The sequence below is a fragment of the Photobacterium sp. HL06 genome (assembly GCF_059552575.1).
Window position 1 is genome coordinate 1,092,416 of record NZ_CM183914.1, and the last position, 57,671, is coordinate 1,150,086.

Annotated in this window: 44 protein-coding genes, 2 tRNA genes, 6 pseudogenes and 1 riboswitch (1 of these 53 cut by a window edge); of the genes and pseudogenes, 31 read left to right on the forward strand and 21 right to left on the reverse strand. The window is 45.4% G+C overall.

The window, feature by feature from the left end; genetic code table 11:
- Window positions 1-88 precede the first annotated feature (88 nt).
- Together AC51G0_RS05395 and AC51G0_RS05400 are read left to right on the forward strand one after the other, a co-directional pair.
- A complete protein-coding gene (locus AC51G0_RS05395) occupies window positions 89-940 on the forward strand; it encodes a CheR family methyltransferase (RefSeq protein WP_496301036.1) in 852 nt (283 codons plus the stop codon).
- 42 nt (window positions 941-982) lie between these two features.
- Complete coding sequence (locus AC51G0_RS05400; protein ID WP_496301037.1) at window positions 983-2,059, forward strand: protein-glutamate methylesterase/protein-glutamine glutaminase; 1,077 nt, start codon at window positions 983-985, stop codon at window positions 2,057-2,059.
- 62 nt (window positions 2,060-2,121) lie between these two features.
- Here the strand turns inward: AC51G0_RS05400 and mscM are convergent, their stop codons facing one another.
- On the reverse strand, window positions 2,122-5,418 hold the full coding sequence (gene mscM / locus AC51G0_RS05405) for a miniconductance mechanosensitive channel MscM (protein ID WP_496301038.1): 3,297 nt from the start codon (window positions 5,416-5,418) through the stop codon (window positions 2,122-2,124).
- A gap of 222 nt (window positions 5,419-5,640) precedes the next feature.
- Between mscM and AC51G0_RS05410 the strand changes: the two genes are divergently transcribed.
- From AC51G0_RS05410 to AC51G0_RS05440, 7 genes are all read left to right on the forward strand, one after another.
- Window positions 5,641-5,728: transfer RNA gene (locus tag AC51G0_RS05410), tRNA-Ser, on the forward strand.
- A 24-nt stretch (window positions 5,729-5,752) separates the two neighbouring features.
- Window positions 5,753-5,843 (forward strand) — tRNA-Ser (locus tag AC51G0_RS05415).
- Between the two features lie 87 nt (window positions 5,844-5,930).
- Window positions 5,931-7,208, forward strand: a complete 1,278-nt coding sequence (locus AC51G0_RS05420; RefSeq protein ID WP_496301039.1) for a site-specific integrase — start codon at window positions 5,931-5,933, stop codon at window positions 7,206-7,208.
- A 145-nt stretch (window positions 7,209-7,353) separates the two neighbouring features.
- The gene (locus tag AC51G0_RS05425) at window positions 7,354-8,511 is read left to right on the forward strand and encodes a tyrosine-type recombinase/integrase (RefSeq protein WP_496301040.1); all 1,158 of its coding nucleotides are present in this window, start codon (window positions 7,354-7,356) and stop codon (window positions 8,509-8,511) included.
- On the forward strand, window positions 8,504-8,692 hold the full coding sequence (locus AC51G0_RS05430) for a hypothetical protein (RefSeq protein WP_496301041.1): 189 nt from the start codon (window positions 8,504-8,506) through the stop codon (window positions 8,690-8,692). The genes AC51G0_RS05425 and AC51G0_RS05430 overlap by 8 nt, the downstream gene beginning before the upstream one ends.
- Window positions 8,689-10,230 carry a hypothetical protein gene (locus AC51G0_RS05435; protein WP_496301042.1) on the forward strand — a complete coding sequence of 514 codons (1,542 nt, stop codon included), beginning with the start codon at window positions 8,689-8,691 and terminating at the stop codon, window positions 10,228-10,230. Before AC51G0_RS05430 ends, AC51G0_RS05435 begins: the two co-directional genes overlap by 4 nt.
- Window positions 10,231-10,316: 86 nt before the next feature.
- Window positions 10,317-11,105, forward strand: coding sequence for a DNA-binding protein (locus tag AC51G0_RS05440; protein WP_496301043.1), 789 nt, complete (start codon window positions 10,317-10,319; stop codon window positions 11,103-11,105).
- Window positions 11,106-11,545: 440 nt separating this feature from the next.
- Here AC51G0_RS05440 and AC51G0_RS05445 read toward each other — a convergent pair.
- A pseudogene (locus AC51G0_RS05445) lies at window positions 11,546-11,842 on the reverse strand (transposase); the annotation flags it as partial.
- A gap of 176 nt (window positions 11,843-12,018) precedes the next feature.
- Here AC51G0_RS05445 and AC51G0_RS05450 point away from each other — a divergent pair.
- Window positions 12,019-13,215, forward strand: coding sequence for a toxin-antitoxin system YwqK family antitoxin (locus AC51G0_RS05450; protein WP_496301044.1), 1,197 nt, complete (start codon window positions 12,019-12,021; stop codon window positions 13,213-13,215).
- A 214-nt stretch (window positions 13,216-13,429) separates the two neighbouring features.
- Window positions 13,430-13,675 (forward strand): annotated as a pseudogene (locus tag AC51G0_RS05455) (helix-turn-helix domain-containing protein); the annotation flags it as partial.
- Window positions 13,676-13,684: 9 nt separating this feature from the next.
- On the opposite strand, the gene tnpC reads toward AC51G0_RS05455, so the two are convergent.
- The 3 genes from tnpC to tnpA form a co-directional block, all read right to left on the reverse strand.
- Window positions 13,685-15,184 carry an IS66 family transposase gene (gene tnpC / locus AC51G0_RS05460; protein ID WP_496301045.1) on the reverse strand — a complete coding sequence of 500 codons (1,500 nt, stop codon included), beginning with the start codon at window positions 15,182-15,184 and terminating at the stop codon, window positions 13,685-13,687.
- An 84-nt stretch (window positions 15,185-15,268) separates the two neighbouring features.
- Window positions 15,269-15,616: an IS66 family insertion sequence element accessory protein TnpB gene (tnpB, locus tag AC51G0_RS05465; RefSeq protein ID WP_128786309.1), complete on the reverse strand. Its 348-nt coding sequence runs from the start codon at window positions 15,614-15,616 to the stop codon at window positions 15,269-15,271.
- A complete protein-coding gene (tnpA, locus tag AC51G0_RS05470) occupies window positions 15,613-15,909 on the reverse strand; it encodes an IS66 family insertion sequence element accessory protein TnpA (RefSeq protein WP_496301046.1) in 297 nt (98 codons plus the stop codon). The genes tnpB and tnpA overlap by 4 nt, the downstream gene beginning before the upstream one ends.
- 90 nt (window positions 15,910-15,999) lie before the next feature.
- Here tnpA and AC51G0_RS05475 point away from each other — a divergent pair.
- Window positions 16,000-16,797: pseudogene (locus AC51G0_RS05475) on the forward strand (IS630 family transposase); the annotation flags it as partial.
- A 149-nt stretch (window positions 16,798-16,946) separates the two neighbouring features.
- Window positions 16,947-17,615 (forward strand): hypothetical protein, encoded by a 669-nt coding sequence (locus AC51G0_RS05480; protein ID WP_496301047.1) that lies wholly within the window; start codon window positions 16,947-16,949, stop codon window positions 17,613-17,615.
- 117 nt (window positions 17,616-17,732) lie between these two features.
- On the opposite strand, the pseudogene AC51G0_RS05485 reads toward AC51G0_RS05480, so the two are convergent.
- From AC51G0_RS05485 to AC51G0_RS05530, 10 genes and pseudogenes are all read right to left on the reverse strand, one after another.
- Window positions 17,733-18,026 (reverse strand): annotated as a pseudogene (locus AC51G0_RS05485) (FKBP-type peptidyl-prolyl cis-trans isomerase); the annotation flags it as partial.
- Between the two features lie 180 nt (window positions 18,027-18,206).
- Window positions 18,207-18,671, reverse strand: a complete 465-nt coding sequence (locus AC51G0_RS05490) for a hypothetical protein (protein ID WP_496301048.1) — start codon at window positions 18,669-18,671, stop codon at window positions 18,207-18,209.
- A gap of 588 nt (window positions 18,672-19,259) precedes the next feature.
- The gene (locus AC51G0_RS05495; RefSeq protein WP_496301049.1) at window positions 19,260-19,862 is read right to left on the reverse strand and encodes a Cap15 family cyclic dinucleotide receptor domain-containing protein; all 603 of its coding nucleotides are present in this window, start codon (window positions 19,860-19,862) and stop codon (window positions 19,260-19,262) included.
- 7 nt (window positions 19,863-19,869) lie between these two features.
- The gene (locus AC51G0_RS05500; protein WP_496301050.1) at window positions 19,870-20,220 is read right to left on the reverse strand and encodes a mCpol domain-containing protein; all 351 of its coding nucleotides are present in this window, start codon (window positions 20,218-20,220) and stop codon (window positions 19,870-19,872) included.
- Window positions 20,221-20,343: 123 nt separating this feature from the next.
- Window positions 20,344-20,808, reverse strand: a complete 465-nt coding sequence (locus AC51G0_RS05505) for a Mov34/MPN/PAD-1 family protein (protein ID WP_496301051.1) — start codon at window positions 20,806-20,808, stop codon at window positions 20,344-20,346.
- Window positions 20,796-22,511, reverse strand: a complete 1,716-nt coding sequence (locus AC51G0_RS05510) for a ThiF family adenylyltransferase (RefSeq protein ID WP_496301052.1) — start codon at window positions 22,509-22,511, stop codon at window positions 20,796-20,798. The genes AC51G0_RS05505 and AC51G0_RS05510 overlap by 13 nt, the downstream gene beginning before the upstream one ends.
- The gene (locus AC51G0_RS05515; protein ID WP_496301053.1) at window positions 22,508-23,764 is read right to left on the reverse strand and encodes a CBASS cGAMP synthase; all 1,257 of its coding nucleotides are present in this window, start codon (window positions 23,762-23,764) and stop codon (window positions 22,508-22,510) included. Before AC51G0_RS05515 ends, AC51G0_RS05510 begins: the two co-directional genes overlap by 4 nt.
- Window positions 23,761-24,786, reverse strand: coding sequence for a CBASS cGAMP-activated phospholipase (locus tag AC51G0_RS05520; protein WP_496301054.1), 1,026 nt, complete (start codon window positions 24,784-24,786; stop codon window positions 23,761-23,763). The genes AC51G0_RS05515 and AC51G0_RS05520 overlap by 4 nt, the downstream gene beginning before the upstream one ends.
- 450 nt (window positions 24,787-25,236) lie before the next feature.
- Entirely contained in the window at window positions 25,237-25,479 is a 243-nt protein-coding gene (locus AC51G0_RS05525) for a hypothetical protein (protein ID WP_496301875.1), read from the reverse strand.
- 369 nt (window positions 25,480-25,848) lie between these two features.
- Window positions 25,849-26,134: pseudogene (locus AC51G0_RS05530) on the reverse strand (transposase); the annotation flags it as partial.
- 79 nt (window positions 26,135-26,213) lie between these two features.
- Here AC51G0_RS05530 and AC51G0_RS05535 point away from each other — a divergent pair.
- A pseudogene (locus tag AC51G0_RS05535) lies at window positions 26,214-26,462 on the forward strand (transposase); the annotation flags it as partial.
- 102 nt (window positions 26,463-26,564) lie between these two features.
- Here AC51G0_RS05535 and AC51G0_RS05540 read toward each other — a convergent pair.
- Complete coding sequence (locus AC51G0_RS05540; protein ID WP_496301055.1) at window positions 26,565-27,428, reverse strand: hypothetical protein; 864 nt, start codon at window positions 27,426-27,428, stop codon at window positions 26,565-26,567.
- A gap of 1,191 nt (window positions 27,429-28,619) precedes the next feature.
- Here AC51G0_RS05540 and AC51G0_RS05545 point away from each other — a divergent pair.
- Together AC51G0_RS05545 and AC51G0_RS05550 are read left to right on the forward strand one after the other, a co-directional pair.
- The gene (locus AC51G0_RS05545) at window positions 28,620-29,633 is read left to right on the forward strand and encodes a cytochrome-c peroxidase (protein ID WP_496301056.1); all 1,014 of its coding nucleotides are present in this window, start codon (window positions 28,620-28,622) and stop codon (window positions 29,631-29,633) included.
- The gene (locus AC51G0_RS05550; RefSeq protein WP_496301057.1) at window positions 29,630-32,065 is read left to right on the forward strand and encodes a PAS domain-containing hybrid sensor histidine kinase/response regulator; all 2,436 of its coding nucleotides are present in this window, start codon (window positions 29,630-29,632) and stop codon (window positions 32,063-32,065) included. Before AC51G0_RS05545 ends, AC51G0_RS05550 begins: the two co-directional genes overlap by 4 nt.
- 46 nt (window positions 32,066-32,111) lie before the next feature.
- Here the strand turns inward: AC51G0_RS05550 and AC51G0_RS05555 are convergent, their stop codons facing one another.
- Window positions 32,112-32,561 (reverse strand): MarR family winged helix-turn-helix transcriptional regulator, encoded by a 450-nt coding sequence (locus tag AC51G0_RS05555; RefSeq protein WP_496301058.1) that lies wholly within the window; start codon window positions 32,559-32,561, stop codon window positions 32,112-32,114.
- Window positions 32,562-32,650: 89 nt separating this feature from the next.
- On the opposite strand from AC51G0_RS05555, the gene AC51G0_RS05560 reads away from it, so the two are divergent.
- The 4 genes from AC51G0_RS05560 (at window position 32,651) to AC51G0_RS05575 (ending at window position 35,983) form a co-directional block, all read left to right on the forward strand.
- Entirely contained in the window at window positions 32,651-33,817 is a 1,167-nt protein-coding gene (locus tag AC51G0_RS05560; protein ID WP_496301059.1) for an Acg family FMN-binding oxidoreductase, read from the forward strand.
- 153 nt (window positions 33,818-33,970) lie between these two features.
- Entirely contained in the window at window positions 33,971-34,420 is a 450-nt protein-coding gene (locus AC51G0_RS05565; protein ID WP_496301060.1) for a hemerythrin domain-containing protein, read from the forward strand.
- Window positions 34,421-34,437: 17 nt separating this feature from the next.
- A complete protein-coding gene (locus AC51G0_RS05570) occupies window positions 34,438-34,716 on the forward strand; it encodes a DUF2249 domain-containing protein (protein ID WP_496301061.1) in 279 nt (92 codons plus the stop codon).
- On the forward strand, window positions 34,697-35,983 hold the full coding sequence (locus tag AC51G0_RS05575; protein ID WP_496301062.1) for a hypothetical protein: 1,287 nt from the start codon (window positions 34,697-34,699) through the stop codon (window positions 35,981-35,983). The genes AC51G0_RS05570 and AC51G0_RS05575 overlap by 20 nt, the downstream gene beginning before the upstream one ends.
- 3 nt (window positions 35,984-35,986) lie before the next feature.
- Here AC51G0_RS05575 and AC51G0_RS05580 read toward each other — a convergent pair whose 3' ends face one another.
- Both AC51G0_RS05580 and AC51G0_RS05585 read right to left on the reverse strand, forming a co-directional pair.
- Complete coding sequence (locus AC51G0_RS05580; RefSeq protein ID WP_496301063.1) at window positions 35,987-38,455, reverse strand: ATP-dependent Clp protease ATP-binding subunit; 2,469 nt, start codon at window positions 38,453-38,455, stop codon at window positions 35,987-35,989.
- A gap of 338 nt (window positions 38,456-38,793) precedes the next feature.
- A complete protein-coding gene (locus tag AC51G0_RS05585; protein ID WP_496301064.1) occupies window positions 38,794-41,478 on the reverse strand; it encodes a molybdopterin-dependent oxidoreductase in 2,685 nt (894 codons plus the stop codon).
- Between the two features lie 439 nt (window positions 41,479-41,917).
- Here AC51G0_RS05585 and cobA point away from each other — a divergent pair, with 439 nt between their 5' ends.
- From cobA to yiaY, 7 genes are all read left to right on the forward strand, one after another.
- On the forward strand, window positions 41,918-42,766 hold the full coding sequence (gene cobA, locus AC51G0_RS05590; protein ID WP_496301065.1) for a uroporphyrinogen-III C-methyltransferase: 849 nt from the start codon (window positions 41,918-41,920) through the stop codon (window positions 42,764-42,766).
- A 26-nt stretch (window positions 42,767-42,792) separates the two neighbouring features.
- A complete protein-coding gene (nirB, locus tag AC51G0_RS05595) occupies window positions 42,793-45,330 on the forward strand; it encodes a nitrite reductase large subunit NirB (RefSeq protein WP_496301066.1) in 2,538 nt (845 codons plus the stop codon).
- Between the two features lie 12 nt (window positions 45,331-45,342).
- On the forward strand, window positions 45,343-45,669 hold the full coding sequence (gene nirD / locus AC51G0_RS05600) for a nitrite reductase small subunit NirD (RefSeq protein WP_496301067.1): 327 nt from the start codon (window positions 45,343-45,345) through the stop codon (window positions 45,667-45,669).
- A 291-nt stretch (window positions 45,670-45,960) separates the two neighbouring features.
- Complete coding sequence (locus AC51G0_RS05605; protein WP_496301068.1) at window positions 45,961-47,436, forward strand: NarK family nitrate/nitrite MFS transporter; 1,476 nt, start codon at window positions 45,961-45,963, stop codon at window positions 47,434-47,436.
- Window positions 47,437-47,502: 66 nt separating this feature from the next.
- Entirely contained in the window at window positions 47,503-49,263 is a 1,761-nt protein-coding gene (locus tag AC51G0_RS05610; protein ID WP_496301069.1) for a bifunctional protein-serine/threonine kinase/phosphatase, read from the forward strand.
- Window positions 49,264-49,467: 204 nt separating this feature from the next.
- Window positions 49,468-49,577: riboswitch (cyclic di-GMP riboswitch) on the forward strand.
- Window positions 49,578-49,650: 73 nt separating this feature from the next.
- Window positions 49,651-51,159, forward strand: a complete 1,509-nt coding sequence (locus AC51G0_RS05615) for a lytic polysaccharide monooxygenase (RefSeq protein ID WP_496301070.1) — start codon at window positions 49,651-49,653, stop codon at window positions 51,157-51,159.
- Between the two features lie 367 nt (window positions 51,160-51,526).
- The gene (gene yiaY / locus AC51G0_RS05620) at window positions 51,527-52,675 is read left to right on the forward strand and encodes an L-threonine dehydrogenase (RefSeq protein WP_496301071.1); all 1,149 of its coding nucleotides are present in this window, start codon (window positions 51,527-51,529) and stop codon (window positions 52,673-52,675) included.
- A 65-nt stretch (window positions 52,676-52,740) separates the two neighbouring features.
- On the opposite strand, the gene AC51G0_RS05625 is transcribed toward yiaY, so the two are convergent.
- Window positions 52,741-53,910, reverse strand: a complete 1,170-nt coding sequence (locus tag AC51G0_RS05625) for a diguanylate cyclase (RefSeq protein ID WP_496301072.1) — start codon at window positions 53,908-53,910, stop codon at window positions 52,741-52,743.
- A 3-nt stretch (window positions 53,911-53,913) separates the two neighbouring features.
- Window positions 53,914-54,411 carry a putative pterin-binding protein gene (locus tag AC51G0_RS05630; protein ID WP_496301073.1) on the reverse strand — a complete coding sequence of 166 codons (498 nt, stop codon included), beginning with the start codon at window positions 54,409-54,411 and terminating at the stop codon, window positions 53,914-53,916.
- Between the two features lie 472 nt (window positions 54,412-54,883).
- Here AC51G0_RS05630 and AC51G0_RS05635 point away from each other — a divergent pair, with 472 nt between their 5' ends.
- The 4 genes in view from AC51G0_RS05635 to AC51G0_RS05650 are tightly spaced (at most 27 nt apart) and all read left to right on the forward strand, a layout consistent with a single transcriptional unit that may run on beyond the window.
- Window positions 54,884-55,540, forward strand: coding sequence for an ABC transporter permease (locus AC51G0_RS05635; protein WP_496301074.1), 657 nt, complete (start codon window positions 54,884-54,886; stop codon window positions 55,538-55,540).
- 27 nt (window positions 55,541-55,567) lie between these two features.
- Window positions 55,568-56,689, forward strand: coding sequence for an ABC transporter ATP-binding protein (locus AC51G0_RS05640; RefSeq protein ID WP_496301075.1), 1,122 nt, complete (start codon window positions 55,568-55,570; stop codon window positions 56,687-56,689).
- 3 nt (window positions 56,690-56,692) lie between these two features.
- A complete protein-coding gene (locus tag AC51G0_RS05645) occupies window positions 56,693-57,424 on the forward strand; it encodes an ABC transporter permease (RefSeq protein ID WP_496301076.1) in 732 nt (243 codons plus the stop codon).
- 12 nt (window positions 57,425-57,436) lie between these two features.
- Window positions 57,437-57,671 carry the start of a glycine betaine ABC transporter substrate-binding protein gene (locus AC51G0_RS05650; RefSeq protein ID WP_496301077.1) on the forward strand. 653 nt of this gene lie beyond the right edge of the window, so the window shows 235 of its 888 coding nt (coding positions 1-235); it begins with the start codon at window positions 57,437-57,439; the stop codon falls past the right edge of the window.

Sequence of the window (57,671 nt, forward strand, 5' to 3'; positions counted from 1 at the left end):
GAACGCCTTGTTACCGATTGCAGTGACAGGGCGTTCATTAAGAGGGATTGGGCGCGTTGTGTTTTATGATGGCAACAGGGAGGATGCCATGAAGTGTCACAGTGCAGTCCTGAATCAGTCAGGTGAATTATTTTCCCGACATGCCATATCCGACTGGGAGTTTGCCCGGTTTCAGAAACTCATTTATGACCTGGCGGGTATTACCCTTGGTGATCACAAGAAAAATCTAGTCGTTACTAGGCTGGCTTGCCGGCTTAGGCATTTTTCTTTAAATAGCTTCGCAGAATACTACCGGTTATTGATGAAAGATCCCCCGGAGGGAGAGCTGCAGATTGTGGTTGATCACCTGACCACTAATGAAACCCATTTTTTCAGGGAGCCAAGGCATTTTGGTTTTATTAAAAGGCATTTGCTAGATAAGAGAGTGTCGAGAGAGCCACTGCGTTGCTGGAGTGCCGTTTGTTCAACGGGAGAAGAGCCGTACAGTCTGGCTATGTTGCTGGCAAGTAGTTTGGGCTATACCGCGGATTGGACGGTGTTGGGCTCTGATATTAATTCCAATGTATTGGCAAATGCGCGCAGCGGGCTATTTTCGAGCTCGCGCCAGGCTGAAATTCCGACCCGGTATTTGCAAAAATATTGCTTGAAAGGCGTACGTTCCCAGCAAGGCACCTTTTTAATCAATAGCCAGCTACGGCAGCATGTCAATTTCAAACAGATTAACCTCAATGGCCCGTTGCCAAACCTCGGCCTGTTTGATCTTATTTTATTACGTAACGTTCTTATCTATTTTTCAGCTGAAACCAAGCATGAAGTTGTTCTGCGAGTGCTGGAACAGCTCAGGCCTGGCGGCTTTTTATTGGTTGGCCATTCGGAGACAATTACTGGCATCAGTGATCAACTGCGTTTGATAAAGCCCAGTATCTACCAAAAGGTATGATGGCCATTGCACCAAGTGTTCGGCATTTGTTAGGTAGGTCATATGGAAAGAAACAAAATCAAGGTAATGGTGGTTGATGATTCGGCTGTTGTCCGCCAGGTGGTTTCCTCTGTCTTGAAGACCGACAGTGAGATTGAGGTTTGTGGCGCCGTCGCCGATCCCCTGTTTGCGATGACAAGAATGCGAATGCAGTGGCCGGATGTGATTGTCCTCGATATCGAGATGCCGCGAATGGACGGGATCTCTTTTTTGAAAAAAATCATGGCTGAGCGGCCCACACCTGTTGTGATCTGCTCCACCTTGACAGAAAAAGGCGCTGAAACAACCATGCAGGCGATATCAGCCGGTGCGGTAGAGATCATTACCAAACCCAAGGTAGGGTTGAAGGGGTTTCTCCATGAATCGGCGAAAGTGCTGATCAATGCCGTAAAAGCAGCCAGCAGGGCAAACCTTAAGCCTCTTCAGTCTGTCAGGGCATCAAGCCTGAAAGTCCAGCCCAAATTGAGCGCTGATAGTGTGCTCGCCGCCGGAAAGGTCTCACCGCTAAAGACTACTGAGCAGGTTGTTGCTATTGGGACCTCGACAGGGGGAACCCAGGCATTAGAGGTTGTTTTAAAGGGGTTGCCGCGCTTGTCACCAGGGATTGTCATCGTTCAGCATATGCCGGAAAAGTTTACTGCTGCCTTTTCGGAGCGACTCGATAGTTTATGTGAGATCAGTGTCAAAGAAGCCAAGCATAAAATGCGCGTATTGCCCGGCCAGGCTTTGATTGCGCCGGGGGGGAAACACATGCTGCTCAAGCGTAGCGGGGCGCAATATTATGTCGAAGTCATTGATGGCCCGTTAGTCAGTCGCCACCGCCCTTCGGTCGATGTACTGTTTCGTTCGGTCGCTCAATCGGCGAGTGGAAATGCATTAGGGATCATAATGACCGGGATGGGAGATGATGGGGTGAAGGGAATGCTGGAGATGCGCCAGGCCGGGGCGATGACACTGGCTCAGGATGAAGCAAGCTGTGTGGTTTACGGTATGCCCAAAGAAGCGGTCAAGCGGGGAGCGGTTGAACGCAGTTTGTCACTGGTTGAGATCCCGCAGGCTATTCTCGACTATAGCCAGTGAAGAAAATGCGCATCATGGTGTCTCGATGGGGGGAAATTCGAAGAGTACCTGTAGCCCACGTATTAACGGCATAGCGGATGGGCTTGTTTATCTTTGATGGTAATTTCTAGCTGTGGGTGAGCAATAGTGATGTTGTGGTGGATAAACTTGTTTTTGATTCGGTTATGTAAGTCATGAGTTAAGCTCAGGCGGTGCGCGGTTTCTGCTGCATAGGCCCGGACCTCAAAATTTTGGCTGTCGGCGGTCAGGGTCAGGAAAAAGACTTCGGGGGCCGGGTTATCTAACACCAATTCACATTCTTCTGTGGCTTCAAATAGCAGCTGGGTGACTAGTTCACTGTCAGCAAGGTATTTGACACTGATTGATATTGTCACCCGGGTGATAGGATCGGATAGCGACCAGTTGACAAACTGCTCGGTCACGAATGCCTTGTTTGGCACAATGACTTCCTTTCGGTCCCAGTCAACAATGGTGGTCGCCCGGGTTTTGATTTTTGCTACCACTCCAGTTAACTGGCGGATGGTGACGGTATCTCCAATTCGAATTGGCTTTTCGAATAGGATTATCAAGCCTGAAATAAAATTGGCAAAGATCTCCTGCATGCCAAAACCTATCCCTACCCCGAGGGCTGCAACCAGCCATTGCATTTTGGACCAGTCGAAGCCAATCAGTCCAGAGCCGATGATAATTCCCATAAAAATGGCGATATAGCGTGTTAATGAGGTGATGGCATAGCCCGTACCTGGCGAGAGATCCAGATGTTGCAAGACAAGCAGCTCCATCGCACCAGGCATATCACGGGCGATAATGGCAGTGAGCCAGAAGGCCAGGATAGCAAGCAGGAGGCTTTTCAATGAGATCGCACTGAGCTCATCGATACCATCGATGGTATTGGTAACATCCCATAGCGTCACATCTTCAAGGAAGGTGATTGCTTGATAAAAATCTGACCAGACAACTGCAACGATAGTGAGATAAATCAGTAGCAGCAGTGAGCGTAGTAGGCGTAGCGACTGCGCACTAATTTTCTCTAAATCGACTTCAGGCTCTTCGACTTCAATTTGCATTTCGCTGCTGCTGAAGCTCTCTTCTTTTCCTTCTTCCATTTCGGCTAATCGCTGAGCCAGGATCTCTTGCCGTTTCGCTTTGGCCCGATCAAAGGCCAGTCGCCTTTTTTGCAGTAGCATCAGGCGCTTTGTCAGGTAGTATATGAGTAGGGTGACGACCCCAAGGACAGCTGACACCTCCAGCTTTTCCATGACTGTCTGTGATGAGGACAGGTAGCCTTGAAGTGCCGTGTAGTTGAGGATCTGGGGAATGATAATTAACGTCCACCAAAACAGGTTGTGGCCAATATGTGCTTTTCCTGCCGGAAGCTCGCCATAGGTCATGGGGATCTTCTCGTGATATAGCCGCCATAGGAAAAAGCTAACAGCCAGGTTGCTGATGATAAAGGCAAGCCGGCCGAGGGTGGCACTGACGTCAATATCACTGTAGAGATTGGCAAAGTCCTGTACCACCATCATGGGTAAATAGATCCACAGCAATTGTCGGTAATGCGCGAATGAGTGGTGGATCAGTTGAGGCTCCCAGTCAAAGTGGCCGATAAACAGGCCATCGGAGCGGACCAGCTCCCGCATGAAGCAAAACACGGCCAGTGCCATGGGAACGGCCAAGGCCTGGCCGAGGTGGTGTATAAACGGGTATTGCCAGGCCGCACTGAGCAATATGCCGATGAGGCCAATGATGAATGGAAATGGCCAGGCAAGCATAAATGAAGCAAGGACATTGAATGTACTAAAGCGAAATTTATCTTGCGTCACTTTTCCGATCATCTGGCTGGTGGTTTTGAGGTATTTTCTCCAGTGCTTTCTCACCCAGCTGAGCGAAATGATGATAATGGCAATAAAACCCATCACAAAAAATAGCGTAACATTATCAACAACAGCAGGGATCTTGAGCAGGTTGACCCACTGAAAGGGCGAGAAAAACCATTTAAGTTTTTCCCAGGTATTGGCGATTAGGCTGAGGCTGAACGGATTGGCATCCGGAGCCCAAAAAAGTCGTTGGCTGGCCTGGCTTCTTAGATCGTTAAGATTAGTATTGAGGTTTTCATAGGCGACTTTCAATGTTGCCTGCTGATAAATCAGGGTATCAGAGTTGTCAATCAACCTATCGATCAGAGATAGGTTGGCATCAATAAGTTCCAGTTCTTTTTTTTGCTGTTCAGGTGTCAGCGCTTTGGTCCGTGGCCGTAGGGACTGTTCCTTTAGCGAATCGTATTGCTGCTGGTATTCATATTTATTGATTTGGTTTTGGGCAATGTCCCTATCGAGTGCTTCGATTGGCGGATTAGCCGGCAGCCGATTCATCCGGGTTCTGAGGTTTTCGCTAAAAGCCGGGCTTAGTTTTAGCCACTCAGCCATTGTCTCCAGGGCATCAGCTGTATTGTTCACCACCTCCGTCTGCTCAGAGGCTGACTGTTGTTGTTGCTGTACTTCCTCGGATTTTCTTGACAGGCGTGCGAGGGCGGTGGTGTAGCGTTTGTTCTGTTGCAGCAGGCGCTTTAACGCCTTGGGCTGATCATCCAGTTCTTGCACCAATTCTTGACTGCCCTTCGATGGCGGGCTGGTCGTGGTACGCACGATTCGGCTGAGTTTTCGCTGCAGGTTGTTACGATAGGCTTGGCGCGCTTCGATCTCGAGGTTACTCAGCTGGATACGCTGCTTGGCTAGTGTGCGCCGGTTTCCCGCGCTGAGTTGCTTAGCCTCGAGGGTATACAGCTGGCTAACATAATATTGGTGTTCGATCTCCAGTGTTAGCAGCAGATCTTCATTGTTAGTTTGTTGCTGTTCATGTTTGAGCTGGTTTTCAGTTGCTTTGATTTTTTTCCTTAATTGCTCGGATAAGTACGAAAACTCATCGATACCTTGTTCGACAGACTGTAAGTCATTTTTGTCATTGCTCCGAGTCTGCTCGAGTTGTTCTAGCCTATTGTCCTGTTCGGCGATCTCCAGTGCCAGCTTATCTTGATCCCAATTGTTAAAATCTGGAAATTCAGTGGCTGAAAAGGCGGAAATCTGTGATTTCAGCGCTTCGGTTTGCTCATTGAAATTGATAACAAGCTCGCGAAACATCTTGGTTTGCTGATGATACTCCGTTGTCTTTTCTAGCTGTCTTTTTGCTTGGGTAAACGTATCCAGTGCCTTGATGACTTCAGGGGTTTGGTTCTGTTTCTGGAGCGTTTCGATTTTTTGGTCAAGAAGCTGTAGGCGGGATTCATTCTCTTCTGAGGTTCTGGCAAGCCCTCCGGTCGTGATAAGGAGTAAGAAGAGCAGGAGTGAAACCCATTTTCTCATCACTGAATCCTGTATGTTGGTGAGAAACAGCACAGAGGGCCGCTGCATTCGTGTGATTCTTTGAAGTGTAGCAGTGAATAAAAACAACCGATTGGACTAAGAATGGAACGAATTGATCTATTCATCGGCAGTCGTGAATAATTTAAAGAAAAGCGCTTGACCCCAGTGCGCTAAGCCATTACATTAGCCGCCGTTGAGACGCACAGCGTCTAACAACAATGTGGTGAGGTGTCCGAGTGGCTGAAGGAGCACGCCTGGAAAGTGTGTATACGGCAACGTATCGAGGGTTCGAATCCCTCCCTCACCGCCATCATCTTTTAAGATGAAAAAATTTGGAGAGATGGCTGAGTGGTTGAAAGCACCGGTCTTGAAAACCGGCATACGTTTGTAGCGTATCTAGGGTTCAAATCCCTATCTCTCCGCCAAATTCAAAATGAAAAAAGCCGTTGATAATCAACGGCTTTTTTTGTGTCTGGGCATTGCAAGCATCCACCATAGGATTGACTGAGACAATGTACCTATTCCGCGCTGCAAATTGTACCTACTATACTCGTATCTGCCTGCCAAAAGCCTTAAAAGACAGAGGCTTCCCGTTTGACATCAAGGTGTCGCTCCTTACCAAGTGCCGAGCAGATGCTATCGAGCGCAACCTTGACGTCGCCCGAACCCTACGCCCCCTGGTTTCCGGTGTTTCGCCTGATGAAACCGTTGCTGACTTTAAACGCCTGGTTGACCGAACCATCAACCAAATTCGCATTGGTTATACCTCACCTGCCAATAAAGCAGTCCCCATGCGAAGAGACTGCGAAGCCTGCGCTATTGAAGCGCCAAAACCGTCATCGGGTATTTCATTAAGTGAAGCCTTGTCGCAATTTATCGCTTCAAAGTCAAAAGAGTCGGTACGACCGCTGACAGTCAAGCAGCTCGATCAGCGTATCTGTCACTTTATCGCTTCCACCCTCGTTACCACTGTTCATCAGGTCACCAGCGCTGAAGCCCTTGTATATCGGGATGTCTTGCTCGACGAGGGGCGCAGCCATAAAACGAACAAGGAGTACTTGGCAGCTGTGTCACAGTTCTTCAAGTGGTGTAAGTTGATGTGCTACACCACGGCCAACCCATTTACGGATATTCCACTGGCTAAATCGTCGAGCACTGGAGCCGGTTCAGCGCGGCAGCGCTGGCAAAAACACGAATTAAAGCGCTTGTTTCAGTCTGCGGAGTTTAAAGCAAAAGATGCCGCGTTTAAGTGGGTAACCCTCCTGATGCTGTTCCATGGTCTCAGGCCTTCGGAGGCGTGTCAGCTAAGGGTTGACGATATTTGTGAGCAAGATGGTATGACCTGCCTTCGAGTCTACGCGGAAGGAGATGGACAGCGCGTTAAAACCGACAGTTCGTCTCGTCTGGTTCCAGTGCATGCCAAGATACTGGCATGGGGATTTCAGAATTATGTGTCAGAGCAGAAGCACACAGGCCGGGTGCAGTTATTCCTTTATACGCCTTCCGGGGATAACGAAGACTGGTCTCGCCAGTATTGTCAGCAGCTGGCGAAGTTGCAGAAGAAAATCGGGATGATTGCGGGGGAGCGTCCGACGGCTTATTCGTTCCGTCATACCTTCGTGGATGAACTGAAACAGCAAGAAGTCGATGAAAGTATCGTTGCCCAACTGGTCGGCCACAAAAACCAAAACATAACTTATGGCCGCTATGGAAAAAAATACAAACTTAGTGTCTTGAAGAAGTATCTGGCTCTTATTAGCTATGGCCCTGATTGTACTGTGGATTTTTGACTCGTCTATATAACTGCTTGTATAAGTAATTGTTTTTATTTGTGAAAGTCTTGAAATATTAGCAGCTTAGTATGTATTTCGCCCTCCGGGGCGTGCTAGCTTGTAGCCAAAGAATGATGAAAAGCGGCTCGAACCGCGGAGGTCAATGATGGCTCAACACACTTTTGCAGATTATGCTGCGCAATATCTCGCAGAGCGTCAATTTGAGGTCGCCCCCTCTACCCTGAAGTCAGTGAAGTCCAAAGTGAAAAACCTGGTTAGGCACTTTGGTAACAGGCCGATAGAGACAATAAGGCAATCAGATATCAAAGCCTGGAAAATTAAGGCGCACAAGAAGTTTGCCAACAAAACGATTAATGAACATTTCACGGTGCTCCGGGCTATTTTTAGCAGCGCTCAATGTGATGGCGTGATTGCCCGAAACCCAATGGACGGCCTGAGTAACTTATCGATTGAAACCGCAGAACCTCTGCCGTTCACCAAGTCAGAGCTTTCCCTCTTGGTTACAGCGCAAACCGAATACCAAAGTGAGCAGAACTTGTGTCTAACCAACTGTGCAACTGGCGGACGGATTAGCGAGGCGATTGCGTTAGACTGGGATGGCGTTGATTTTGAACGCCGCCAGATTAATATCAACAAATGCAAAGTGCTCGGTGGGTATAAAGTACCCAAGACCGCCTCCTCACTGCGGACCATTGAGATGAACCCGTATGTGGTGGCCATTCTAAAGCGGCAATATCAGCTGACAGGCCATCTCAGGCCCAAACGGATAAAAGTGCTACAGGCGGATAATAAAACCTACAAGACCCTGTACGTGCGTCATGTATTTCTGAATACCAAAACCGGGAAACCCTTCATTGACTCGCGCCAGTACGCTAAAAGCTTTTTTACTCCTTTCCTGAAGGCGCTGGGCATTAAGCACCGGGGACCGAATCAGCCCCGCCACACGTTCGCCAGCCACTGCCTGACAGCGGGGATAAGTAAGGAGTGGGTTGCACGACAACTAGGCCACGAGGATACCACCATGGTGGATAAGCATTATTCCCGCTGGCTCAAAGAGGATGCCCCCAACTACGCAGGCCAGTTTTATGAATGCATGAATGATGTCTTCGGTGCTGTTGAAACCCCGGTCAAAGAAATTCAAAGTCAACCTGTTAGCAGGCCATCATCCCCCTTGCCACCCCGTTCATCCGAAACGTCGCTGGGGTTGGTTGGCCAGTTGCTGATAGCCCTGGAGCAAAATCCGACGTTGGCCAGCACACTTCAGCAGGCGTTGAACCTGTGGGGAGGTGCGCATGACTAGTTTTTTGATTTCGGCCGGTGACAGTCTCGACATGGGCCGCGCCAAAAAATGGCGACGGATATTTAACCAGCTAAGCTGCCGTCTCACTTTTGGCTGCGCAAAAGATAAGACGACAGCGGCTGGCAAGGGAGTCCCCTTGACCCCGGGTTCGGCCCACACCCTCACAGGGGGTGTGGCATGAAAACCATCCATACGTTTTACCGTCATTTTAATCTAGATACGACCGCTAAGGGTGTTGCACTAATTCTCAAGACGCTGTGCCATACGTTGCGCATCCCTACTAAAAAGGTTAAGCCGCCGGAGTGGGATGAATCGCTGGCGAAGGAAAATTTGCTCTGGTTTAACGGCAAAACCGCGCCGCTTGATGACTATGACCTGGAGCAAAAACAAGCCATCTTAGCCGCGATTATGCCAGCCCCAAAAGTGAAGAACCAGGTGAAGCTAAAGACTCGGCGTCGGCAGTTGAAAGCCAGCATCAAAAAGGCGATGGAGGTTGAGCGTCAAAAAGGCCATGAGGATGCGGCCGAATTGCTGTGGCAGCTGTGGAATACACCCGATAATTGCCATATCCCTGCGGGAAAAGTAGCGCAATTGGACATGAAAACGATGGCGCGTCATCAGCAAAAAATGGGCACGGTCAGAAAGTTTGTTGATGTGCATAACAAGCTGACTGGAGCCAGACCCAACCAGAATGCCACATACCTTCAGGAGGGGATAATTAAAATCCCTCACCGCTGGAATGTAGATAATAAAACCATTACGCCGCAGGACTGGCTGGACTTTACGGAAAAGTTTCTCACGCACTATTTTCCGAAATACCCCATCCACGCCATGGCGGTGCATGCTGATGAGCGACTAAAAAATGAAGATACCGGTACGCATTGCCACTATTTCCTCTCTGGGCAAGACAGCGTATTTGGCAACTGGGATTTGCTCAAAACTCAAATTGAAGTGGTTAATCAGTATGTCCGAGAGCAGAACAAGCTGCGTGCTGAAAGAGAAGAGGAGGAGGAAGAGCTGCTCCCTGAGAACTATGGTCTCACACGGGAGCAAATGGTGCAGCATGGCGAGCGGCTGCAAGCCATGTTTCGTGACTTTATCAATGAGCACCTGCTGCACGAACGGGAATTACATGCAGAGATTGCCCCCGAAACCGAGCGCCAGTCCGAGGAGCGTAAGAAAATGAACCGGCAAGCAAAAATGCCCAAGGCCAAGCGCACCCATACCTATGCAACACGCTTATGCGAGCTGGAAGAGAAGCGGCTGGAAAAGCTAAGGAAAGCAACAGAAGAGGCGTCCAGCCGACTCGATGAGCTTGAAACAACCAAGGAGCAGTTAATCAGTGAGCATGCTTGGCAGCAAGAGCTATCGGCGCAACTTGACCAAGATATCAACAAGAAAAAAGGTGAGATTGCTGACCAAGAGCAGACTCTCAAAGTGCTTGGTTTTGAGCATTGTCGTTTAAGCTCGATGACGACAAAACTGAAGGGCGAGCTAAAAGAGCAGTTGGCCGAACTTATCCGGGAGGCGTATATCGGGGTGGCGTACCAGCAGCGTGGTCTCGAGCATCAGGCAGAAGACTTTTTTCAGCGTCTGGCAGAACAGTTAGATAGTGAAATGTCGCTTGATTTACAGCCGATGGTGCACAGCATCGTCCATGCCGTGGACGATGAGCAACGTGATGAGCGCCTTGATGATTGTGAGGTGGACCATGACTAACCTGCCAACAACAGAGAAAGCCGTTTCTTTCTTTGCTTCTTTCATTTCTTTGTTTCTTACTTTCTATCGTTCGGAGAGAGCACACTATGCGTGAAGTTCAGACACAAATCGGGAGAACACCAGAAGTCTCCGATGATGCCATCATTGTGGCTGGTAAAAAGCTGCTTGAAGAAGGCCGGAGAGTGACTGGTTTCGCACTTCGTAAGGCAGTTGGTAACAAAGGGGATGCAAAACGCCTGCATCGAGTTTGGGAAGCTCATCTGAGCTCAACGTATCATCAACAACAAAACCTAGAGGCGGAACTTCCCGTTGAACTGAGTGACCAGCTGTCATTGGTTAGCCAGGCCTTAATTGAAAAGCTGAAGGTTATCACTTTACAATTAAATGCCATTGCAATCGATACTGCCGAACAGCGTGTCGCAGCAGCTGTGCAGCTTGCGAACGAGCGAGAGCAGGCGGCAGAAGCTGAGGTGGTAGATGCTATGTTAACTATTGATGATTTGGAGAAAAAGCTTGAAGACTTAGGTCAAGAACATAGTCGAGCCAACATTGTTTTATCGGAGCAGAAGCAACGTTGTAGTGAGCTGCAAGCTCATTTAACCCAGTTTGAGTTAGAGAACAAGCACGCTCAAGAACTATTAAAAACAGAACAAAGAGAGTGCAGTCGATTGCGTGAAGAGTTATCGACTGCGCGTGCTGATAATGAGAGGCTTCATATGCAAGTTAACGAGCAACTAACTGAAAAGGCATCTATTCAGGGCGAACTACAAGTCTTGACCGTGCAGCTTGAAGATACAGCGAATGAACGCAAAAAGTTTTTGGCTAAACTGCTCTCTGCCGTAGAGCCTGGAAAACTTACCAACTTTGTCGAGTAGTTTAAATTAGGGCTAACTGTATATTTTCGGTTAGCCCGTTAACTAATTTAGATTAGAACGCTCAAGCTGTAAAAATATTATTAATCTAGAAAGCTTACCTTAAATATAAAATTGGCTAAAATTTATATCGTAACGTAAGAATTTTAACTTGCTTTTTTACATTTTAATTGGATTAGTCAGCATGCAATCTGTCAGTTCCAATACCAGAATGTGGCTTTATCTGACAGATTACTCTAAAACGAAAATGCCCCTTTATGAGCTAGCAACTGCCTTTTAGATCCCAAACGCTTACACGAGCTCTTGCACTTTAAGCCCCATGAGGGTTCTTCTAGTGTTTAGTGTTGGTCTAACCTATTTGCCATCAAATTTTACTTGCAATTCTTGAAGTCAATCAGTAAATCCTTTGAACTTTAATGTTCCCCAAACAATGCAGCAGCAGCTTAACCAGCGGCAAGTGAAGGATTATAATCTTCTCCCTTGGACACTAAAGCCCATGAAATACGAGCAAGCTTATTCGCCAACGCAACAATGGCAATATTTGGATGTTTTCGTTCGCTTAAGCGAGTGACCCATTGACTTAATGAGTCATCTTTTCCTGCTGCATAGCGAAATGCAGCTCTGGCACCGTGGACTAACAACTTTCTCAGATAACTGTCTCCTCGCTTACTTATCCCTAAGAGCGTTGCTTTACCTCCTGTACTATGCTGTCTCGGCATCAAACCCAGTGAAGTTGGAAATATGGCTAATTAAAAATATTTTAATGAAGCGCTGGTACTCTTCGCGGTCAATCGAAATTTTCACTGTACAAATCCGCAAATACTGTAATGTATGTTAAAAAGTTGTGAACCACATCTCATACAAGTTGTGCTCATATGATACTGTGTTCAATATTTGTACCTTTGGAGATAGATTAATGAAAATAAGAGGGTTTCTAATCCTGGCTGCGATGATACTGTCAGGCTGTAATGAAATAACTACTAGTGAAGTTTTAGTACGAAATGGGCTAGCCTATGCTCCAAACTCGGAAGCCCCGTTAACTGGAAAGAAAGTCATAAAATACGATACAGGACAAAATAAAGAAGTTATACATTTTTCTGACGGACTTAAGGACGGGTTAGCTGAAACTTGGTACGAAAATGGCCAAAAAAAATCGTCTATTGAATACAAAAGCGGTAAGAAAAATGGTCAAGATATATCTTGGCTACAAGATGGAAACATAGAGTTTGAGTGGACATACGTAAACGATCTAAGAGTCTTCTCTCAAGCGCAGTATCAGGCAGCTGCAGATCATCTAGGTTACTGGTGGGGAAGTGAGTTAAGAGCGATAAGAGATGCATTCCGTGAAAAAGAGGAGTTTGAGGATACTAATAGCTTTCATGAATCAGCAATGTCTGGTGCAATAAATAAAATGGTAGAACGACTAAATGATCCTGAATTTATATCTCCTGAAATTCAGAGTGAAATGAATAAATTATCAAACTATCTAAATGTAAATACTCAGCTGATAAATGGAAATACAGTATTGAAATATTTTGATAGTCTGGTGTTCAATGGTTATGCTATTAATATAACGAATCAAAAAACAATGACTCTTTCACACCTAAATTCAAAGGGTATAAATGTCAAACATAAGACTGTATTTGAAGGTTTCATTAATGGCTTTAATCAATACAAAGATAACCCATACAAAAAAAATCAAGAATTAATAGATAAAACCATTTATCAAGACCTTAAATTTTATCCTTTAAAAGAATTACAAGCCAGAGCTAGTGCATACAAAAACGAGCTTGAGAAACTATCAGGGAAAGATCAGCTTATTAAGCTAGCTGATTTCTTATCTGGTGCTACAAAAGAGGATATAGATATCGAAAATATCGAACAAAAGGAAATTGAAGATTCTGTAAATTCTATATTATCTGAATTAAGTTTCATTATTAAGCCTAAAAATTCAGTCTTAAAAACCAACTACCAAAACGAACATCTTGTATTATGGTTTCAAAATGAGGATGGAAAAACAATTTCAAATTTTTACATTAAGAGCAATGATGAGTGGTATCAGTTCTTCCGTTGGCCTGAAGTGACTAAGCAGGGAGAAGCCTCAAAGTCATAGCTGCTGATAAAATCAGAGGTTATAATCATAAACGGAACTGTAATTAACTATATAATAGCCTATTCTTTAATTATGTATTATTAAGGATAGGCTCGTGTGTAGTGACTTTACTCGAACTGACAGGTTCCCCCTAAATTGGCTCTGCCCCATAGTGTATACCCGTGATCATTAAAGATGCTTGATTTCCCGAAAAATCAGGATCATGCTATGTCCTATGAAAATTACTTTAACCAAAAAGCAGAAACAAGAACTAGAAAGCCAGCATGATATGACTCGTGACGGTCGAGTGCGTGACCGTATAAAAGCGGTACTTCTTGCGTCTGAAGGTTGGAGTACCGCCATGGTTTCTCAAGCGCTGCGTATCCATGAAACAACAGTACTTCGTCATCTGAAAGACTATGAGCATTCTGGGAAGTTAAAGCCTGAAAATGGTGGGTCATCAGTAAGCGCGCAGTTAACCAGTGAGGCCTTATTCGGCCTCGCTAAAGTCAACATTCCACGGCAGTAGATCTGATAGGTCTGCGCCAGGTACTCTCGTTGGCAGTACTCGGAACAGCTGCAAGAAGTAGTAGTAAGGATTGATGTCGTTGGCTCTGCATGTCATCACGATGCTATATAAATTCGCACTCGCCTCTGCGCCAGCAACTGATTTTGAGAACAACCAGTTTTTCCGGCCAGTGGTGAACGGCCTGATATCTCGCTCTGTCACATTGTTGTCGATGCTAATATTGCCATCTTCAAGGTAAGTGGTCAGCTTATCCCATTGGTTAAGCGTGTAGTTGATGGCTTTGCCTATCAGACTTTTTGGTAGCACTTTTTCTTGGCTCTCTTTCAGCCAAGTATGGAACTCAGCCAATATCGGTTTGGCCTTTTCTTGTCTATGTTGATGACGCTTATCTGCGCCCTGTGTTTTGCTCTGACTCTCCACGCCGTACAGTTTGCCGATGTACCCTAGGGCTTTTTCAGCACGCCCTGATTTCCCTTTCGGTTGTGCCTTTTGGGCATCTGTGAACTTGCGTCTGGCATGGGCCATACAGCCTGCCAAGGTGACTTGCTTTAGCCCTTCGTAAGCTTTATAGCCATCACATAATAAGTAGCCAGAGTAATCACCAAGAAAGCCTTTTGGACAAGTTTGAGCTCGACTCGGTTGGTAGTCATAGATAACCACTGGATTTGATGCGAACTCGCCACTGCGATAAACCCACATATACGATTTGCTTGTCGCTGCTCGATCTGGCTCATCAAGTACCTGTACGGTGGTTTCGTCGGCGCAGACAAGTGATTCATCCAGGAGATGCTGTTTCATCGCATCGACCAACACATTCACTTTGGCACCGAGCTGTACGCACCAGTTAGCGAGTGTTCCTCGGCTAATATCGATATCGGCACGTTTAAGAATATCGACCTGACGATAGAGTGGCAGTGCATCCACATATTTGGCGGTTGCCACTGCGGCCAGGGTTTCCGGGCTAGCGATACTTCTCGGTATCATACTGGCGGGTTTAGGCGCGGTGATTATCTGGCTTTGTAACGCTGTTTTCTCACATGTTCGACAGGCATATTTTGTCCGCTGATGACTGATCACACTGACTTTCTGTGGAATGATTTTCAGCTCTTCTGAAGTCTCGCTACCACTTTCATGCATAGCACCACCGCAACAGTCACAGTGCGGTGCATTCAGGGTATGAACGCGCGTTTCTCGCTCTAGTGTATCCGGCAGGGGTTTTCTGCCCTTTTTGTGGTGCTTGGGAGCTGGGTTGTTTTGTTGCTCCGCCTCATTGAAGGTGCCTTTGGGGTACTTCTCACTTTGAGATGCAAAGCGTTTGGATTTGCTAAGGTTGAGTTGTTCCGTGAGCAGTTGAACGGTGCTTTTTAGCTCAATGATTTCTTCAGCCTGCGCTTGTTTTTCTTGCTGAAGCTGTAGCAACATGGCTTTCAGTTGTTCTACATCATCAGGAAGTTCAGTCATTTTTCGTCACACTTATTTCAGTTGATGACGATAGAATGCCAGCTTTAAAAGATCACTCAACAGCAATGAGGCGATCAGTGACGATCACCTCACTTGTTTGCCGATTATCGGTTGGTGTGCCTTGGGGTTTTCAATGGTTAAGCCTGATAACAACCAGTTAAGTTGCTGTCGGGAGAGTTGAATATGGCCAGCGTAATTCGGTTTTGGCCATTTAAATCGCCCCTTTTCCAAGCGACGATAGTAGAGCCAGAACCCGTTGGTATCCCAGAATAAGATTTTGAGTTTGTCACGACCACGATTACAGAAAATGAACCAGGCTTCACTGAGCGGATCCATTTCCAGTACATCAGCGACAATGATTGAGAGGCCATCGATAGACTTGCGCATATCTGTAACGCCCGAGACGAGATAAATAGCGCCGCTGGGGATCATTGCAGTACCTGCAACCAGGTTTTGATTTGTGTCTGGGTTAGGTTCGCAGGCAGCTCCGCCTTAATACCATTAGGGAAATGCAAAGCGACAGTATCAGTGCCTATATCATCATTAATCACAATGGTGTGCGCGTGTTGCGATTCGTCGTTTTGTTCTGTTAGCTTCTTCAGCCAGTAATGAAAAGTCGGATAGCTAAGGTCGTTCACCTTGCAAAAAGCAGGAATAGAAAGTCCGCTTGCTGTTTGTTTTTCAATGACGCTCGTCCAATATTGTCGTTTTTCAGGTTGGTTCATAGTTCCTCCTTTGTTGTTGAGAAAACTATGAACGAGATCTAGTGATGTGGGAATGTGGGTTTAATTCGACGCTTACGGTCATCAGGATTCTTATCAGTTTCTCAAACTATGGCGCTTACTGAGCATCTGACTGAGCACACCTGCCATCATACTCATCAAATCGTAGCCTTCGTAATGGAACATTTTGGCGTTCAATACAGTGTCCCAGGTATGAATAAATGGCTTCATCACAATGGCTTTAGTTATAAGATGCACAAAGGTGTCCCACATAAGTTTGATGAAGCAAAACAGCAAGCTTTTATCGAAGCTTAAGACGCGCTTAAAGCGGGCTGTGGCGAGGATGAATCGATTTTATTCATTGATGCTGTTCATCCAACGCAAGCGACTAAAATCACACATGGTTGGATACGTACAGGGCAAGATAAAGTGCTTGAAACAACAGGTAGTCGTAGCCGACTTAATATTATCGGTGCGCTGAACCTGTCGGACATCGGAGCCACTGTTGTTAGCGATTACGAAAGTATTAACAGTGAAAACATTGTTCGCTTTTTTTGCCAACTGCGGAAGAGTTACCCATTAGATCACAAGCTCCATATCATCTTAGATGGATCGGGATATCACCGCAGTGATTTGGTCAGAGATGCGGCATCCGTTCTTAATATCGAGCTTCATTACCTTCCGCCTTACAGTCCTAACTTCAACCCGATAGAACGGCTTTGGAAGGTGATGAACGAGAAATCGAGGAATAACATTTACTTCAAAAGCAAACGAGACTTCAAGGAAGCAATAGATCAATTTTTTACTGTGACTCTTCCTGAAATCGCAAACTCATTGGTGTCTCGAATTAATGATAATGTTCAGGCGCTCAAGCCAGCATCTTCAAGTTAATTGGGTATAATACAGTAATGTCGCAGGTGCCGCTGCTAGCAAAGCCGTCAACCTCAATGTCACTGTAGTTGCTATGTGATTTGCACCTCGCCAAACGGGCGTTTAATGGCATATTATTGCATGCAAATACATTAAAATGGAATTTGAGCATGACACTGAAACCCATAATCACCCTTTTGCTACTCTTATTGGCACCAAGCATTTATGCATTTCCAAACTACAAAAAACATGACATTGATGTCAGTCAAATCTATAGCTTCAATAACTTCCCGTATGAAAAATTCTTCACCTGTATCGAAGAAAATGAGCCTGAGTTAAATACTTACTTGGCAAGCGACCCTCTTTTTCATGATACCGTTAAAACATCAACAGCCGAGGTTGGTGCTGTTTTTTATCGGTACATTAATAAACTACCTGAGAAAGATAAATTCCGATCACCCACCATAAATAATCAAGATAGAAATCAACAAGTGCCTTTTTACAATGAAAGAACATACTTTTATCCGTATGGTTACATCAGTAAAAATACCAAACAATATCACTATGATATACTGGCCTATAAACTTATAAAAGAAAGATGGAAAAGATCTAACGAAGACCGATATTGGGTATTTAATGTCATAAATTTTCACAAGAGAATATCTAATTATGAGTTAAAGTCAATGAACAGTATAAAAAATCAACTTATAGTGTCATCGATAGATATGAAACTAGTCAAAAAAGCAAGATCAGAACGTGAAGCTTATAAAGCTACTTACAAAAATGTCAAACTCTATTATTTTCCTTTTGATGTAAAGAGATGCACTAATGCTAAGTAGAGCGCCAAAACATCAAACAATACCTTTGGCCCCATCCGCCTTCTACATGCAAAACCTAAAGAGGCTTTGCATGTAAATTCAGAAACAAGAACAACTCTTTTAATCTAATGAGCGGCATTAATTTATATTAAGAAGCTCAACATCAAAAATCAGGACTGAATTGGCAGGAATGTCTGGTGATGATTGTGAACCATAGCCCAGCTTAGGTGGGATGGCGAATCTGAATTTTGAACCAACAGGCATCAGCTGGAGCCCTTCAGTCCACCCAGGTATTACGGCATTTAAAGGAAATGTCGCCGGTTGATTGCTTTTATATGTATTTTCAAACACTGTACCATCAATTAATGAACCTTTATAGTGGACAGTAACTCTGTCTTATTTTTTTGGCTTGTGTCCAGTCCCTGTTTTTATTTTCTCATATAATAGTCCTGTCTCTGATTTATAAACACCAGTTTTATTTTCATGTGCCGCAAGGTACTGAACATTATAAAGTAGATGCTGCTGTGCTTTTTTGTTCTTTTCTTCTTTAATAGCATTATATGTGATATAATCATGCTTGCTAAATACCTATTTTTTTCATCAAAACCTAAATTATAAAAAAGCAGAAAAAGGCTTCCTGTCACTATCCTGCCAATAAATTTCGTTCATCTTGTTGTTTTTTATGTGCGCAACAAGTTTTATGTTATCCACCAAACTTTGTGGCTCAAACACAATTAATTTAGGAGTGAGGCATTTCTTGTTCATTTTAAAAGTTTGATTATTTAAGCGAAAGCCTTGGTGAGGATAGGTTGCGCCTTTAGTAAGATTACATTCTTTCATACCAAAATAAAAGAAAACTATAGGTGATTCATATTCAGCTATTTTATTAAGTTCAACCTCACCTTGTTTTCCGATAAAAGTTTTAATTATTGCGGTCTTTTCACTGTTGTGTCTCATCTCCCATCTCACCGCCCCTTCAAAAAGAGACGCTGCACTTACAGCTGAAAATAATGCGGTAAAACATAGTATAATAAACTTGCCCTTTATCGGTACTACTTTTATTTTATCGCTCATCATATTGAAACCCCAAATTTAAATACCATAATTCTGCTCTTTCGCAAGGCGCTAAATTTATATTGATAGTCAACGCCATAACGCGATACTGGTCACTTTTTCATCGCCACTATAGTAAATAATATTTGGTAACTTGAGCGTTACTTTGCTTTAACTTTCAGAATGGGATATTGATCAAGTCCCATATGGGCAATTGTAGTTTTGCTATCTAGAATTGAGGCGACCAGACGCCAGAGTAAGAATGCAAGCACAAAAGTTCAAGGAGAAGTGAGTCAACACAACTCCAAACACTTCTGCACGTCGTTGTTAATACTAACGCGTTAGGAGAGTTAGCAGTTTAATGACAGCATCTGCAATATCGGCGTTTTTCAAATGTTGCGACTTAATGACCTGCCCCCGTTTTCTAGGCAAGCAAAATTGAGTAATAAGGTGGTTTTGCTATACCTGAGCTAATTGATTGTTCACTAAATTAGCAAAACCACTGAAACATTTTGTCCAGTTGTGAGTTACGATACCAGCAGGCCGACTGCACGATCTAGTCGTGGCTTACCAGCGGATGTGTAAGATCGAGTATGAGCTACTACATTTTAATCAATAATAAGATACGTCTTTTCTTGGATTGTTTGATACCTTCGTTAGGTAAATGCGACCATTTGTTAATCTATCTGTATAATATTTACCTGATAGGTTTATACCGTGTTCACTCTCGATCACATCTAATAATGTTGAGCCGTCATAAGGCCCCCAACTTGGATTTCTAGGCATGGAACGATATACGTAATAAAGCCTTTTTTGTCCTTGTTCTATCGTTGGTGTGCATTCTAGTGTAAATGATTTTACGCTTTTTCCATGCATATCAAGTTCGGTAAGAAGAAGTCCTTGTCTAATTACTGCCCTTACATCTATATGGAGTCCGCTATTAGTTTCTATCACACCAACCCATTCTCCATTTAAGTCTGGATAAAGATCTTTATTCCAATATTTTAAAAATGCCCAAATTTTTCTTGAACACGATGGTAAAAGCAGAAAGAAAATCAATGCTGCGGAAACAAAGGATGAAATAGATACTAATTTAAATATCCCCCAATCATGATAATAGTGTTTTTGAATATAATCAAAAACAATTGCACTTAGGATTATGGAAGAAAGCAATATTAATTTTAATAAAATATTTAGAGGTATTATCTTGGACATAATAATCTCAGTGCTCTCGTAGTTGATTTTTACCATTACTTTTCGCGTCAAGAAGAGCGACATATGCACTCTTTAGTGAGTCACCTACACCAGCGGAAAAAGTAATTTGCATTGGAGCACATCGCTGGATTTCACTGAACAGTTTTTTGAAGTCAATATCAGTTTTTGTTTTACCAAGCACTCCATCGGCTGCACAAAAAACAACCTCAAACTCTTTGGAACGCAGTAGATTAGCTACTTGTTGAGTAGCTTCTTTAAGTAAGATGCTTATTTGGTGTAGCTGTGCCTCATCATTATTAAGATAGTAAGAAGTTATCAAACGTCCTACATCATCACCATCAATCGATATATATTTCATACTATTTACTATCCTTCGCAGAGAATAAAATTATACTCCCACTATATGAACTTTGCACTGTAAAAAGAGCCGTTGCTGTCTGTTATCTTAGAATTAGTTACCGATATCATGTTTTGGTATTTCTTATCTATAACTTATATTATCTAAACTCGTTATCTCACGGTTAGAGACAAGGCCAATCCAACGTCCACACCGGCCTTCAATAACCAAGAGCATGACTCTACCTTGAGGCATGTTTTTCACCCACTCCTCCCTATCCAGCATAGATGGATAGGGATAGTCCTCTGGATGAGTATGCCAATCACCAATAAAAGTACTGTACTGTCCGGATTTTTTCCAAGTATCACTCGCTATATCCCAGTGGCTTCGGCAACGTCGACTAAAATGGCATCGTGAACGTCGGTCATTTGGACCTGGTGGTGTGGCGTTCTCTATATGGAGGTGATGTCCGCGATACTGACCGATTAAAATTCCACCAGCTTCAGTGCTATTGCTGTTCGTTTGTCGATAACGCGCCATAACTGCTAAAACATTTGGTTCAATAATTATGTGAGCCCGATCTGGTAAATCTAAAACTAGTGGCGACATGCTGGACAGTCTTTTCGTTGTGTTAAAGCAACATCTTTTAACAATCTTGCCTTTGATGACATTGTTCTTTGTAGGTAATTAGGGCCCTTTTCAACATGCGTAGTTAATTGCAGGATCATAGAAGCTGCTGCCATTGATAATTCCGTACCGTAAGGAAGATGGTTTTCGCCACATGAACGCCGGAAAGGTAGCTTTGGCTCCTTTCCTGAGGGAAAAACAGGATATCGTGGTTTAGCGAGGCTGCCGCTATACACATATTGGCACGCGTAGCAGGCACCTTGCCCATTATCTCGTAAAGCACGTACTGCATGCCCAAATCCTGCCACCCAACCATGAACAAGAACTGCTTGACTGGAGTTTTCACACTTCCGATACCACTGGGCCAGAGTTAAAGAAAAAGGACGATCCCCTGTAGCATCGATAATAAGATCCCAATTATGCTCGAGATGATCGCGTGTAAAGCACCTCTTAGCCTGAATCTTCGCACCATAGCCTTGCTCATCTAAATAGTGTTTGATTGCATCAGACTTTGGAATGGACAGATAACGCGCCCCAAGGATATGCCGACCTATATTCCCAGAACGCAAACCTAAAACGTCACTATCAAATAAAACGAGCTCACCATCATTGGCACCAGCGCCCGCATGCACCAAAGGGGTAGCTGTATGACCACCAACGGTACCGCAACCTATTAAAGCGATACGCTTTCCTGCTAATGGTGGTAAAGCTTGCACCGCATTACGGCTAACGAGATACGACTGAGTGGCCATATCAATCCACAACCGATCAAAATTTGAAACGTTCTCTGGCTTACTCAGGGCAGTGATTAGGTCAATTTTACTCACCTTGTTTCGCTTGCAACGTCCCCCTGCACGTTTCAACACTCTGCTTGCTGCTGGTTCCAGGTGAAACCTGACACCCACTGACTCTGAACCATATTTAAATAGAACAGAAAAGCGTTTCGATTGCGCTTTATTTCGTAATTTCGACAATAGAGAGTCTAATGCCGGAGGATCTGCCCATTCGAGCCAATTTAACAGTGGTCCTAGCCCCTCAGGTGGCCAAGTACGATCGTAATCAACCTGCATTGGCTTGGTCATGTTGATAACTAAAGTGTTTGAAACAAAACTAACTGAATCTCCACCGCGGCGTAGCGCCCAACTCTTCGCTTGTGATTCGTTATCAGCAACTACCAATTCCTGCGCAACCTGATTGTCAAGGCCTCGCCATGAATACTCATAGAGCTTAGAGACCTGTTCATTCTCTTCGGCTACTTGAAAACACGTGCGGTTAGAACACCAATAATTGGAAAACTCATGAGCAAAATCATCATCATAATTGCCGCTTTCCCAAAGCTTTATTATCTGCTCTATTTTCTCAGCTACCGCAGCATAGAATGCCATTGGATCCAATGGATCCAGCAAATGCGTATTACGGTCGAACAAACACAGCGAACCGTCACTCATAAGGTGAGGTAAACGGACATGCTTAAGGTTATCTGGGCACCTATGAACATAGATAACCGGTGGCTCAAGCAGAGTAATCCCGCTTTGAAAAATATAAACAGCAACCGCTCCAACTTTCGTTTTATATTCACGATAATAAGTAACTAATGGCTCCGGAGACTTTTTTTGATTAATGGTCTTCTGAATGAAACCATGCTGCAATAGCACGGTCTCAATGTCATGGAGATGCTCGATCACCCTGCCTCCGAATTAACTTGCGCCGGAGTGGCTTGCACAATAGGGGTTGCTGCGGCAACTGCGGCAACTGCGGCGACTGCCGAATATCGGGTTACCAAATCTGGTTCAACTGGAATTCGGTCACCGAAAGCGGCTCTTAAACTCTCAAAAACAGCAGATAGATTACTTCCCTCGGCCGCTGCATTGATTTGTTGTGCCAAGTTTTCAGCCTTGAAGACAATATCATTACGTTCATCCTTATCCATATTTTGACGTGGATGTAGTTGTTCATCATTATCCGGCTCAGCAGGGTTGGCGACCCCATCTTTGAGCTGTTGTGCTAAACGGTCAACGCAGGCCAGCAGCGCAGTACCATCATCATTACTTTTGAATCGATCTTTACGCATGATCACTGCGTCATCAAATGATGTTGATACACAGGCCATTAATGCAATGGAGCTTGGTCCGCCGCCATCGGGCCACGTATAATCCCGCCAAGCCTTAAGATAACGACAGACACGACGAAGAATCTCACCATGGTATTCTACTTTGGTTTTAAACCATTGGCGTATAATCATGGGGTCACTTTGTTTCCACGTACACGGTTCACGAATAGCCAGATGGATTTCATCCTTGTTTAGCATTGCTGAACGACCGGCTTTTTCAATGTTCACGGCAACCGATTTACTATCCATTGATTCCATGATCATGGCATAACGTACTCTTGGAATAGCATAAAGCGGAACATCGATATGAGCGTCTTCAGCGATGACGATTCGTACACAAGTGTTCTTCTTAGCGGACTTCCATCCGGGCTTTCTTACTGCTAACTCTTCTAACGTGCGATCGACAATATCGAAAAACAGCTTATTGGAAATTTGAGGCGTGTCCTTAAGATCTTCAAGTGGTAGGTATACACCATCATCAACATCAATCTGTTGGCCATGGCAACAAGGCTTATTTAGGGTGCCGTAAACAAATGAGCCTTGGCTATAAAATCGGGGCTCTAATCCCGCCAGTGCGTGCTTTTGCTCTGAGTTAAGGGACAATAATTGCTTTTCTACGTGGTCAAGCTGAGACTGTTTCTGGTAAATAGCACGCCCATATCCATCTTTAACGAAGGCTTTATCGAGTGCCTTAAACACTTCTTTAATTTCATGCCTCACCTCGGAGCGAACCTGTTTTAACTCTTCAAGCCGATCAGATGAAACTGTAATGTTGGCGATAAGACCTTTTTCGCCATGGTTGAGTAGACTACTTATGTCATATTTCATGCGGCACTTTCTCCTATTATGAGCGTGTTCCATGACGGAGCTTGGTGATGAAAAAATTCTTTAACTTCTTTTCTACCCCATGCATCCCGGTAAAGTCCCCACCCAAAACTTTTCAACCTATCAGCGGATGAGTCGCTAGCATCATCCAAGTCGATTTTTAAATCACCTACGTCTTCATCCAGAGTTATGTATCGATCTTTAGACATGTAGTGACCTGCCATATATTCGTGCCAAATCTCATTGGAGGATAAGACCAGCTCGATCAGGTTTTTTCCTGCCTTCCAACCTGTAAGGTAACCAGTTTTACCTTCACTCTTAAGAGGCATCTTGTACTGAGCACCTAAGGTACCTATTTGCAAAAGGTAAATATCAGAAACTGGTGCACTGATGAATCTTGGGTGAGTCGCTTCATGATAGGCACAAAAACACGGAGAGTTTGCAAACAATCCGCCGTCAAAATACAAAGATGGATCGCTTGAGGGCACCTTGTGTGCAGGAAAGAAAGTTGGCGCGGCGCTGGTAGCCATCGCTACATCAACTGCGCAGAGCACACCGTCTGCATCTATTCCGGGAGTATGCGGTGTTTTAAAGACAGAAGGCTTACCTGTGCTCCCATTGACAACCGGTACAATCAGACGAGTAGGGAATTGGTGCAGTTTGATATCCCCTAAATGTTGCTTTAATAAGGCCTGTAAGGGAGTAGGGTCGTAAATTGGCATAAACAGACGCTTTAAAAACTTAAACCCTGGGATCCGAGACGGAGGGAAGATGGTCTTTCGATTCTCATCCAATAACTGTTTCAATTGACGGGCGTTCATTTTCCCCGAAGCAAGGCCGACAGCCAAAATCCCACCAATTGAAGTACCAGCTATCAAATCAAAGTGTTGAGCAATGCTGTAGCTTTCATCATTGCCAGCAAGCTTGGCTTCCAACTCTGCTAAAACAGTAATAGTGTAGAGACCACGAACACCACCGCCTGAAAGAGAAAGAATTTGAAATCGTTTTGAGTGAGATTTCGACATATGCAACCCCTGGAATTGTAAGATGAGTCATCTTATCCCAACTACCATGCCTAGATAAATAGACTGATTTGCACTTTTAGCGCAGAGAGTAATTAGTGACAACAAAGAAATGGTTTCTGGTAAGAGTCTTAAAAAAATAGAGCCAGCTCTTTGATTTGCTATGGTACGGTTACAGGTAAACTTATCACATACACTTTTTACCGAAAGCGAGCCTTAAGAAATTTCTACTAAATCTCAAAAATTTGCGTAACACTCTTTATCAGAAGAAAACGTATTGGGCTCTGTAGAGCAAATCGATAAACTGACAGAGCTAACCTTGGCTGGTGGGAAATTATCCGGTTCGTGATGTTTCAGGCATACTGAGCCTTGTGAGCTTATTTATTTCTCAGATTTTTGCGTATGATTCTGCTGCTTGTTTATCATAATCTCTCATCGACAGTAAGGGGTTTATCAGTCTTTTATAACATGACATACCTGTCTCGGATAATGAGCGAGAGTGATAACCTGAAGTGGCTTTCCAATGTTTATTACGGTCATGAATTCGTTGGTTAGTGACAGCATGATTTCTAGGATGTACATCTTCCAATATTTTATACCTGTTCTCAGTTGTATCGGCGTCTTGGCTTTTTTGCTCATGATGGCTTGATAGCACCGATGAGAATCATAGGCTCCGTCACCCGATATGGTCTTAATTTCTTGATGAGTTTGCTTAAGTAGTTCTGGCTGTGCTTCGTCGTCAGCGACCTAAGGAATCCCCACAAAATTCCTTTACTGCTCAATAAGTAGACACGCACCCTGCCTTCAGATCTATTGGATTCACCACAAAAACAAAAGAATGAAAACAAGATGCGTGATACTAAGACACTTAACAAGTCACTGACAAATCAATATCTTAGTTCGAATTCACAAGGCTAGAAATCATACTAAAAGCAGATATTTACAATATAATTTTGTGGGGATTCTCCAGGTCAGCGACATTAGAGAGAGACAGTTTGGCCCGACAATTTGATGTGTACCGGCTCAACGGCAATGTGTAATTTTCTCCAGACTCGTCGTTTGAATAATACTGCTGTAATTTGGGCGCTTTAACGGGACATTCATTAAAGTAAAAACGTAGTCCATGAAACCTTGCAGAGAACGAAGTGATAAGCAGAAGATACTCTTTACCATAAGCGAGGTCGTTATTGTCGTGTCAGAATGTTGGAAACCTCGCCTCGTTGTCCATGGTGAACTGATCAGTTCCAGACTGCAATAGCCACTTCATCGACCCAAAAGGTGAGTGAGCCTCGGTTGACAAGGGCTTGGTTATATTTTTCCAGTTGTGAGTTCGGTAAGTTGCTTTGCTCATATATCATGTCTAGTGCCGAGTGTGTTAGATCAGATCGTGATAGTAGAAGATAGTTCATTATGATTTAGTCATTAATAAAGCTAATATTGAGTTACATTATCTTCCGCCATACAGTCTCAACTTGAATCCGATAGAACGGCTCAGGAAGGTGATGAATGAATACGTAAGGAATAACCAGTATTTTGCATCAAAGCGTGAATTTCGAGATGATTTTCACCATTTTTTTGATGTGACTCTCCCGGAGATTGCAGGCTCACTAGTGTCTCGAATCAACGATAATTTTCAAGTGCTCAAGCCTGCATCTTTAAGTCGTTTAAGTATATGGTAGTCTGATATAACTCCCTCACTAATAGTGATGTAAATAGATGAATAATACGTCTGAGATATAATGGTGTTTTTTTTGTATGTTCTTCATATGTATTATTAAGTTCTAGTGTGGGTTATCAAGAGATGCGGCTCTATTTTTAGGTATTTTAAATATCATGCTAACTATTTCTTGTTCTTTCGAAAAAATAAGCGAGTCGTCAATAAATAGTGGGGTTCTTTGAATTAATTCCCACTCTTTGTTTAAGTTTTTCATTAGAGACTTAAGCTTTTTTAATTTGTTGTCGTTTGATATGTCATTGCTATCGAATATTCCTTCCATTAATTTTTTCACTCTTTGTTTACAAATGAAAGGAATAAAATCAATGTGTGGTTTGTCAATTAAATTTCTGCATTTCAACAAGAAAAAATGCGGCCCTCTTTTTATGCGTAAAGCTAGATTTATGCAATTGTAGAAATCATCGGGATTTAATTGTATGACATTGTTATAGCTGTACTTTTTTTCTGATTGCTCATGTAGCTCAAGTCGAACATTTGTACTGAATTTATGAGTTTTAGATTTTTCATCGATTTTATAAGCCGAGATCGCAAGTCTATGTTCAATATCAATAGGTCGTGGGTTTTCATCATTAAATTTAGTAATAAAATCAAACCTACCTAGAAATAAATCATGAATCCTTGTATCAAAATCATCGTTACATTTTTGTGTGTGATCAGTATTAAAATATTCTTTGTTTGTAACTTCTGTTAGTTCCTCAGTGTTAAAATCCGCAAAAAAGAATCTAGCATCTTTATATTTTGAAAACACCTTTTCTTTAAAGTTTTTTGGTATGTTGTTATTAGCGAATACAACAAATAGCTTTCCATGAAAGTCATGACTTAAATCAATTAACTTTCTTATTGATATTAGAGTATTTATATTACCATTAAGCCATGATCTTTTGATTTCAATTAGTTGCTTGTCTGACATTGATGAGTGTATTTCACAAACCTGGTCACTCAAAACATTTGATATATAAGTTAAGTTGGATATTCTGAAATCAGAGCATAAAATCAATAACTTTACCTCTGTTTTATATAACTCTTCCTTCCGAATTAATCTATCTATTAACCTGATAACTATCATAGGACGATTAGAGTATTCATTAAGGTCAGGAAGTTTACAAACTTTATTTATTGACATTTTATTTAATATTACAATAGTATGTTAACCAGTTGTTAACTCGCAGCCAATAATAATGAGGCAGACTGAAAAGTCAAGCTGTATCTCTATGGTTTAATAAAATTCAACTTAAATCTTTTATATTGTAAAAAATATCTTGTTTGAAACTATCTTTTGATGATAGGTAAAACCATTGATTATAAAACTAATTGATTAAGTATAAATGGCTCATTGTTTGATGTAATTATCTTGGTAGTTATGTTGCGTATGTGTTGTTAGCTTCATTGCTGTTTTGAATATTTTGATGGATGAATGGCTGATTGATAGGAGAACTATAACGATACTAAAGATTAATTTGATACTAATAAATTTGCTTCAAGATGATGGATGATAGAAATCTTTGTTGTATAGCTGAAGAGGTGTGGGGTATATGTTTTCCAACTATAAATTATGAGTCTGAACTTATTAATACCCCAATAGTCATCATTCAAGTGTTGACATCATGATGGGTAGTAACTAGAGTCAATTGTATATTTCAATTGCTTGTATTTACCTACAGCTAATTTAGTTATGTGTTGATTTAAAACGGTTTTTTTTGGTTTTTTGTTACTAGGGTAGGGTTCAAATCCCTATCTCTCCGCCACATTTGAAAAAGCCCCAGCAAAAATGCTGGGGCTTTTTCGTATTTGGTAATCTAGGGTTCAATCAGTCATACCCAGAACGCTCCGCCACATTTGAAGAAGCCCTAGACTGCGCATCCCGGCAAAAATGCAGGGGGCTTTTACGTTTTAATAATCTAGAGTTCAAATCCACCATATCCGTAGCACTCCGCTACATTAAAGCATTATCGAATGTTCTGCTGTTGCTCAGTAGCTAGCCTGGCAAAAACTGTTGGTAAATCATTCTTTAGGGTCATATCTTGGTTTTTAGTTAGTCCTTTCAAATATGCAACACATAACCCATACTGGTGATATGTTTAGTAGTCAAAATGGATTTTGTATGCGGTTGACACTCTATGGATGGGGGATCTCCATTGCTCTTCTCGCGTCTGTTGGCGTGTATTTCCATTTCTCCGTTTTACTAAACAATGAACGGCACGCGAAGGCTGAACACTCTCATGATGCTAGTGATTTTGTTGTCTCTCCTGTCGAGCCTGCTCGTATTGATGATCTGCAGGTGGTGAAGCTGGGCTATGCGCTTTTTGTCGACCCCAACCTGGCATCCGATGGAAAAGCGAGTTGTGATTCCTGCCATCATATTGATGACAATGGTGCCGAGAGGACGCGAGTTTCTGTTGGTGTATCAGGTGCTGGAACGAGAAACTCTCCCACGGTGTTTAATGTCAGTTTGAACTCGCGCTTTTATTGGGATGGCAGAGCTGCCAGTTTAGAGCATCAAATCGATGGACCGATTCATGGTCCACTGGAGATGAATACTAACTGGCATGACGTGGTGAGCTATGTGCAAGGTGCTCCAGCCTATAATGAACTATTCAGTGAAGTATTTAATGGCGTGGTTTCAGAGCACAATATCAAGCATGCCTTGGTGACGTTCATGCAAGCCCTTGTTACGCCTGGCGCGCCATTTGATCAGTACCTGCAAGGTAACCACGATGCACTGAGCCCAACTGCCCTGCGAGGTTGGGAGAAATTTCAAAGTTTGGGGTGTGTTATCTGCCATCAAGGTCAAAATATCGGTGGGAATTTATTTCAGAAGCTGGGTAATTTTCAAGAAGATAGGTTGATCAGTAGTGAGCAAGATCTCGGTCGATACAATGTGACTGGAAATGAGAATGACAAGTTTGTATTTCGGGTCGCAAGCCTGAGGAACGTTGAGAAAACGCCGCCTTATTTTCATGACGGCCGGGCGGCAACCTTAGAAGATGCCATTGTTACAATGGCAAAGCTTCAGTTAGGGCAGGAGCTGGATGCGACGACAATTGTCGAAATTAGTGCATTTCTTTCATCGCTCAGCGCCCCTAATCCTCGTATCTTGGAGGATTTAACCCAATGAATATGCAATATACACCAAAACGCGAGTTTACTATCATCGGGCTTATTACCTTAGCTGGTATCCATTTAATCTTCAGCATCTATTGTAGTTACGTCAGCTCGTATTATCAGAAAGAGTATTTAGGTATCTCGCAGAAGGTAATTCATGCAAATGAACAAATCTACAACTTTGAATATGCCCAAACCAAAACTTACGATACGCTGGCTGCAACGCTTGTTGAAATAGAGCTCAGTGCTGAATCTATCTTTAACAACTTGCGTCAATCACGCATTCAGCCATTAGAGTTAGTTGCAGTTGTTAATGCTGATGCGGTGGAGCAGGCTAGACTCATTAGCCTGGATATTCGAGATTTTACCCATACGGTTAATTCAATATTGAGCTCCAAAGTTTCCTATGAGTATGCGTCGCGTACGATCTCTAATATCCAAGGTTCGTTGCTTGCTAAATACGTAGCTCCCATAGAACAGGTTGCAATTTTACAATCTGTTCATCTGCCATCAACGAGCATAACTGTCCCCGAGGTACTGGCTCGTGATCCAATGTTCGATGCCCTCGAGAGCTATGTCTCTCTTCAAGAACGGGTGGGTTCGGCGATTCAAGCAGAACAATTAACCCTTACTAAAGAGCACATCCAACTTAAGCTAGATACAGTAAATAACTATTGGATAGAGCGGTCTGCAAAAAACAAAGTCGAGGCCACGCTGTCTGCTTTATGCCTGCTGTTGGCACTGGGTGCCTATTTTTTCTGGCGGCAATGGAATAACCATAAACAATCAACGGCTTACAAAGAAGTGCTGCTTGATATTGAACAAGAACGTTCCAAGTTGAACTTGGTACTAGAGTACGCCCAAGACACGATTATTATCACCGATAAAGACGGGCTGACGACTTGGGTCAATAAGGGGTTTGAAGAGTTAACTGGCTACTCGTTTGATGAGGCTGTAGGGATTAAGCCTGGTGATCTGCTACAAGGAGAGGAGACCGATCAAAATGAGAAAGAGCGTATTTCCGAGAGTTTGCTACATAGCCAGAGTATCCAAACTGAGCTGTTAAATTATCATAAAGACGGCACATCATATTGGATTGATATGATTATCACTCCAATTTTTAATGAAAATGGCGAGGCGATTAATTTCATTGCGGTTGAACGTGATGTCACCAAACGAAGAGAGTTGGAGCAAAGCCTTGAGCTCAGTGTAGAGCAGGCAGAATCATCCAATAAGGCAAAGTCAACCTTCCTTGCGACCATGAGCCATGAATTAAGAACGCCGTTAAATGGCATTATGGGCATGGCACAAATTATTGAAAACTCGGCAGAGGATGAAATACAAAAAGAACAGTTAAATATTCTTATTGAATCCGGTAACCACTTACTTTCTCTGCTCAATGACATTCTTGACTTCTCGAAAATAGAGCAAAACAAATTGGAGTTGGAGTCAATTCCTTTTCAATTTGAAGATATTATTTCGCCAATACTTTCGACATATAAAGCGTTATGTGATGACAAAGGTATTCAGTTAGTGATTGAAAATAGCATTCCAAGAGAGAAGGCCTACAGTGGAGATAAAGCCCGTATTCGTCAGGTAATATTTAATCTATTAAGCAATGCTGTTAAATTCACCCCGCAAGGTGATATCACGCTTATTTTTTCAGAGTATCAATCCCCTGAAAACGTATTAAATGATGTGAAGCCCGCTCAATCAAACAAATCTTTGATTTCAATTGTGATAAAAGACTCGGGTGTGGGTATTTCCCAGGATCGATTGCAGCATATCTTTGATCCGTTTGTTCAAGCTGAATCTTCGACCACGAGGGAGTTCGGTGGCACAGGGTTAGGGTTAGCTATCGTAAAACAGTTAGTGGCGTTGATGGGCGGTCGGGTGTCTGTGCAAAGCGAAATCGGCGCAGGGACAGCCTTCTTTATTGATATCGAATTGGAAGCGGCGACAGCTATTCCTAAAAAAGTACAGGCTAAACATTCGCTCAGCCAACAAGCCATCAGTCAGGCACTATCAATTCTCATTGTGGAAGATAATCGAATCAACGCATTGGTGACAAAAACATTTTGCCAGAAGCAAGGACACAATGTGTCATTAGCGGATAATGGGGTCGACGCCATGGAGGTGCTCAAACAACAGCGCTTTGACTTGATCATTATGGATAACCATATGCCCGAAATGGACGGGGTTACGGCCACCAAAATAATCCGTGATGAGTTAAAACTGAACACGGTTATTTTTGGTTGTACTGCGGATGTGTTCAAGGAATCGCATGACAGCTTTATTCGTGCTGGTGCTAACCATGTACTGACTAAGCCACTACAAAAAGAGAGCTTCATTGATGCATTGCAACTTTATCAAAACCAATTGGTTAGCAGTGCGGTCTCAAGCAATGACAAGCGGACTCCAAATGGCACTACTCATGGATCATAAAGCTATTTTGCATACTTGATGTTTAGGTAATAACAATGGCTCAATCCTATCTGTTGTTATCAAACCAGGCTTGGAGTTTGTTTGCGTGTTGTAGCATATTCTCTAGCTCATCTAGATCCCAGTGGGTAAAACAATCAGTAATGTCATTCATGACACCAGATTGAGCCTGTGAGAGCTTTTTCAGTCCCATTTTGTTGATTTTAACCCACTTTTTCCTCGCGTCCTGAGGATCTTTCCGAACGTCAAGCAGGCCCATTTCTGTCAGCTTGTTAACAATTTTGGTGATCCCGGGCTGGTTCATTTGCATTGAATTGGCTAGCTGGCTAACCGTGGCTTCTTGCTCGGGATCATTAGAGAAATGATTCAATAACGAAAATTGAGAGTAGCTGAGGTTGAGGGGCTGCAAGGCCTTGGATATTTTCGATGTACTCAGCTGATTTGTTATTTCTAATGATTTCAATAATTTAAATGCCAGTTCGTTTTTATTGTGAGTCATTGTTCCTAAACACCTTGTGTTACATTCCTGGGAATGTATATTTATTCCATGGAATGTATTTTAGCAGGGTATTGGAAGGGGTGATAGCGATGGATAGACGTCAATTCATTAAAGTGATAGGAACAGGGGTTGTGATTACAGCAGCGGTGCCCGTCATTGGAACCTTCACAGGAAGTCATGTGAGGGGAAATGGCCAGCCAGCACAACAGATACGGCCAAACCATCAATATGATGATATTCGTAAAACCTTAATAAGCTATGGCATGCTTTGCCCTAACCCTCATAATAAACAGCCGTGGAAAGTCGCTTTTTCTGGTCAAAATTCAATCTTGCTCTATGTTGATGAAGAGAGGTTATTACCAGAAACAGACCCGTACCACCGTCAGATCCACACCGGGCAGGGGACTTTCATTGAAAGCTTGGTTATTGCTGCATCGTATTTTGGTATCCATGCTGAAGTCGATTACTTCCCGCAAGGTGAGTATGGCAACCAAGCCCTCGAGTTCAAACCGGTAGCAAAAATCACTTTGATTGAGATGAAAGAGAAAAAGCCCGATCCGTTGTTCGCTTATCTGCCAGTGCGTCAAAGTGCTAAGCAATCCTATACTTCTTCGGCGTTAAACCGTGAAGAAATGTCAGCGCTAGAGCATATGGCGAGTGAGGCAGGCTTCCCAATAGCCCTGCTAAGCAAAAAGCAAGATACAGCAGAATTAGGGATCATGCTGACCGAGGCGATGTCGATAGAAGAGCAGAATGCTCTGCGTAATTTAGAAACCCTGGCGATGTTCAGATTTAATGACCAAGAAATTGCCGAGCATCGAGATGGCTTTGGTTTAGCTCAGAATGGTGTGACAGGGATAAAGAAGATTGTTGCCGAAAACTTCTTTGTTACTAGGGAGCAATCCTATAAAGATCCTGCCTCATTTGGAAAAGAGGGGGTGAAACTTGTCGAGAAAGTGACCTCAAGCACGCAAAATTATGGCTGGATATCAAGCCAGGATAATAGCCGTAAGACTCAGGTAGAAATAGGCAGGCTTTATACCCGGTTAAATTTGCTGGCAACCTCGATGGGGGTGGCTATGCACCCGTTGAGTCAAATACTTGAGGAGTATGAAGATATGCAGGCCTTGCAGCAAAGCTTCAAGACACGTTTTGATATTCCAGAGCCAGATACGGTACAGATGTTATTTCGTTTGGGCAAAACATCGGCAACCCCTTTATCTCCGCGAAGGGAGGTTAGTGACATTATCATCTGACCCTACTATTTCGATTGTATATGCTGATATTGATCAAGCTTGTATGGATAACCACAAAAGGTACTTTTCAAATGCACCTTTTGTGGTGTAGGATCGGTCAAACAATAAAACATTACTTTTTGTAGTTATTTATCAATATGACGCGAGGTGCATATGGCTATCATTCATGATTTTATGACCCAACATCACAGAAGTTGTGATGATCTGCTTGTTGAGGCAGAAGGTCCATTGGCTGAAGGCAACTGGGCTGAATTTAGCAGCGCATGGGGTCAGTTCGAAGCCGAAACCTTGCACCACTTTGATCTGGAAGAAGAGATCCTATTTCCTGAGTTTGAGGCGCAAACGGGCATGACCTCAGGCCCAACCATGATCATGCGCCAAGAACATGCTCAGGTTCGCGCCCTTTTCAGCCAGATGCAGCAAGCCATTAGCGAGCAGGCCACTGACCGCGCAATGGGTATTGTTGAAAGTACGATGTTACTCATTCAGCAGCATAATATGAAAGAAGAGCAAATCCTCTATCCAATGTCGGATGCTCACCTGGCCAACGGCAAAGAGCTTGTTGCCCAGATGGAAGCAAAGCCGAACGCTACTCAAGCTTAAACGAGGAAGCAGATCTTATGGATGCCATCATCACCCTGGATGTCAGTGAGCTTGAGCCTCCCCTGCCGATGCAGGAGATCTGCCAGACGCTTACCAACTTGCAGCAGGGCCAGCTGCTGCACGTCAAACATAGGCGCGAACCCGTTCCCCTGTTTACGATTCTTACTCAGCAGCAGTTTGACTACCGCCATCGCGAAGAAAGTGAAGGCAACCACCATATCTGGATTTGGCATCAAGGTGATGAGCAGGCTTATAACCGTCTGATGAGATATAGCGATGAGACTGACAGGACTTAACTTCGAAGAGATCCCTCGGCTGGATGTACCGCTGCGCTTTTATCTGACAGCGCCGGTTTTTGCTGTGATTGCTTCACTGTTGCTGGTATGGCAGGGCGACTATATATGGCTAGGGCGCTGGTTACCTGCCTCTTTGGCGATCACCCATCTCGTTGCTATTGGAATGATGGCAATGATTATGATCGGTTCGCTATTTCAAATCATGCCGGTTTTATGTGGGGCCCCGATTAAAATCCCTCCTGTGCCTTTAGTTTTGATGCAAACAGGCCTGGTGCTCGGCACCCTGGCTTTGAGTGCCGGCTTTTTTGGTTGGCCCACCTTTGGCGCCAGTTTCGTTCTCTTGGCGCTGAGCTTGGGTTACTTCATCGTTTCATTGCTGGTTGTGTTGATCCGCCAGGCGGCAGGTCAGCAGACGCGCATGCCTATTATGCTGGCGGTAGTGGCGTTAGGCATTGTTTTACTGGCTGGATTGATGCTATTGGCAGGTTACCTTTGGGGCTATCATCCAGTTCCAGGCAAGAACCTGACCCACCTTCATGCGGGCACTGGAATTTTCGGTTGGGTATTATTGTTGATCATGGCCGTCAGCTTTCAGGTTATTCCGATGTTCCATGTCACGCCTGAGTTTCCTCGCTATTGGCGTATTGCTCTGCCTTTGATGTTGGTCGTTGGGCTTGTTTCCATCGCTTTGGCAACGTTGTTACAGTTTAGCCTCTATTACAGCAGTGCCCTGATTGCCGCTGTTGGTATCTTGTATGCCATAGTAGGTGTGAGCCGACTTCGAAACCGGAAACGTAAACTTCCTGATGTTGTGGTTAATTATTGGCAATGGGCGTTTGCAAGCCTGATCGGCGGTTGTCTGCTGATGATCATCTTGCCGTTAATCCCTATCCAGCAGCAGGGAAGGGTAGAAGTTGTCATTGCACTTCTGATCGGTATGGGTTTTGTGCTTGGCGTGATCCAGGGAATGTTGCTAAAGATAGTGCCATTTTTGATCAGTTTGCACCTTCAGCCCATTGCGATGAGTAAACCAAATGCAATGATGCTGCTGCCTGATCACTACAGCTTGATCAGTCGGCAGAAAATTAAGATCCAGTTCCGGTTATACCTGCTTGGCATGGCGAGCATTGTAGCCTCATTCTGTTACCCTCCAGTCACAGCGAGTATTGGCCTGCTTATGATGCTAAATTGGCTGTGGATCGGTTATAACATCGCCTCGGCCAGTATTACTTACCGGAAAGTCCATCGGGAGATGCTGGAGAGCTAATGCCTATTGATTGGCTTGGCCTTTGATGATTGTTTCGCCATTGACCTGGAAGCAGATGACTTTGCCTTCCAGGCTCACATCGACAATACATTGGGTATTGTCGCTTTGGTTGATCAGGTAGGCGGCCAAGGGGTTCTCCAGCTGTTTCTCTATCTCACGCCGCAAGGGGCGGGCGCCAAAGTTGATGTCAAACCCATCTGTTGCTAATTTGTCGATCACGGCTTCATCGACATTTAGGGTGATCGCTTTTTCCTGTAACCGTATTTGCAGCTCGGCAATCATCATATGGGCAATCAGTAAAACATGGTTTCGTTCAAGAAAGTGAAAGACGATGATGTCATCGAGGCGATTTAAGAACTCAGGTTTGAAGAAGCGCTTTACTTCCTGCAAGACATTGCGTTTAGCCTCTTCATAGCTAGGTGTGACCGAAGACATAAAGCCGATTTGCTTGCGCTCGGGGCCAAGGGTCTCAACCCCCAGATTTGAGGTACCGATGATCACGGTATTGCGGAACGAGACTTTCCGCCCCTGGGCATCGGTCAGGTGCCCATCTTCAAGGATCTGCAGCAGCATGTTAAAGACATCCGGATGGGCCTTTTCAATCTCATCGAGTAGCACAACCGAGTAGGGATTACGGCGAACTTTTTCAGTAAGCTGGCCGCCTTCGCCATAACCGATATAGCCAGGAGGTGCCCCGATCATTTTTGACACTTCGTGGCGCTCCATATACTCAGACATATCAAGCTGGATAATACGAGATTCATCATCGAGCAGGAACTCGGTAAGCGCCTTTGCCAGTGCCGTTTTACCTGAACCGGTCGGGCCCAGAAAAAGGAAGGAGCCGATGGGGCGTTTGGTTTCAGAAATGCCGGCTCGGTTGCGGCGGATCGCATGAGAGACGGCGGTAATAGCATCATCTTGCCCGGCAATGCGCTTATGCAAGTTAGCTTCCATATTGCCAAGTTTATCAGCCTCTGATTCAACCATTCGTGCCACCGGGATCCCGGTCCATTTGGCCACAACTTCGGCAATATCCTCCGTCGCGACAACCTTTTTCGCATTGGTGGTGGTTTTCTGCCAAGCCTGTCGTTCGGTATTGAGCTCTTCCAATATTGAACTCAATTCCATTTGGTGCGTGGCGGCGGTCTGATAGTCCTGCTGATCAAAGGCCGCCTGTTTTTTACCGAGAAGCGCCTGACGCTTTTTTTCCAGTTTACGTAATTCGGTGGGCATGGCGATAAACTGCAGCCGCTTGCGGGCACCTGCCTCATCGATTAAATCAACGGCTTTGTCCGGCAGGCAGCGATCGGCGATGTAGCGCTCAGATAAGCGCGCAGCCGCTTGTAGCGCTTCGCTGTCATAACTGATTTGGTGGTGCTGTTCGTATCGGGAGGATAGGCCTTCAAGAATTTGTACCGTTTCTTCTATACTGGGCTCTTTAACCACAATAGGCTGAAAACGCCGCTCGAGCGCTTTGTCTGATTCTACATACTTACGGTATTCATCAAGGGTATCAGCACCGATGACTTGCAGGCTGCCTTTTGCCAGTGCGGTTTTGAGCAGTGAGGGGGCATCCAGTCCCCCTGGGGTTGAACCGGTTCCGACAACGCTATGAAGCTCATCAATAAATAGAATGATGTGGCCTTCAGCTTCAATAATTGCATCACGAACACTAATCAGTCGCTGCTCGAACTCACCCCGCATATTCGAGCCTGCGATGATTTGTGCCATGTCCAATGACAAGATCCGTTTGTTAAGCAGCGTTTCGGGAACATCGGCTTCGGCCATGCGTTGGGCGATACCTTCGACGATGACGGTTTTGCCGACACCGGCTTCACCGATCAGTACCGGGTTATTTTTCTTACGTCGGGAAAGGGTCTGGATAACCCGTCGCATTTCATCTTCGCGGCCGATAACAGGATCAAGCTCACCTTTGAGGGCCATTTCGGTCAGGTCGACAGTAAATTCTTTCAATACGTTAACCCGGCTTTCGGCATCGGCTGTCGTTAAAATATTGCCTTCACGTTTTTTCAGTAACTCTGCCCGCACTTGATCCTGGTTTAAGCCGATAATTTTAAGGACCTTGGCTGCCGAGCCGGATGCATCGTCAAGCAATGCGATCAATAGGACAGCTGATCCGATATAAGTGTCGCCAATACGGTTGGCTTCCTGGCTGGCAAGCTCTAGGGCTTTGTCGGCATCCGTTGCGGTTGTTATCTTTTCAATATTGACGTTTTGCTGCGGGGGATGTTGCTGGTAGATCTGATCCATCATGGCTTTGCGTTTGGTGGCATGATCAGGCAGTAAGGAGGCCAGTATATCCAGGGCCTCAGATTTGTCCTGAAGCAATAGCCCCAGCAGGATGAAATCCGAAGTCAGTGTATACAAATGCAGGCTGATCAGTTCATTAACCGCTAGCTGTAGGATTTCGTGAACTTTCTGGGTACTTTGGTGAACGTATTGCTGAAACATAGTTAGGCCCATGAGCTGCAAAGACAATAGAAAAATTTGGTTGGCTATACCTTTAACCTTATGTTTTAAAAATATAGACCTAACATCTTACCTGCAGGTGCTTTTTTATACTTAGCCTCGTTTTAGAGTGAGCATTGGCTCCGATTGCTACAATCAAGGGCTGTGATGAATTCTGTAGTTGATAGCAATAATAGGGCAGGCCTGCCGATGAGCTCAGCTTTATCCATGGCCTGCTCTAGGGATATTGTTAGCCGTGATACATTTAGGGGTATCACGGCTAATTATCGAGTGATGGCCACTTCCCGGCTTTACCCTATCTATCTTTATCAGCGAGAAGGTTAGAGTGATGAGGTGACTGTCAGTTCATCTAGCAGGTGTTGAACTTCTGGAATACAGCTTCCGCAGCCCGTTCCTGCCTGCGTACAGGCGCTGATCTCTTCCACCGATGTTAAGTTATGCTCTTTTATCGCTTGGCAAATGGTATTTTTGCCAACCTGTTTACAGGCACAAATGGTTTTTCCCGCCGCCAGTTTTCCTTCGGCGCGCCCTGATATCAGAGATCGTTCTGCAATATCATCAACCGGCTCGTCCAATAGATGATATAACCAATCTACATCTTGGTGCTGTAAGTCAGCCGCAACCAAATAGCAGCTGCGAAGTTGCTGCTGCTCAATGTTGGCATAGCGGTATAGTCCGCTGGCCGCGCCGCTGAAGCTAAGCTCCCGGCCGTTTTCATGCTGGCAATAACGGGAAAGTCGGTGCATCAGCTGCTCTGGTAATAAGGTACTGGCAATTCGGTACAGGTAACCGTTGCTGACTTTTTGCCTGATCCAATAATCGAATTCTGCCATGTCTTGGGGGGTAGCAGATAGCAGCAGGGCTTCGCTGCGGTATGTAAGCGGGGTGATTGAAACTGGGGTGAATTTAAACTCCGGTTGGCCTGACAAGCTGTCGGTCTCTGGACAGATCAGGTTACAAACCTTAGCGGCACTTGAGGTGGTGTTATTCCAGTGGATAGGAATAAACAACTCACCCGGCTTAACATCTGGAGTAATGCTAACCCGAACGGCGGCTTTGCCGTAACCGCTGGTAATGTTAGCGACCTGGTTGTTGCCGAGTGAGTGACGTTTGGCATCTTCTGGGTGGATCGATACATAAGGTTCCGGACTGTGTTCGCCAAGCCGCGCCGAAAGGCCGGTCCTTGTCATGGTGTGCCATTGATCGCGGATACGCCCGGTGTTCAATACGAATGGGTATCGCTCACTGATCTGGCTTGCTGGTGACTGGTATTGAACGGCAATGAATTGGGCTTTGCCCGAAGGTGTCGCGAATACGCCATCAGAGAATAGGCGTTTATGCTCAATATCTGTCTGTAGGCCTATTACTGGCCATTGCTGTGGCGAAAGCTGATGATATTGCTCCGGTGAGAGATCAGACAGTCCCGTAAGATTCAGTACGCGCCGAGTACTGCCGTAATTGCCCAATCCGGTCATTTTGCTGTATTCCCGGAAGATCTCCCCTTCATGCTGATAGCCAAAGGCATGGCTAAAGCCCATTTTCTTCGCGACCTCGCTGATGATCCACCAATCCGGTTTACCCTCCCCAGGGGTTGGCAGCAGTCGCCGCTGGCGGGAAATACGCCGCTCAGAGTTGGTGACCGTGCCGGATTTTTCACTCCAGCCCTGGGCCGGAAGCAGCACATTGGCATGTCGGGTGGTATCGGTATCGGCGATACAATCCGACACCACGACCAGCGGACATTTATCCAGTGCCCGCTTTATTTTACTGCTATCTGGCAAGCTTACGGCAGGGTTAGTAGCCATGACCCAAACGGCTTTGATCTTTCCGCTGTCTATGGCGTCAAACATCTCGATGGCTTTCAGGCCGGGTGAGTTCGACAGGGTATCGGTTTGCCAAAAGTCGCTGATCACCTGATGGTGGGTGTCGTTGCCGAACTCCATATGGGCGGCAAGCGTGTTAGCGAGCCCGCCGACTTCGCGTCCACCCATAGCGTTGGGCTGCCCGGTGACAGAAAATGGACCGCTTCCGGGTTTGCCGATCCGCCCGGTTGCAAGATGACAGTTAAGCAGGCTGTTGACCTTGTCGCTGCCGTGCGTCGACTGGTTAACGCCTTGCGAGTATACGGTAACCACTTTTTCGGTACTGGCAAAGCTTTGGAAAAAATCGGTGAGCTGCTGCTTTGACAAACCGGTTATACGAGCAAGTTTTTCTGTATCGTCTGCATCAAAGCGGGCACTGGCTAACGTGAGGTCAAAACCTTCGGTATGGGTGGCGATATAGTCATGATCGAGTTTTTCGTGCTCAGCCAGATAAGCCAGTAAGCCATTGAACAGGGCAACATCGCTACCCGGCTGGAGCGCAAGGTGTAGATCGGCAATTTCGCAGCTGCTGGTGGCGCGGGGGTCGATGACCACGATCTTAAGGGCCGGGCGCACCGCTTTGGCCGCTTTGATCCGCTGATAGAGCACCGGGTGGCACCAGGCCATGTTAGACCCGGTAAGTACAATCATCTCGGCCTCGTCCAGATCCTGATAGCAACCGGGAACACAGTCAGCACCGAATGCCCGTTTGTGCCCGGCTACACTTGAAGACATACAGAGGCGGGAGTTCGTATCGATATTACTGCTGCCGATAAAGCCTTTCATTAGCTTGTTGGCAACATAGTAGTCTTCGGTCAATAGCTGGCCAGAGGCATAGAAAGCGATGGCTTCCGGACCATGCTCGGCAATGATCTCAGAGAACTGATTGGCAACATAGTCCAGTGCTTGCTCCCAGTTGCTGTCATTGCCGTTAATCGAAGGCTTCAGCAGTCGCCCCTGATGGGTAACAGTCTCTCCCAATGCCTGTCCTTTTGAACATAGCCGACCATAATTGGCAGGGTGCTCATTATCACCACGGATTTCTAATCGTCCGCCAGGGGTGGGTTTGGCCTCTATGCCGCAACCAACACCACAGTATGCGCAGGTACTCTTAATCCATGCGTCGCTATTTTTTGTGCCCAAAGCATCCCTCCCGAGCTTAATTAAGCTACCGATATTCTCCATGTATGAATAAGCATAGCAATAAGTACGCCAGTTTCGCTTTTTCAGGAAGAGGAGTTGAAATATGGAGCAAGTGGATAAGAAATAGTGATTAAGTTGGGATATATGACTAATCATACCCCTAAAGAGGTATGCGCCATGGTGGTTGGTACCATAAAAAGTGGAATATCGATGCATTATTCTGGTGTGTGTTGCACTAATACTGTGCGAAGTATCAGATCGTGCATTGACTTCTGCTCTTGAAAATGGTCCGGAATATTTATATTTCTGTTTTTTTAATTTTTTAAAATCAGTTAGTTGACGCGATATTGCCTATTCATGAATTCAGCCTGGCACTTTCCTTGCTCTGACGATACCAGAGCAAATAAAGACGTACACGGAAGGTACGTAAGGATGAAAGATGTCACAAATACCAATGATTGCAGACAAGACGACAGATATTGTCAGTTTCACCTCTGTGGCTGTTAATGAGCCAAAGCAATCTGGCTATGTCAGCTTGGTAGGTGCTGGTCCCGGCGATCCCGATTTACTAACGGTGAAAGCCCTTCGGGTTATTCAGCAGGCTGATGTGATTGTGTATGACAGGCTGGTGAGCAAAGAGATCTGCCAGTTATTCCCGCCGGCGACGCCGACAATTTATGTTGGGAAAGCGAAAAACCATCACAGTGTTCCGCAACAGGAAATTAATCAATTGCTGGTAATGAAAGCCCGGCAAGGGCTGAAGATCTGTCGCCTGAAAGGCGGAGATGCTTTTGTCTTCGGCCGTGGTGGCGAAGAAATGCTGGAACTGCGTCAGGCGGGTATTGAAGTCGATTTGGTACCCGGGATCACCGCAGCCGCAGGGTGTACCAGCTATGCCGGGATCCCACTGACTCACCGTGGCTTGTCGCAGGGATGCACGTTTATCACGGCCCATGCGGAAAAAGAACTCAATATATGCTGGCAGTCGCTGGCGCAACTTGACCATACCTTAGTGTTTTACATGGGGCTGACTAAAGCCGGCATGATTGCAGAGGGGCTAACCCAGGCAGGTTTGAGTGCTGACACTCCAGCGGCGCTGATTGAAAATGGCTGTTGCCCGCAACAACGAGTGATCCGGGGCGAGCTGCATCAGCTAGAGACTTTGATTTCGCAGCAACAAGTGAAATCACCGGCACTTATTGTCATAGGCAAAGTGGTGGCGCTAGCCGAAGAGCTGCAATGGTTTAGCACCATGGCCAGCCAAGAATTGAATAGATTGTCAGCTTAAAGAATAAGAAACAGTGAGGATGTTATATGGATAAGCAACGTGTTGTGGTGGTTGGCAATGGAATGGTTGGCCACAAGTTTATTGATGATTTGGTGCAGCGTGATGAGAGCGGGCAGTTTGAAATTATTACCTTTTCTGAAGAGCCGCGACTGGCCTACGACCGGGTTCAGCTCAGTAAGTATTTTTCCGGAACATCAGCACAAGAGTTGGCTCTGACGGATGAAGGCTACTACCAGGAGCGTGGTGTTAACTATGTTCTGAACGAAAAGGTGACAGGCATTGATAGCGATGCACGCCAGGTTGTGACAGCCAGTGGCAGGGTTGAAACCTATGACAAGCTGGTGCTGGCGACGGGATCTTATCCGTTTGTGCCGCCGATCCCGGGCAATGATCAAGCACATTGCCATGTATACCGGACAATTGAAGATTTGGAAGCCATTGATGCATCTGGCCGTCAAAGTGAGGTCGGGGTGGTTGTCGGGGGGGGGCTGCTGGGGCTGGAAGCGGCCAATGCATTGAAGAGTATGGGAATGAAAACCCACGTAGTTGAGTTTGCGCCGCGCCTGATGGCGGTGCAGCTCGACGAGGGAGGCGGCAAGCTACTCGAACGTAAAATTAGTGCGCTGGGTGTAGAAGTGCACACCGAAAAAGCGACCACTGAGATTGTCGCAGGGGAAAGCTGTCGCTACCGGATGAATTTTGCCGATGGCAGCCACCTTGAAACTGACATGATTGTGTTCTCGGCAGGGATCCGGCCGCAGGATGAGCTGGCGCGCCAAAGCGGTCTGTTGCTTGGGGAGCGGGGCGGTATCGAGATCAACGATCATTGCCAGACCAGTGTTGCCGATATCTATGCTATTGGTGAGTGTGCATTGTGGCAAGGAAAGATTTTTGGTCTGGTCGCACCGGGTTACCAGATGGCTAAAGTGGTCGCATCGCAGATCTGTGGCGGGCAGGACATATTTGTTGGTGCCGATATGAGCACCAAGCTGAAACTACTTGGTGTGGATGTCGCCAGTATTGGCGATGCCCATGGTAATACGCCGGGGGCGCAGTCCTATACATTTAACGATGAGATCGAGCAGGTTTATAAGCGACTGATTGTTTCCGGGGACGGACAGAAAATTCTGGGGGCGGTACTGGTCGGTGAAGTAGATGCATACAGTAGCTTACTGCAGATGAAGCTCAATGATATGCCATTACCGGAAAACCCAGCGGTGCTGCTACTGCCGCCGATGGGGGAAGAGGGAGCTGGTGCTGCACTGGGAGTGGATACCCTGCCTGATAGTGCTCAGATTTGTTCCTGTTTTGATGTGACCAAGGCGGATATCAAACAGGCTGTCACCGCTGGATGTACTGACATGGCTGGCTTGAAAGATAGCACTAAGGTATCAACGGGCTGTGGTGGTTGTTCGGCGTTGGCCAAGCAGGTACTTGATGCTGAACTGGCAAGCTTGGGTTTTGAGGTCAATAACCACTTATGTGAACACTTTGCCTATTCACGTCAGGAGCTGGCAGATATTGTCCGGGTTAAGCAGATCAAAACTTTTGATCAGTTACTGGATAGTTACGGTCAGGGGTTGGGGTGTGATGTCTGTAAACCAACCGTAGGCTCAATTTTGGCTTCTTTCTGGAATGACTATGTGCTTGAAGATCAGCATATTGGCCTGCAGGACACCAACGATATCTTCCTTGGTAATATGCAAAAAGACGGCACCTACTCGGTGGTTCCTCGAGTGCCAGGCGGTGAAATTACCCCGGATAAGCTTATCGTGCTGGGTGAAGTGGCAAAAGAGTTTAACCTCTACACCAAGATCACCGGTGGACAGCGAGTGGATTTATTCGGTGCCCAGCTGCATGAGCTGCCAGTGATTTGGCATAAGTTGATAGAGGCTGGATTTGAGACCGGACATGCCTACGGTAAATCCTTGCGTACCGTTAAGTCTTGTGTTGGTAGTACCTGGTGCCGGTATGGGGTGAAAGACAGTGTCGGATTTGCGATTGATTTGGAAGACCGTTATAAGGGATTACGCGCTCCCCATAAATTTAAGTTTGCGGTATCGGGCTGTACTCGAGAATGTGCCGAGGCGCAGTCAAAAGATATCGGGGTGATCGCGACTGAAAATGGCTGGAACCTTTATGTGTGCGGGAATGGTGGTATGCGTCCGCGCCATGCCGATCTGTTCGCCGCCGATCTCGATGATAAAACCCTGGTTACCTACATCGACCGTATTCTGATGTTCTACATTCGTACTGCAGATCGCCTGCAGCGAACATCTGTATGGCTCGAAAACCTGGAAGGTGGCCTGGATTACCTCAAGAAGGTGGTGATTGAAGATAAGCTGGGTATTGTCAACGAGCTGGAGACTGAAATGAAGCATAGCTTGAGCCAGTACCAGTGTGAGTGGAAAACGACGCTGGAATCACCTGATAAGCTAAAGCGTTTCCAGCATTTTGTGAACAGTTCAGCATCAGATGCTCAACTTAACTATGTGATAGAGCGGGGACAGCGTCGACCAATGTCCAAATGTGAGCGAATCGAAATTGTTGAAGTCACGGAATAGGAGTGGGCAATTATGGAACAGTGGCAAACTATCTGTAAACAAAGTGATTTGATAAAGAATACCGGAGTGTGTGCATTGGTTGACGAAGAGCAGGTAGCCGTTTTTTTCTGCGGACGCAACCAGGCGCTGTATGCATTATCAAACTACGATCCGATCGGTGAGGCCAATGTGATGTCAAGAGGGATCATGGGCTCGGTGGACGGCGAAGCTGTGGTGGCTTCACCACTATACAAGCAGCGCTTTAGTCTCGTGACGGGTGAATGCCTTGAAGATCCAGAACATCGGCTTAAAACCTACCCAGTACGGTTGATGGAAGGTGAAATTCAACTACGAATATAATGATTTATGGCGATAACTGAGAAAATGGAGCCTAAATGGCTCCATTTTTTATTTTTATTGGTGAGTGCCTTTTAAAATCTGCCTTGGCTAACAAATGAATACTAAATTAATTCCATATAAAGGTTCTTTTGATGCGGTATGGTGCGGTGTTGCACCATATCGATGATATGTTTTTTATCAAGGTGCTATTGTTTGAGCTTTTCTGCTATATATCGTTGTTTTTATTGTCTTTTAAAACGTGGCATGATAACTGCAAATAATTTGTTAGTGAGTTGATAAAGGAATTAACAAATGACGGATACAGGTAAGTTCAACATATTTTCCATGACTGGCAAAATGAAGATTTTACACTTCAGCTGGTTTGCTTTTTTTATCACCTTTATGGTGTGGTTTAACTTCGCCCCCTTACTACAGGCGGTAAAAACCTCCCTTGGCCTGACAACCGCTGAAATTAAGACGCTACTTATACTCAACGTGGCACTTACCATACCGGCACGCGTTATCATCGGTATGCTGACTGATAAATATGGCCCACGGATTGTTTATGCTGCCTTGTTGGCCGTTTGCTCAATTCCCTGCTTTGCCTTTGCTGTAGCAGACACGTTCGCACAAGCCGCAATCGCGCGTTTTGCGCTGGGCTTTATCGGTGCTGGCTTTGTGGTGGGGATCCGTTTGGTCTCTGAATGGTTTCCGCATAATGAATTGGGAACGGCAGAGGGGATATACGGTGGCTGGGGTAACTTTGGTTCGGCTGCCGCTGCCTTTACGCTACCGACAGTTGCCTTGATGTTTGGTGGTGAAGATGGCTGGCGTTATGCAATGGCGATCACGGGTGTCATGAGTTTGATTTTCTCCTATTTCTTCTATGCCAATGTGACAGATACGCCTAAGGGAGCCACCTACTTTAAGCCAAAGAACCTGGGGGCCATGGAGGTCACCTCAAAAGGCGATTTTTATCTGCTATTGTTGATGAAACTGCCTATGTATGGCGCATTGGCACTACTGGCCTGGAAACTGTCGCCAAGCGGTGTGTCAATGCTCAGCGCTCCCATGGAAATCGGTATCTACCTGGTACTGACTGCACTGTATTTTTATGAAGTGAGCCAGGCATGGAAAGTGAATAAAAACATTTTTGTAGAGCCGGTACCTGAGATCCACCAGTATAAATTCAAGCAGGTTGCTGTGTTGAATGTGCTTTACTTTGCGACCTTTGGCTCTGAACTTGCTGTTATCTCAATGCTGCCACTGTTCTTTTCTGACACCTTTGAGCTAACACCGGTAATGGCTGGTATGGTGGCATCGGCTTATGCCTTTATGAACCTGATGTCTCGCCCAGGCGGCGGCTGGATTTCCGATAAGTTTGGCCGCAAGCCTACATTGTTGATCCTGACGGCCGGGTTAGCAGCAGGTTACTTCCTGATGGGGCAAGTGGACGGTAGCTGGCCGGTGTGGTTAGCCGTGGCAGCCGCGATGGCATGTTCATTTTTTGTTCAGGCTGGTGAGGGGGCGGTATTTGCGACCGTTCCTTTGATTAAACGCCGAATGACAGGGCAAATTGCCGGTATGACAGGAGCCTATGGTAACGTCGGTGCTGTGTGTTACCTCACTATCTTGTCTCTGGTGGATTACAGCACCTTTTTCTATGTGATCGCTGCAACGGCAGTGCTTGGTTTTGTCACGCTATTGATGATGGAAGAGCCTTCCGGGCAGATAGCAGAAGTGAACGAAGATGGCAGTGTAACCATGATTGACGTGGCGAAAAGCTAGTTGAAGTTTGGTTAATGTGGCCAACCCGGATGCAGGGTGGCCACGTTGCCTTTCAGGGGAATACCGATGGCAATGACAATGGATGTAGCAGAAGTACCGACTGATAGCCTGCAAGTCTCGGTGGGTGGTTTCTCCAGTGCAGGATGTCGGGAAGCCAATCAGGATGCCTTCGCAGTGAAGCACTCACCGCGAAAAAGCGTAGTGAAGTATAAAGGGGTAGTGGCGTGTATTGCCGATGGTGTTAGCTGCAGTGATCACGGGCAGCAGGCGAGCCATACCAGCGTCACCCAGTTTATTGATGATTATTACAGTACGCCAGATAGCTGGGGGGTGAGAAAAGCAGCGGCGAAGGTGTTAACTAGCCTCAATAGTTGGCTCTATCATCATGGAAAGCACAGTGATCTACGGCACAACGGCTTAGTGAGCACGTTCAGCAGTGTGATTGTCAAATCCAATACCGCGCATTTGATCCATGTTGGCGATAGCCGTATTTACCGCTACCGACGTGGAAACCTTACTCAGCTCACTCAAGATCACAGCCGAAAGCAAGGGGGGAAAAGTCACTTTTTAACCCGTGCGCTGGGTATGGATAGCCGGCTTGATGTGGATTACAAGCAAGAGCCCGTTGAAGTAGACGATGTGTTGGTACTTACCACAGATGGCCTTCATGATTGGTTGACGAAGCAAGAATTAGAGGGGCTGTTGTCGAGAGCGGAACTGGCCGCGGAAGAACTGGCACATTTGATTGTCCAGTATGCCCAGAAAAATGGCAGCGATGATAATCTAACCTGCCTGCTGGTAAAAATTGATTCGCTTCCACAAGAGAACCTTCAGGAGACGAGTCGGGAATTAACCCAAAGGGTCATTCCCCCCGTATTGGCTGAAGGGAATACGATCGATCAATACGAGATCATCAGAGTGCTCCATAGCGGGACCCGGAGCCATGTCTATTTGGCCAGAAGCCATTTCGACCAAAAACGCTATGTGTTAAAAGCACCGTCGCCAAACTTTTCAGAAGATCTTGTTTATCTGCAAGGGTTTATTCGAGAAGGTTGGGTTGGCAGGCAGATCAGCCATTCTTCGATAATGAAAATACATCGTTATGCGGATTCATCTCCTTTCTTGTACCATGTTTGCGATTATGTGGAAGGAAAAACCCTCAGGCAGTGGATGATTGATAATCCTAGACCGAGCTTAGAAAAAGTCCGAGAAATTGCTTCTGAATTAATTAAACCAATTCGATTCTTTCAGCGAATGGGGATTGTGCACCGTGACTTAAAACCTGAGAACATAATATTAACCGAGAATGGGAAAGCTGTTTTTATCGACTTTGGTACTGCTCAGGTTGAAGGGTTTGATGAGATTGCCGGAGCTATAAAGGAAGACGTACCTGTTGGCGCAACAGATTATATTGCACCTGAATACCTGGCTGGTGAAAAAGCAACGGCTTATTCAGATTTGTTTTCGGTTGGGGTTATTGTTTATGAAATGCTGACAGGGGATATTCCGTACAAGGCTCAATGTTCACAGGTGTTTGATAGACAAAAGACTCGGCATTACGATTATATTTCAGCTATTCAGTTTAGACCTGACTTACCTGCCTGGCTGGATTTGGTATTAAAAAAAGTATGCCACCCTTCACCAAAGATCCGCTACCAGGTGATATCTGAGTTTATTCAGGATCTATCGACACCTAACCAAAAAATACTCAGTGAGTTGAAAGAATCGCCATTAATCCAACGTAATCCACTACGCTTTTGGAAGCTAATGGTTTTAGTATTAGTGGTTATTGTTAGTATTGAAACATACATTATTGCTCTTGGTTAGCCATTACCTATTGGTTGCGGGAATGAACTAATGGGTAATAATAGCTAAGCGGGTCATCTGATATTTCAATAAGTTGCCTGTGTGGTATCCTTTTGAGTTATAAAGGTGATTTTTCACTAATAAAAATTAAATAGTATTGGGACGATGATTCCATTATTTAATTACAGTTTTTGATAACTGAAACGTTATGCCTATAAATACCCTGTCAGCTAAAGGCAAAGGTTCTGAAAAGATCTGACGCAAAACTACCGGCCTAAAGAAATAGTGATCTCATCGGATGTGTTTGTTATTTATATGGCAGCGGAGTTACCTGGTAGGAATAAAAAGCAGTAGTAAGTTTGCCTCCAAATAGCTGGCTTCCCATACATTCAATTGGAAGCTAATAAAATGAAAAAAATAATGACTCTTTCCTTTGCAGCAAGCTCTGTGCTGGCTGCATTAATCCCAATTCACGCGAGTGCTCATGGCTGGGCTGACTTTCCAAAAGCGCGTCAGGTGATTTGCCAGGAAGATGGCGGTCACTGGGGAGCATCAGATGGTTCACAAATCCCAAACGAAGCCTGCCGGGCTTCATTTCAAGAATCAGGCACCTATCCTGTCGTTCAGGTCAATGAGTTTGCCACTTTGGTGAAAGACTACACCAATATGGATGCGGTAAAGGCGGCTGTTAAGGATGGCCTGATTTGTTCTGGTGGCGATGAGCGAAAAAGCGGTATGAGTGTTGCCTCTCAACATTGGCAGCGAACAGACATGCAGGCAGGTGAAACCTTTACCTTGAAGTACCGCGCGACGGCACCTCATAATCCGAGCCATTGGCAAATATACCTGACTAAACCGGGCTATAACGCGGCACATAGCCGCTTGGATTGGGATGATCTTGAGTTGATCCAGGAATTTGGCAACATAGAAAAGATCAATGTTGATGGTGGTAACTACTATTACATGGATGTCACTTTGCCAGCTGGCCGGGCAGGTGAGGCGACACTCGTTACCCGGTGGCAGCGTGATGATCCTGCCGGCGAAGGCTTCTATAACTGTAGTGACATTAAGTTTGACGGTGATGCTCCATTGCCAGAGTGGTCACCTCTTGGGGCATTTGTTAAACCGGGTGTGACTGCTGAGGAGGGTGATAACATCTGGTTCCGTATTTTCTCTGCGCAGGGCAACCAAGAGCTCGTGTCTGAAAAGCTGTTGGTTACAGCAGCCAACCAAGATGTCAATGCCTGGTCTTATGAGCTGGCACAACAAGTGAATCAAAAGCACAGTGCGATAGTACAGGTTGGTATTGAACAAGCTTCTGGTGAGATCGTATATGCCCCAAGTGATCTGTATGCCAACAAGGTGTTTGTGGCCAACGCCAATTATAGCTATGCGCTAGATGTGCGTGATGGCGATGTGATTGAGCCAGAGCCAATTGTTGTGGGAGGGCTGAAATCTGAGTATACCCAGAATAGTGAAGGCTTGGCTGTTATCGAAGCAGAAGTTCATTCTGAAGGGCGTTACCGGATCGACATGAAGCTGGTTGATAGTGCGGGCGAACAGGCTGCCTATGGCAGTGGTGTTGTTGATAATAGCCAAATTGCGGTGACAATGTTCTCACCTTATACCGGTGATTTTACAGTTGAAATCTATGCGGCAGAGCAAGATGCTCAGCCTAAATTGATTGAATCGAAATCTATCACTATCAAAGAGCAATCCGGCTCTGGTGATTACGACTATGTTTATCCCGATGGTATTGGCCAGTATGTACCAGGCGAGACAATCGTTCTAGGCCGAGATGGCAATACTTACCAGTGCCGTCCTTACCCTGAAGGTGGCTGGTGCAATATCAACTCAGCGATCCACTACGAACCAGGATTTGGTTCGGCATGGCAAGATGCCTGGATCCTTCAATAAGACTGATTGATATATGAAACACTAATGAAAGCGCTGACATTGTTCGGCGCTTTTTTTTGTGCGTTGCTTCCCATTTTTTCACCCCAATATATGACGATATGAAAGATAATGTTTCTGTCAATAAACAATAAGGCAGTATTTTATAGAGAAAAGGTGATCAAATTCAAAAAATACAACGTGAATGTGTTAGTGCGTTTCATAACTTGTCCGAGATCAAATTGTTGCACATTTTGACAGTGTTAGATATTAGCACCTAGCCCAAACGGGGTATTCAAGATACTCATTACAGGTAACGGGTTAACCCATTGCAAATTGGGTAGTCTAGCCGGTTAAAGTAATTAGTATTTGATAATTATGGAGAATCAACATGAGTAGTGCATTTTTTATCCCAACAGTAAACCTAATGGGTGCAGGCTGCCTAACTGAAGCGGCAGATGCGGTAAAAGCACAAGGCTTTAAAAAAGCGCTGATCGTTACTGATAAAATCCTAAGCCAAATCGGTATGGTGAAGCAGGTAGCCGATCTACTTGCTGAGCGTGACGTTGAATCTGTTGTTTTCGATGGTACACAACCAAACCCTACAATCGGTAACGTTGAAGCGGGCCTTGAACTGCTAAAAGCTAACGAGTGTGACTTTGTTATCTCTCTAGGTGGCGGTTCACCACACGACTGTGCAAAAGGTATCGCACTTGTTGCCGCTAACGGCGGTAAGATTGGTGACTACGAAGGTGTTGACCAGTCTGCTAAGCCTCAGTTGCCACTAATTGCAATTAACACAACGGCAGGTACTGCTTCTGAAATGACCCGTTTCTGCATCATTACTGATGAAGCGCGTCACATCAAGATGGCGATTGTTGATAAGAACACAACACCACTAATGTCTGTTAACGACCCTAAGCTAATGCTTGCTAAGCCTGCATCGCTAACAGCTGCTACAGGTATGGATGCACTGACTCACGCTATCGAAGCGTACGTTTCAATCGCAGCAACACCAATTACCGATGCTGTTGCTATCAAGGCAATCGAACTGATCCAGGCGCACCTACGCACTGCAGTAGAAGATGGCCAGAACCTAGAAGCGCGTGAGCAAATGGCATATGCCCAGTTCATGGCAGGTATGGCATTTAACAATGCCTCTCTAGGCTACGTGCACGCAATGGCGCACCAGCTAGGTGGTTTCTACGATCTACCACACGGCGTATGTAACGCAGTATTGCTACCACATGTTCAGCGCTACAACGCGCAGGTTTGTCCTGAGCGTCTGCTAGATGTTGCAAAAGCAATGGGTGTTAACGTAGAAGGCATGACGGCTGAGCAGGGTGCAGAAGCAGCACTGGAAGCGATTCAGGTACTATCTAAAGATGTTGGTATCCCTGCTGGTCTTAAAGAGCTAGGCGCGAAGGATGAAGATATTTCAATTCTTGCTGATAACGCACTGAAAGATGCTTGTGGCTTCACTAACCCGAAACAAGCAACTCATGAAGAAATTTCAGGTATCTACGCGGCAGCAATGTAAGAGTTACTGTTAGCAGCGAGTTGAACTCGCAGTATTAAAAAAGCGGTCATTTGACCGCTTTTTTGTTAGGTGACTTTTTTTACTTGCTGCTTTCGGTCTATGACACGCTGGCCATCTGGCAATGAAGAAAGTGACTGGTAATGTAGCAGGCCATCCTTCCCTTGCTGCTTGACTTCATACATAGCGAAATCTGCCTGCTTGAGAACGTCAGAGATTGACTTGGCGCCTTTCGGAAATTGACTCACACCAATACTGGCGGAAATTGAATGAAATGCCCCTGCAAACATCGCTGGTTTGTTAAAGATCCCTGTGAGCTGCTTGCTGATACACGACCCACTGTCGCCAGTTGGTTGGCAAAGCTCAATAATCGCGAACTCGTCACCACCCATTCTAGCCGCATAATAGTTGTTGCAATCTAAACCGGAAAGTCGGCGGGCGACCTCTATCAGTAACTCATCACCGGCGTGATGGCCTAATGTATCATTGATCCGCTTAAAGCCATCTAAATCAATAAGGTAAAAGCTGAATGTAGAGTTCAGTTGTTCTAAGTCATGCAATTTTTGGTTAAGCCACAAGCGGTTGTAGATACCGGTTAAAGAGTCTTTAATTGCCAGATTATGGTGAGACCGTGACTCCCTGAGTAATAAATACGCCATCAGGGCTCCCATGAGCAGGGTAGTGATCAGCAGGTAGCGAATAACTGTTTCGACTTCAGAAATCGCCCTGATCCTATCTTCCAAATCTCCGCTAGCAAGCCGGAACTTATAGTTGAGAAAGACGATCAGTTCTTCATAGTCAGCTCTGAATAGTTGTAGCAAGGCCTGAGTTTCATGGCTAGAGGGCAGATCAAGTAGCCGAGGCTCCTGGGACTGAAGCTGTTCAAAATGTGAATTGATCTTTTCCAGAGCACCATTGAAATGATCAAGATGCATAATCATGCTGTTGTCTACGATAGTGTTATAGCGGCTCCAGAGTATTTCGAATTGGACCATCATTTCGTCATGGTCGCTTTTGCCAAATTGGTAGTTTTGCAGCTGATAGATAAACTCGGAATATTCTTTCGTCAGCTGGAGGACAAACCAAATAGCTTCGTTTTGAGTTTTGGATACAACTTCCGAGTTGCTTTTCAAATGGTTGACAGCAACCAAGGTAGTGATTATTAACAATGGAGTGATGATGTATAACATCAGCTTTATCCATTTCTTTTTTGCCGCTATCACATTGTTTCGGACCATAGGTTATTCCGCTCTGATAGTTTCCAGTTGCCAGACCATTTTGGCCAGGTGCTTCCTCTGGCTAAGTTCAGGGTATTGGTCGATAGAAAAAACGAGCCAGTAGGGGCCGTAATCACGGATTCTTAAATGTTGGTTGTCTTTCCGGATAGCAATGATCGGTTCGTATTTCTCGATGTGTTGCCAGCTGACGGAAGCTGAGTAGTCATTGAGGGCACTCATCATGATTTGTGAAGGCTTGAGCTGGTAGGTTTCAAGTAGGGTTGTAAGTTTTACTCCTTTGAATTCTGACTGGCCATTGATCCAGGGAAGGTGGGTAGTAAGGCTAGTTTGCGGAAGTTGTTCAATTTGAGAGCGGGTCAGTGTAACGGTGACGTGCTGTCCTGACGTGTCTTGGCCTTCAAGGGTAAGTGTCGTTTCGTAGGCCAGCGTTGGCGGTGAAATAGCAATCCATAGCGTAATTAATAGAAAGCAAAATACAGTCTTTGACAACCTAATGGACATCCTGAAACCTCATGGTTGTTATCGATAAATGCAATACTGACGGGCGAAACACGGCTCTTGTCCATGCCCGGAAGTAAATCCGTACTTCAAGTACATGTTTTTGTATATTGTAGCCGGGATTCTATAAACAGTGTGAATGTCATAGTGTGATCAACCTCGTCAGTATTTTGACATTCTAACTGAACTTTTTCAGATGTAATCGATTTTTTGACAAAATCGTTCATTTTCCAATCAATGGAAGAGTATGGATCAAACAAAAAGTTGAAAGAGCTTGAGCTCGATCTGCCAACTCACTAGAATCCCCCCTCATTTTTCATTCGCCGGATTGATTTCTGAGCTGAATGATGCTCGTGGCTCAACGCCATCTCTGCCAGGGAGCTTCCCTGTCTATATAACCCTTGGTTGTATCTAAGCGCTCATATGCGCGACCTGAAAACAATCTGTGTTCAACCTTGTAATCCAGAGGTGCAAATTGGAAATCTTCAATTTCATTCTGGACAACTGGGAAATCATTGTGTCTCGGACTGCTGAACACCTGTCATTGGTCAGCCTGGCTGTAAGCCTGGCGATTTTGACGGGCGTCCCACTAGGCATTGCGATTACCCAGAATCAGCGTGCAGCCAATATTGTGCTGTATGTTGCGTCCATCATTATTACGATTCCGTCGATCGCGCTGTTTGGGATTATGATCCCGGTGCTGTCGATTATTGGCCAGGGTATTGGCTACTTACCCGCGGTGATAGCAGTGTTGCTGTATTCTCAACTGCCTATTATCCGAAACACCTATACCGCGATTAACAACGTCGACCCGGCGCTGCGTGAAGCGGCCCAAGGTATCGGCCTGACCAGTATGCAGCGCCTGCGTCTGGTTGAAATTCCGTTGGCGATCCCCGTGATCATGGCAGGTGTACGTACTGCTGTGGTGATGAACATTGGTGTGATGGCGATTGCCACCTACATCGGTGCCGGTGGCCTGGGATCCTTTATAGCAAGGGGGATCAGCCAGTCCGATCCTCGCCAGCTCATTGTGGGTGCTGTGGCGGTGAGTTTACTGGCTATTGTTGCCGACACTATCCTTGCGATGATCCAGAAGAAATTCACACCAAAGGGTGTCGTGGTGCACGGCTAACGTTTTACGATTTAAGAGGGTGTTTTCATGATCCAACTTGAAAACCTGACAAAAATTTTTGAAACACCACAGGGCGTGGTGACGGCTGCCGACCATATCAACATGGAAGTCCCAACGGGCGAGATTTGTGTATTACTGGGCCCATCTGGTTGCGGTAAAACGACGACACTAAAAATGATCAACCGTCTGGTGATACCGACTTCTGGCAAAGTATTTATTAATGGCGAAGACACGACAGGGATTGATACGGTCACCCTGCGCCGTAATATCGGTTATGTGATCCAGCAGATTGGCCTGTTTCCGAACATGACTATCGAGGAAAACATTGCCTTGATCCCGAAGCTGATGGGTTGGGATCAAAAGCGTTGTACCAACCGTGCCAAAGAGTTGCTGGACATGGTGGCCCTAGACCCGAATGCCTTTATGAAACGTTACCCGAACGAGCTCTCTGGCGGCCAGCAGCAGCGCGTCGGTGTTGTACGAGCGCTTGCAGCAGATGCCCCTGTACTTCTGATGGATGAACCGTTTGGTGCGATTGACCCAATCAACCGTGAAGTCATTCAGGAAGAGTTCCTGAAGATGAACAAAGAACTGCAGAAAACCATCATGTTTGTCTCTCACGATATTGATGAGGCAGTGAAAATGGCAAATAAAGTCGCTATTTTCCGTGATGGTCAGCTTGAGCAATATTCAAGCCCTGATCAGCTGCTTGCCCACCCTGCGACCGATTTTGTTGCCGATTTTGTCGGTACTGACCGTACGCTGAAACGCCTGCAGCTTTCAACCGCGGGTGAAGTGATGGAGCGCCAGGTTCCTACTGTGGCGCCTGAAGATACGCTGGAAAAAGCCAACCACCTGATGGAAGAATACGGCCACGGCATGATAGTCATGGTTAACAAGCAAGCTCAGCCTGTTGGTGTGATCAACAAATCGGTGGCGATGAGCCAGCGAGGGCTGTGTAGCGATCATTTTGAAGGCCTGCCTATTCTGATGAAGCAAGAGCAGGATCTACGTGCGGTTGTCTCCAAGATGTTTGCCCATGATATCAGCTGGCTGGCAGTGGTTGACGAACAGGGCCGCTTATGTGGCGAAATTTCACAGCGTGGTATTACTCACCACCTGGGAGCCAGTTTCCGTACCAAGGGGTAAGCGATGAAGTCGATTAATCTGAGCCCCTACATCAGTGCACTGATGTTCTTCATGGTGTTTATGGTAGGGATCTGGGCGCAATCGTCGGGTTTTGTCGAGCAGTTTATCTATTACTGGGACGAAATCGTGTACCTGTCGGGCCACCACATGAAGTTGACCCTGATTTCAGGTTCGATTGCGGTGCTAATTGGTATGCCTCTCGGGGTGTTGCTGAGCCGTCCTTCCTGCCGGCGTTATGCAGATTTCTTTATGCAAATCTTCAACATCGGCACAACAGTTCCTACTTTGGCTGTGCTGGCATTGGCCATGAGCTTTTTGGGTATTGGCGATAAGCCGGCAATTTTTGCATTGGCGATTGCTTCTGTCCTGCCGATCCTGCGCAACACCTATACCGGGTTAGTGTCGGTGCCTGCTCACCTCAAGGAAGCGGCTACCGGTATTGGCCTGACGCCATGGCAACAGCTAATGAAAGTTGAACTGCCTAATGCCATGTATGTGATCATGGCGGGGATCCGCACCGCTATTGCAATCAACATTGGTACCGTCCCGCTGGCATTTCAGATTGGTGGTACCGGCCTCGGTGAGCTGATTTTCGCCGGTATCGATTTGTACGATACCCCAATGATGCTGGCCGGGGCGATCCCGACGGCAGTACTGGCACTGATTGCTGATATTTTGCTTGGTATGCTGACTTTTTTGATTGTCAGCCAGGGTGTCAACCCGAACCGTAACTAAGGAGTCTGAGAGATGACGTTACTGATACGTATTATGGCTGCTGTTGCGGTGCTGGCTTTATCCCAGGCGGCTGTAGCCGCCAAGCTGGTGGTTGGAGGCAAGGGCTTTACCGAACAGTTGATCATGTCGTCGATGACGGCCCAATACCTGCAGGGGTTAGGCTATGACGTCGATCAGCGTGATGGTATGGGCTCTACGGTACTGCGTACCGCGCAGGAAAACGGCCAGATCGATCTGTATTGGGAAT

Coding starts and splice junctions, on each gene's coding strand:
- AC51G0_RS05395 (WP_496301036.1), top strand. CDS start 89: ATGAAGTGTCACAGTGCAGTCCTGAATCAGTCAGGTGAATTATTTTCC.
- AC51G0_RS05400 (WP_496301037.1), top strand. CDS start 983: ATGGAAAGAAACAAAATCAAGGTAATGGTGGTTGATGATTCGGCTGTT.
- mscM (WP_496301038.1), bottom strand. CDS start 5,418: ATGAGAAAATGGGTTTCACTCCTGCTCTTCTTACTCCTTATCACGACC.
- AC51G0_RS05420 (WP_496301039.1), top strand. CDS start 5,931: ATGTACCTATTCCGCGCTGCAAATTGTACCTACTATACTCGTATCTGC.
- AC51G0_RS05425 (WP_496301040.1), top strand. CDS start 7,354: ATGATGGCTCAACACACTTTTGCAGATTATGCTGCGCAATATCTCGCA.
- AC51G0_RS05430 (WP_496301041.1), top strand. CDS start 8,504: ATGACTAGTTTTTTGATTTCGGCCGGTGACAGTCTCGACATGGGCCGC.
- AC51G0_RS05435 (WP_496301042.1), top strand. CDS start 8,689: ATGAAAACCATCCATACGTTTTACCGTCATTTTAATCTAGATACGACC.
- AC51G0_RS05440 (WP_496301043.1), top strand. CDS start 10,317: ATGCGTGAAGTTCAGACACAAATCGGGAGAACACCAGAAGTCTCCGAT.
- AC51G0_RS05450 (WP_496301044.1), top strand. CDS start 12,019: ATGAAAATAAGAGGGTTTCTAATCCTGGCTGCGATGATACTGTCAGGC.
- tnpC (WP_496301045.1), bottom strand. CDS start 15,184: ATGACTGAACTTCCTGATGATGTAGAACAACTGAAAGCCATGTTGCTA.
- tnpB (WP_128786309.1), bottom strand. CDS start 15,616: ATGATCCCCAGCGGCGCTATTTATCTCGTCTCGGGCGTTACAGATATG.
- tnpA (WP_496301046.1), bottom strand. CDS start 15,909: ATGAACCAACCTGAAAAACGACAATATTGGACGAGCGTCATTGAAAAA.
- AC51G0_RS05480 (WP_496301047.1), top strand. CDS start 16,947: ATGACACTGAAACCCATAATCACCCTTTTGCTACTCTTATTGGCACCA.
- AC51G0_RS05490 (WP_496301048.1), bottom strand. CDS start 18,671: ATGATGAGCGATAAAATAAAAGTAGTACCGATAAAGGGCAAGTTTATT.
- AC51G0_RS05495 (WP_496301049.1), bottom strand. CDS start 19,862: ATGTCCAAGATAATACCTCTAAATATTTTATTAAAATTAATATTGCTT.
- AC51G0_RS05500 (WP_496301050.1), bottom strand. CDS start 20,220: ATGAAATATATATCGATTGATGGTGATGATGTAGGACGTTTGATAACT.
- AC51G0_RS05505 (WP_496301051.1), bottom strand. CDS start 20,808: ATGTCGCCACTAGTTTTAGATTTACCAGATCGGGCTCACATAATTATT.
- AC51G0_RS05515 (WP_496301053.1), bottom strand. CDS start 23,764: ATGAAATATGACATAAGTAGTCTACTCAACCATGGCGAAAAAGGTCTT.
- AC51G0_RS05520 (WP_496301054.1), bottom strand. CDS start 24,786: ATGTCGAAATCTCACTCAAAACGATTTCAAATTCTTTCTCTTTCAGGC.
- AC51G0_RS05540 (WP_496301055.1), bottom strand. CDS start 27,428: ATGTCAGACAAGCAACTAATTGAAATCAAAAGATCATGGCTTAATGGT.
- AC51G0_RS05545 (WP_496301056.1), top strand. CDS start 28,620: ATGCGGTTGACACTCTATGGATGGGGGATCTCCATTGCTCTTCTCGCG.
- AC51G0_RS05550 (WP_496301057.1), top strand. CDS start 29,630: ATGAATATGCAATATACACCAAAACGCGAGTTTACTATCATCGGGCTT.
- AC51G0_RS05555 (WP_496301058.1), bottom strand. CDS start 32,561: ATGACTCACAATAAAAACGAACTGGCATTTAAATTATTGAAATCATTA.
- AC51G0_RS05560 (WP_496301059.1), top strand. CDS start 32,651: ATGGATAGACGTCAATTCATTAAAGTGATAGGAACAGGGGTTGTGATT.
- AC51G0_RS05565 (WP_496301060.1), top strand. CDS start 33,971: ATGGCTATCATTCATGATTTTATGACCCAACATCACAGAAGTTGTGAT.
- AC51G0_RS05570 (WP_496301061.1), top strand. CDS start 34,438: ATGGATGCCATCATCACCCTGGATGTCAGTGAGCTTGAGCCTCCCCTG.
- AC51G0_RS05575 (WP_496301062.1), top strand. CDS start 34,697: ATGAGACTGACAGGACTTAACTTCGAAGAGATCCCTCGGCTGGATGTA.
- AC51G0_RS05580 (WP_496301063.1), bottom strand. CDS start 38,455: ATGTTTCAGCAATACGTTCACCAAAGTACCCAGAAAGTTCACGAAATC.
- cobA (WP_496301065.1), top strand. CDS start 41,918: ATGTCACAAATACCAATGATTGCAGACAAGACGACAGATATTGTCAGT.
- nirB (WP_496301066.1), top strand. CDS start 42,793: ATGGATAAGCAACGTGTTGTGGTGGTTGGCAATGGAATGGTTGGCCAC.
- nirD (WP_496301067.1), top strand. CDS start 45,343: ATGGAACAGTGGCAAACTATCTGTAAACAAAGTGATTTGATAAAGAAT.
- AC51G0_RS05605 (WP_496301068.1), top strand. CDS start 45,961: ATGACGGATACAGGTAAGTTCAACATATTTTCCATGACTGGCAAAATG.
- AC51G0_RS05610 (WP_496301069.1), top strand. CDS start 47,503: ATGGCAATGACAATGGATGTAGCAGAAGTACCGACTGATAGCCTGCAA.
- AC51G0_RS05615 (WP_496301070.1), top strand. CDS start 49,651: ATGAAAAAAATAATGACTCTTTCCTTTGCAGCAAGCTCTGTGCTGGCT.
- yiaY (WP_496301071.1), top strand. CDS start 51,527: ATGAGTAGTGCATTTTTTATCCCAACAGTAAACCTAATGGGTGCAGGC.
- AC51G0_RS05625 (WP_496301072.1), bottom strand. CDS start 53,910: ATGGTCCGAAACAATGTGATAGCGGCAAAAAAGAAATGGATAAAGCTG.
- AC51G0_RS05630 (WP_496301073.1), bottom strand. CDS start 54,411: ATGTCCATTAGGTTGTCAAAGACTGTATTTTGCTTTCTATTAATTACG.
- AC51G0_RS05640 (WP_496301075.1), top strand. CDS start 55,568: ATGATCCAACTTGAAAACCTGACAAAAATTTTTGAAACACCACAGGGC.
- AC51G0_RS05645 (WP_496301076.1), top strand. CDS start 56,693: ATGAAGTCGATTAATCTGAGCCCCTACATCAGTGCACTGATGTTCTTC.